This window comes from Streptomyces sp. NPDC091282, assembly GCF_044757385.1.
GTDB classification, from domain to species: domain Bacteria; phylum Actinomycetota; class Actinomycetes; order Streptomycetales; family Streptomycetaceae; genus Streptomyces; species Streptomyces gramineus.
The window spans coordinates 1-54,718 of the sequence record NZ_JBIVUX010000014.1 but is presented as its reverse complement, the minus strand read 5'-3'; the positions used below and the strand labels follow the sequence as shown (position 1 = coordinate 54,718).

The window sequence follows — 54,718 nt, the reverse complement described above, 5'->3', positions numbered from 1 at the left end:
GGTCGTGCACGCCGGTGGCCGCCCTGTTCGACCGGGCTCCCGGCTCCCCTCCGGAAGGGAACCCCGTCGGCCAACCACCGGGGAAGTGAGACCATGTTGCAGAAGTTGGTGGCCAACTCCACTGTACTTATCTCCGTTTGGACGCGACTCATAACCACCTTCCCGCGAACTGCCTAAAGATGGCGGGAAGTTGTACTGTTTGTCCGTGGACCCGGAACACGCCTCCGCCAGTGGGCGGGAGAGGCCACAGCGGCCCCAGGCGTCCCACCACGCGGTGGCCGAAGTGCTGCGCACCCGGATCAGGTCCGGGGTGCTGCGGCCGGGTCAGCGCATGCCCACCCAGGCCAAACTGGCCGACGAGTTCGGCGTCGAACGGGGAGCCGTACGGCAGGCGCTGCGCATCCTCCAGTCGGAGCATCTGCTCACCAACGCCTCCAAGGGCGCGCCGGCGACGGTCGCCCCTGATCCGGGGCCCGTCCGGTTCGCCGTGGGCCCGGAGGCGCCGCCGCAGCCCACCATGGTGGCCCTCGCCTCCCGGATAGAGGCCGCCTTCGCGGCCCCGGAGGTGGTGATCGACGCGCTCTGCCTGACCTCGGTCTCCCTCAATCTCGCGCTCGGCCAGCCGCTGCGGCTCATCCACGCGGGACGGCTGGAACCGGCCAAGATCGACGTGCGGGTGCTGCTGCCGAGCCGGAAGATCGACCTCGCGTTCCCGACGGCGCTGGACGCCTCGGCCGAGGACACGGTGCACAACCGCTGGCTGGCCCAGCGCAACGCCCAGGGCCAGGTGCTCCGGCACAACCTGCTGGCGCTGCGGGCCACGCACGGCATCGACGTCCGGGTCACCTTCCGGGCGCTGCCGTTCACCCCGCCGGTCAAGCTGTACCTGCTCAACGGGGCGGAGGCGCTGTTCGCGTACTACACGCTCGGGCGCCACGAGCGGGAGATCGGCCACGAGCACCTGCAGACGTACGACGCCGAGGGCACGCGGTCGATGCTCTTCGCGTTCGAGCAGGGCGCCGGGCTGCGGGACACCGCGTTCGTGGACCAGTCCACGCGCTGGTTCGACGCCCTGTGGGAGACGATCAGTTCGGACCTGCAGCTGACGGCCTGAGGCCTGTTCTCACAGCGCGGGGCCGGTGAGCAGCAGCGCGAGCAGGACCGCGCCGACGGAGCTGAGTGCCGGGCTCTTGGCCTTGATCCCCACGGTGAGCAGGAGCAGGCCGATAATGCCAGTGGCACCGTACTTCGACTGGACCATCTGTTCGAAGCAGACGACGAAGACGGCTGAGAAGAGGGTGAGAGCGGCGGGCATGTCGGTTCCCCCATCGTCGGGAAGCAAAGCTTCCACCAACTTAATCAAGTTGGTAACCAACTTTGATTAAGTTGTTCCCGGTTGGCCGTGAGTTATAACCAATCTTCAAACAACTCCCGGTAGATGGATCAGAGTTGTAGCGTTTGGTCGTGACCCAGGAGAACGTGGCAGTGAACGCCGGCAGCACACCCCAGGAGATCGCCGACGCCTTGCGGGAACGCATCCGCAGGGGGGACATCAAGGTGGGCGACCGCCTGCCCACCCAGGCCGAGCTGGCCGAGGAGTTCGGCGTGGAGCGGGGCGCCGTACGCCAGGCGCTGCGGGTGCTGCAGGACGACGGCCTCCTCGCCAACGTCACCAAGGGCAGCCCGCCGCGCGTCGCCGAACAGGCCACCCGGCCCCTCGGCGAGCCGCAGCCGACGATGGTCGGCCTCGGCCCCCGCATGACCGCGGCGTTCACCGCCCCGCGCGTCCGCATCGACGCGGCCTGCCTCACGGCCCAGAGCCTGCTCCCGGCGCTCGCCGAACCGCTCCGGCTGATCCACGAGGGCCGGATCCGCCCCGAGAGCATCGACGTCCGCGTCCTGCTGCCGGGCCGCGACATCAACCTGGCGTTCCCGGTGCCGGTCGAGGGGGACGACGAGGCCGTCCACACCCGCTGGCTGGGCATGCGCAACGCCCAGGGCCAGGTGCTCCAGTACAACCTGCAGTCCCTGCGCTCCACCCACAAGATCGAGGTGAACGTCACCTTCCGGGCCCTGCCGTTCACCCCGCCGGCCAAGCTGTACCTGCTCAACGGCGCCGAGGCGCTGTTCGGCTACTACATGGTGACGCGGCGCGAGGAACTCACCGACAACGGAACGCTGGAGATGTACGACGCGGTCGGCTCCGAGTCGCTGCTCTTCTCCTTCGAGAAGCGGGCAGGTCACCGGGACGCCGCGTTCGTGGAGCAATCGCAGAAGTGGTTCGACGCCCTCTGGGAAACCATTACGACGGACCTGACACTCTCCTAGTGACTTCTGATGCGACGCAGGCAGAACCAGTGACGGAAGAGACGGCGCAGGAGACCGAGCGGCTGCGGGAGCAGGTCACCCGTGCCCGAGTGGTCCTGTGGGACTTCGACGGGCCGATCTGCCGGCTGTTCGCGGGCCACTCGGCGGCACGGGTGGCCGAGGGCCTGATGGCGTGGCTGGCGAGCCGAGGTCTGCACGGCCTGGTCACCGAACCCGAGCGCGACTCCCTCGACCCGCACCTCGTGCTGCGCGCGGTGGACAGCCGGCACCCGGGCAGCGACCTGGTCGACGAGTTGGAGAAACGTCTCACCGAGGAGGAGCTGCGGGCCACCTCCACCGCGATGCCGACGGCCTACGCGGACATCCTGATCCGGACCTGGCGGGCGATGGGCGCCCGGATGGCGATCACCACCAACAACTCCCCGCGGGTGGTCCGCGCCTACCTGGACGACCGCGACCTGACCCCCTGCTTCCACCCGCACATCTACGGCCGCACCAAGGAACTCCACCATCTCAAGCCCGACCCGTACTGCCTCAACCGCGCCCTCAGCGCGATGGGCGCCGCCCCCGACGCGGCCCTGATGATCGGGGACTCACCCTCCGACCTGGAGGCGGCCCGCAGGGCCGGGGTCCCGTTCCTCGGCTACGCGCGTAACGAACGGAAAGCCAAGCTCTTGACCGGGGCCGGCGCGGAGTTCGTGGTGGGTTCTCTGGAGTCGTTGCTGTCGCTGTTGCGGGACTAGGGCCTGTCTGAGCGGGAGTTGTTTGCGGCGGATTCCCAGGAGGCACCTACGCCATGTGACGAAGCGGACGAAGGACGGCGGCGCGTTCCAGCGGGTCTCGGAGGAACTGCGGGTCCGGCTCTCCGACGGCGGCTATCCGCTGGGCTCCTTCCTGCCGTCCCAGGAGACGCTCGCGCAGGAGTTCGGTGTCTCCCGCGACACCGTGCAGCGGGCCCTGCGCGAACTGGGCAGCGAGGGCTGGATCGAGAGCGGGCGGGGCAGGGGTTCCCGGGTCGTGCGGCAGCACGCACGGTCCTCGGCACCCCGGGCCGGCCGGTCCCGGCACCGTCCGATGACGCTCGGGCCGGTGATCGGCGAGGCCTTCGAGCGCGACGAGGTCACCCTGGACGTCTCCACCCTGACCTCGGAGAGCCTGGACGCCCACATCCGCGTCCAGGCCGAGCGGATCAGGGCGCGCGACATCTCGCCCCGGCGCATCCACCTGCGGATGCTGCTGCCGTCCGAGACCCAGGACATGCCCTACCCGCGGGCGAAGGACCACCCGGACGATCCGCGCCTGCCGGAGCGGCTGCGGGCCATCACCACCGTGACGCGGATCCGGTCTCACCCGGATCCGCATTCGTCGCCGCCTCCACCCGGTGGTTCGACGCGGTGTGGGAACTGCTCGCCCTCTAGGTCCCGTCAGGAGGGCACGTTCAGGCTTGCCGGGCGTGTCCACCGCGGGTCGCTGATCACGGGGCGCTCCGGTTTGTTCTCGGCGAGCTTCATCCACAGGTTCCGGTGCCACTCCATGTGCAGTTCCGCGATCTGCTTGGTCTGGCGGGACTTCGAACGAAGATCCCAACCGATGTAGCGGGCTCTGCCGTAGAGTTGTGCGAAGCCTTTCGTGTCGAGGATGTCGTAGTGGCTGCCGCGCCACTCGATCCTGTCGCGCTCGATCCCGTAGGGAGTGGTGAAGACCTTCTCCTGGTTCAGGACGTAGAGCTTCCATCCCGGCGTCTGCGGCGACTCCCGCAGTTCGCAGGATATGGCCAGGTGGGGATTCCTCCGCTGTACGGCGTTGAGCATCTCCTTGAGCCTGGACCAGTTCCGCCGCGTGAATTCCTCCCGCATGCGTTCGCGGTTCTCCGGGGAGTCCTGGAAGAAGTACCCCGTGGTATCGGAGTCGCCGTTCCGCGGAACGGGCACGAGGCCGCCCGGAAGTCCCATCGGGAGATTCAGGTGCGCGATGATCAGGCACAGTTTCAGCTCCACGGCGCGCACTTCCCGGTCGGCCATCCTCCCCAACGGCACCGCCAGTGCTTCGAGTAGCGTCTCCATGGTGAAACCCGAGAAGTCGATCCTTATCCGGCGGGATTCGAACGCCTCCCTGAACTCCTCGTGCAACTGGTCGCGGCCGGCGAACACGTAGACGCCCGGGATCTCCTTCGGTTCCGCGTCCGACTCGCTGATGGCGTCGAAAAGGATGAAGGCGACCAGTGCCGCGAAGGAACCCCCCAGCAATTGCTGGCCTTTGAGGGCGTTACCGAGTGGCTCGATGAGTTCGGCGGCGACTCCGAGGACGGCGATCAGGGCCAGCACGGACTTGACCAGGCGGGGTTTCCAGTCGCTCAGCATGCGCCGGATTCGATCGAGCCTGCTGGGGCTGTTGCCGCCCGGACCACGAGAAAACACCCATACCCCCTGTACACGCCGCTGATCGGATCCGGCGGCGCGGCGCCGTAGTTCCCCTGGCGGCCATCATGCCCGGGGCCACTCTCCAGCACCAGAAGGTCAGTTGGGCCTCGACAGGCTCTCCACCGCGTTGATGAGCGGTTCGTGCGAGCGGGCGACGCAGTAGGCACCGAGATCCAGCATCCGCGCCGCACGTTCGGATGACTGCGTATATCCGAGGAAGGGCGTGCCGGCCCGCTGGGCGGCCTGGAGATCCGTGATCTGATCGCCGACGAGGAGGCAGCGCCCGGGCCGTGTCCCCAGAAGATCCACGGCACGGAGTACGGAATCGGGATCGGGCTTCATGTTGCGCAGTTCGAGGGGGTCTCGTCCCACGACTGCTGTGACCTTCTCCTGCCGTTGGACCTTCGCGCTCTTGAAGAACTCCCAGATGGGCCCGTCGGCGTTGTTGCTGACGATCACCAGCGGAATTCCGTGATCGGCGAGCACGTCGATGAGGCGGAGTGCGTGGGGCGCGGGATCGGCGGTCTCGACGACCTCGTACTCATAGGCGGTGACGATCTTCTCCGCCACGAGGAGGGCGCGCGGATCGCGCGGTGCGGAGGCCGGGCGGTCGTACATGTCCCGCAGGCGGCGCAGAATTCCGTGGGAATCGTCGCACGACTCGACGTCGGCATCGAGCGGTCCCCAGAATGCCCGTACGGCTTCTTTGATCCTGTCTGCCACCGGGGCCGTCGATCTGCCGCGGAACAGGTCGGTGACCGGTCCGTCGAAATCGAGCAGCACGGCCCCCGCACGCCCGTCCTCGTCCGGGTGCGTCAGCAGCCGTCGCAGAGCGGCACGCTGATCGGCTGCGCTGCCCATGGGCTTCCTCCCGTCGCCTCGGTCAGTGTGGACCACGGCGGACGCGGCGGCCAGTACCGCAGCTCATGGGGCGACCGGCGGACACAAAGGAATACGCCGCTGCACACCAGTGCGTTCAGTCGCCCTTCAGCGGGATCGAGTTCGACGAGTCGTGGCCGTCTGGCACGATGCACGCCAGCACAGGAGTACCGTGCTCCCACTTCTGCACCCTCTGGAAGGGTCACGGCGAAAGAAACGGGCGATGTCACCCGAACCAGTTTCCCCCGCTCGGCTGCACGCAGTCGACGTCAGTGGTGACGCGAGCGTGGTCGAAGGCCCGCTCCACGGCTATCACCACGAGACCTATGTGTTTCCGTTGTCCGGGGAGATGGAGGGCGACCGGTCGGGGCGGTGGAAGTGCCGTGAACCGCGGGCCGACCTCTTGTGGTTCGACCGTAGGTGCTTCGATTCCGAGGAGCAGCTGCTGAGGTCTCTCAGCGGCCGGATCGAGGGAATCCCGGACCTCATCGAGGTGGGCGGGATCGGGCTGCAACGTTTTATCGAGGGGGATACGCTCGGCTGTTTTCACAGGTCGGGAACAGCGGTTCCCGACCTGTTCCTCAGTCAGATCATGCATCTGTTCGGACAGATGATCGAGGTGTTGCCCGAGGACCTGTCCGCCGAACGGCGCTGCGAGGCCGAGGACCGTCCCGAGGACGGTGACACCAACGGCTTTCTGGAGCGCCTGGTCCTGTTCACCGAGCAGCGTGTCTATCAGGCGAACCTGGACCGGTTCGCCGGGCTTTTCGAGGACCTCTGGCTGGGCGAGGAGTCGTTCAGGTACCTGCGAAAAAACGTCTCTGGTCTCAAGGAACGCCCCTTCTGCCTGCTCCACGCGGACCTGCACCGCGAGAATTTCATCGTCGACGCCGGACAGCGCCTGTGGACGATCGACTGGGAACTCGCGATGGTCGGGGATCCGCTCTACGACCTGGCGACCCACCTCCACCTGATGCGCTATCCGGCACGGCACGCGCGTGCCGTCGCCCGGCGCTGGCGGGAGACCGTCCAGGGGGTCCGTTCCGACAGCACGAATGGGTGGGAGCACGATCTCCGGCGTCTGCTCGCCTACAAGAGGGCCCAGTCCGTCTTCACCGACGTGATCCGCACCGCGCTGGAACTGGACACCGGCTCCGAGGTGGGCCGGCGGCGGATCGCTCCCGCCGCGTTCAAGCTGCGCAGGGTCCTGGCCGACGCCGCGCCGGTCCTGGGGCTCGACCAGCCGCCGGGAACCCGCAGGATCGTCACGGCCCTGATGCGTTGGTGCCGTGAGAACGGGAGCCCGAGCGGCGACACATCGCTGTGATTCCGGATCGTCCGCAGAGACCGGGGACCTCGGCCCCGGCCGCCGACCTCACCCGCGCCCTCGCCTGACCCCCCCTGCGTAGGCTCGTCCCATGGGTGAGACGGGCCTGCGTGAGCGCAAGAAGCGGCGGATGTACGAGGACGTGTCGGACATCGCCGTGCGGCTGTTCCTGGCGAAGGGGTTCGACGCGGTGTCGGTCGCCGAGGTGGCGGCCGCGGCCGGGATCTCCAAGCCGACGCTGTTCCGGTACTTCCCGGTCAAGGAGGACCTGGTCCTGCACCGGATCGCCGACCACGAGACGGAGACCGCGCGGCTGGTCGCCGGGGCGGCGTCCCCGGTCGGCGCGGTGCGCGACCACTTCCTCGACGGCCTGCGGCGCAACGACCCGATCACCGGGCTCAACGACCACCCGCAGGTCCTCGCCTTCCACACCCTCCTCAACAGCACCGCCACCCTCGTCGCCCGCCAGCACGTCTACCTGGAGCGGTCCGAGGCCGCGCTCGCCGAGGCCCTCGGCGGCACCCTGGACGCCCGGCTGGCCGCCGGCCAGATCATCGCCGTACAGCGGATCCTCGCGCAGGACAACTGGCGGCGGATCGCGGCCGGCGAGCGGGTCGACGCCGTACGGGAGGACGCGGTGGCGGCGGCGGAGCGGGCGTTCGGGCGGCTGGAGCGGGTGCTGGGGGACCGGGCGGACCTGCCGGAGCGAAGGCCGGAGTGAAGGCCGGAGTGAAGGCCGGAGCGAACCGCGCGGCCCGTCCGTCCCGGGCGGGGGGTCCAGCTCGTGCGTCACGGTCAATAATTTAACCGGGTCACATTTTCTCGTCTACGCTGTCCCCATGCAGCAGGAACCCGCCCAGGACCCCGACCAAGACCCCGACCGGGACCCCGACCAGGAACTCCGCCGTGAACGCGCGTACCACGACGCCTGCCGGGACGCCCTCGCCCGCATGGTCGAAGGCGCCGTGGAGCACGTCGTCACCGGCGAGGACGTCTCCGCCTCCGGAGCCGACGCCGAGGTCCTCGGGTACCGGCTGCGCAGCCGGGCCAAGGAGATGCGCGAACTCCCCGAGGGCCCGCTGTTCTTCGGCAAGCTGCGCTTCGGCTCCGGCGAGCACGCCGGACAGAGCTACCGCATCGGCCGCCTGCGGATCAGCGCGGAGCCGACCGCCCCGCCGCTGGTCGTCGACTGGCGGGCGCCCGTCTCCCGGGCCTTCTACCAGGCCGGCCCCGACGCACCGCAGGGCGTCGCCGTGCGGCGCCGGTTCGGCTGGGCGCCCGGCAGCCGCGGCGACTCCGCCGACCTCACCGGCTGGGAGGACGAACGGCTGGCCGCGGGCGAGTCCGGCCCCGGCACCCTCCTCGCCCGGGAGATCGAACGGCCCCGCGTCGGCCCCATGCGGGACATCGCCGCCACCATCCAACCCGACCAGGACGACCTGGTCCGCGCCGGCCTCGGCGCCTCCGTGTGCGTCCAGGGCGCCCCGGGCACCGGCAAGACCGCCGTCGGCCTGCACCGCGCCGCCTACCTCCTGTACACCCACCCCCAGCGCATCCGCCGCTCCGGCCTGCTGATCCTCGGCCCCAACCGCACCTTCCTCTCCTACATCTCCGAGGTGCTGCCGGCCCTCGGCGAGACCGGCGTGCGCCAGACCACCCTGCACGAGGAGATCGCCCGCCATCCGGCCACCGGCACCGACTCCGCCCGCGCCGCCGCGCTCAAGCACGACCCGCGGACGGCCGAGGTGCTGCGCCGTGCGCTGTACGCCCATGTCTCCGCCGAGGCCGTCCGGCCCCTGTCGCTCTCCGACGGCACCTGCACCTGGCGGCTGTCGACCGCCGAACTGACCCGGATCGTCACGGCGGTACGGCACGAGGAACCGCCGTACGCCATCGGACGCGAGCGGGTACGGGGACGGGCGATGCGGGCCGTACAGCTCCAGGCCGAACGGCGCGCCGGACCGCAGCCGGCCGCCTGGACCCGCCGCCTGGAACGGTCCCGCGCGATGAGTGCCTGCCTGGACACCCTCTGGCCGAAGGTGCGCCCCGAGGAGGTGCTGGCCGGACTCCTCACGGACGCCGAGGTGCTGGCACGGGCGGCCGAGGGCGTCCTCGACCCCGCCGAGCAGCGGGCCCTGATCTGGACCCGCCCGCCGCGCTCCTGCAAGTCGGCCCGCTGGTCACCCGCCGACCTGGTGCTCCTGGACGAGATCGCCGGGCTCGTCGAACATCCCGAGGGCTACGGCCACATCGTCGTGGACGAGGCCCAGGACCTGTCGCCCATGGAGTGCCGGGCGATCGCCCGCCGCGCCGCCTTCGGCTCGCTCACCGTCCTCGGCGACCTGGCCCAGGCCACCACGCCGTGGTCCGCGCGGAGCTGGCGGACCGTCCTGCGCCACCTGGGCAAGCCGGACGCGACGGTCGTCCCGCTCACCACCGGTTTCCGGGTCCCGGCGGCGGTGGTGGACCTCACCAACCGGCTGCTCGCCCGCCTGGACACGGACGTGCCCCCGGCCCGCTCGCACCGCGCGGACGGGGAGCTGACGATCCGCCCGACCGGTGACGTGCCGGCCGCCACGGTCACCGCGGTGCGCGAGGCCCTGGCCCGCGAGGGCTCGGTGGGCGTGCTGGCGGCCGACGCCCAGGTCGCCGAGGTGCGCGCCGCGCTCACCGCCGCGGGCATCGAACCCGCGGAACCCGACCAGCTCGGCGCCCGCGTGGCGGTGGTCCCGGCCAGCCTGGTCAAGGGCCTGGAGTACGACCACGTGGTGGCGGTGGAACCGGCGGCCGTGGCGGACGGCGAGGAACGCGGCCTGCACCGGCTGTACGTGGTGCTGACCCGGGCGGTGACCAGGCTGGACGTCGTGCACGCGAGGCCGCTGCCGTTTTGAGGGATCCTGTCCCCGATGCTTCTCTTCCTGGACATCGACGGCACCCTCCTCCCCTTCGGCGCCCCGGACGGGCACACGTACCCGGCCTACGAGTCCGTCGGTGTCCCCTCGAACCCGCTGGTCACGCGGATCGACCCGGCGCTCGGCCCGCGCCTGGCCGCGCTCGGCTGCGAGCTGGTGTGGGCCACCACGTGGATGGACGACGCGAACGACTGCGTCGCCCCGTGGCTCGGCCTGCCCCCGCTGCCCGTCGTGGAGTGGCCCGACGAGGACGAGCCGCCCGCCCTGCTGCACTGGAAGACGCGGACGCTGGTGGCGTGGGCGCGGCAGCGGCCGTTCATCTGGATCGACGACGAGATCACCGAGGCCGACCGCGCATGGGTCGCCACCCACCACCGGGGACCGGCCCTGCTGCACCGCGTCGACCACGCGTTCGGCCTGACCCCGGCGGACCTCGGCGCGCTGAAGTCCTGGCTGGCGACGCACGGTTGACGGCGCACGGGCGGCGGCCGGATGATCCCGGGCGTGTCCGACATCCCGGTGCCCGCCACCGCCACCCAGGATGCCGTCGTCCTCCTGCGGGACCTCGGCGCCGCCGGTATCGACCACCCCGGCGGAACCCTCCTCGCGCACCTCCTGCGCGTCGAGGAACGGCTCGCCGCCTGGGGAGCCCGCCCCGCGCTCCGGCTCGCCGGCCTGTGCCACGCGTTCTACGGGACGGACGGCTTTCCCGCCGCGCTGCTGCCGCCGGGCCGCCGTAGCGAACTCGCCGCGGTGATCGGTACGGAGGCCGAGGCCCTGGTGTACCTGTACGGCTCCTGCGACCGGAAGGCCACCTATCCGGCGCTCGCGGACGCCGGCGCCCCGTTCCACGACCGGTTCACGGGCCGCGCCGTCGTGCCGGGCCCCGGCGCGCGCGAGGACTTCGCCGAGCTGACGGCCGCCAACGAACTCGATCTCGCCGTCGTGGACCCGTCCTTCCGCGAGGAGTGGGGCGCGGGTCTCCTCGGCCTGTTCACCCGCTTCCGGCCGCTGCTGACCGGGCCGGCCTGGGAGTCCTGCGAGAGCGTGCTCGGCGGAGCGGCCGGGTGAGGGCGGGCCCGGTTCAGTAGGCCTCGGTGATCGCCTTGTCCCGCATGAGTTCCGCCAGCTCCGTGTCGGAGAGCGGATGCAGGGTGTCCAGGACGTGGCGCAGGCGGGACTCGTCCAGGGACTGGCTGGTCACCTCGGCCTCGGTGCCGCCGCGACGGCGGGTGAGGGTGACCGCGCGGACACCGCCGGGGATGCGCTCGACCGTGCGCCGCTCGCCGTGCGCGTCGACCGTGCAGGTCACCGCCTTCTGCGCGGGTTCGGGGCACCGCAGGGCCGGGGTGTCCGCCGCACGCACGGTGAGGCCCGCGTACGCCAGGTCGTACCCCTCCCGGACGGCGCGGTAGGAGACGGTGAAGAAGGCGGCCCCGACCCGGGCGTCGGCCACCCGCATGCCGGGCGGCGGGGCGCCCAGGTAGAGCAGCTCCGGGTGTTCCCGGTAGCGGGCCGTCCGGGCCGTCCGCCGCTCCCGGTCCGCCTGGGCCGGGCCGATCAGGCCGCCGTAGCCGACGCAGGCCGCCAGCACGGCCACCGCCCCCAGCCGCACCCACCGGCCCGGCACGAAGAAGGCCGCGGCGACGGCGTACGGCACGCCCGTCAGCGCGATCCGGGCACCGGCGCTCCCCAGGCCGACGCCGTCGCTGTAGACGGACAGGCCCGCCAGCACGCCCAGGGTGCCGAGGACGAAGACCAGGGCCGCCCAGCCGAGCCGCCCGCGCACCGAGCCGCACAGCGGCACCAGCGTCCTGGCCGACGCGCCCACCAGGGTCAGCACGCCCACCAGCAGCGGCACCGCCCACACGAGCACGAACAGGGCCGCCCCGGTGCCGGCGGTCCAGCCCGTCAGGAACAGCCCGAACCCGAGCACCGGCACGGTCGCCGTGGCCGTCGCCCACACCAGAAAGAGATGCAGCGCCACCGGCGCCCCTCTGCCGTCCGTCATGCCCCAGAGCCTGGCAGCGGGCCTCGCGGAGCACATGAGCTGTCCTACTCAGAGTGGGCCGGGTGCCGGGGCGGAGGGGGCCGCTCGACGGGGAGCCGCGGCGACACGCCGGGAAACACTTTTGCAAGCGGGTGCTTGCAATTGTTAGCGAGGATGAGGCAGGGTGGGAGACATGGCATCGCTCAACGTCGGCAATCTCGGTGACTATCTGCGCGAACAGCGGCGCAACGCGCAGCTGTCGCTCAGGCAGCTCGCCGACGCCGCCGGGGTGTCCAACCCGTACCTGAGCCAGATCGAGCGCGGGCTGCGCAAGCCGAGCGCGGAGGTGCTCCAGCAGGTCGCGAAAGCCCTGCGGATCTCCGCCGAGACGCTGTACGTCCGCGCCGGCATCCTCGACGCCGAGCGGGATCTGAACGAGGTCGAGACCCGTGCGGTCATCCTCGCCGACCCCACCCTCGACGAGCGGCAGAAGCAGGTGCTGCTCCAGATCTACGAGTCGTTCCGCAAGGAGAACGGCTTCGGGTCGGGCGAGGAGGGCGCGAGCGCCGCCGGCACCGACGCCGGTGGTGTGCGGGACGACGGTGTGCGGGGCACCCGCAGCGAGGCCGGCAGTGACATCGGCAGCGACGCCGACAGCGGTTCCGGCAGTGATGCCGGCAGCGAGACCGATCCGGGGCGGACGGCCGGATGAGCCGGCCAAGCGCGCCGGCCGCCGCGCCACGGATCGCAAAACCCTCAGCCGAACCTGAATCCGGGAGGACCATCACCATGGCCATCACCGACGATCTGCGCAAGACCCTCAGCGACCCGACTCCGTTCTACTTCGCCGCCGGCACCGCCGACCTCGCGCTCCGGCAGGCCAGGAAGGTCCCCGGTCTGGTCGACCAGCTGCGTGCCGAGGCCCCGGCCCGCATCGACGCCGTCCGCAACACCGACCCGAAGGCCGTGCAGGAGAAGGCCGCCAGCCGCGCCAAGGAGGCCGGTGTCAAGGCCAAGGAGGCGCAGGCCACCCTCCAGGCCCGGGTCAACGACTTCATCGTCTCCCTGGACGGCGACCTCAAGAAGCTCGGCGAGTCCGCCCAGGACTTCGCGCTGCGCCAGGTCGGCGTGGCCGCCGAGTACGCCGTCAAGGCCCGTGAGACCTACGAGAAGGTCGCCGAGCACGGTGAGCAGGCCGTGAAGACGTGGCGCGGCGAGGCCGCCGACGAGATCGAGGACCTGGCGATCGCGGTCGAGGGCAAGCCCGAGCCGGTCACGGTCAAGGCCGACGAGAAGAAGGCGGAGCAGCCGAAGGCCGCCGAGGCCAAGCCGGCCGCGGTGAAGAAGGCCCCGGTCGCCAACGCCAAGAAGGCCCCGGCGCCCCGCAAGGCCACCCCGGCCAAGAAGACCACCCCGCCGGCCAAGTAACCGGCAGGGCGCGGGGACGCACGGGCCGGGCACTCCTCGGGTGTCCGGCCCGTTATCGGGGTAGCGGTATCGGACCAGCGGGTACGGTGGCCGCGTAGGAACAAGCCGAAACGGGTGGTGGACGTTGTGCTGATGCAGGGCTTCTCAAGTTTCCTGGGGCTGCTCTACCTCGCCATGCTGGTCCTCGCCGTGGTGGCGCTGGTCATGGCCGCGCTCTTCCGGGACGACGCCTACCGGGCCGCGGACAAGCAGAACAAGGGCTTCTGGCTGATCATCCTGGGTGTCGCGGTCGCGGTGAACCTGCTGGTCCCGATGCTGTTCCTCCAGCTCGCGGGCCTGGTCGCCACGATCGTCTTCTTCGTCGACGTCCGCCCGGCCCTCCGGCAGGTCTCCGGCGGCGGTTTCGGCCGCCGGCGCGGCGGCAGCAGCAGCGACGGCCCGTACGGTCCGTACAACGGCGGCCGCTGACCCAGGCCGGAGACCCGGGCCGGACACGGCGGGCACGGACGGCGCGCGGCGGCGGCCCGCACGGGCCCCCGCGGCGAGCGCCGGTCAGCCCTGCCGGTCCAGCAGCACCAGGGCCACGTCGTCGGTCAGCTCGCCGCCGTTCATCTCCCGCACCTCGTTCACGGCCGCCCGCAGCAGCGCCTCGCCGCCGAGGCCCTCGCCCAGCTGGCGGCGCACCATCTCCAGCATGCCGTCCTGGCCGAGCCGCTCCCCGCCGGAGCCGACGCGGCCCTCGATCAGGCCGTCGGTGTAGAGCATCAGGCTCCACTCGGCCCCCAGCTCCACCTGCGTGCGCGGCCAGCGGGCGCCCTCGAGCATGCCCAGCGCCGGCCCGTTGTTGTCGTACGGCAGCAGTTCCGCCGGACGGCCGGGCCGGGCGAGCAGCGGTGCCGGGTGCCCGGCCAGGCACACTCCGGCCCGGCGCCCGTCGGGAGTTATGTCGACCGTGCAGAGCGTCGCGAAGATCTCCTCGTCGGAGCGCTCGTGCTCCAGCACCTCCTGCAGCGTGCCCAGCAGCTGGTCACCGCACAGCCCCGCCAGCGTCAGCGCCCGCCAGGCGATCCGCAGCTCCACGCCGAGCGCGGCCTCGTCCGGGCCGTGCCCGCAGACGTCGCCGATCATCGCGTGCACGGTCCCGTCGGGCGTGCGCACGGTGTCGTAGAAGTCGCCGCCGAGCAGTGCGCGCGAGCGGCCGGGGCGGTAGCGGGCGGCGAAGCGCAGCGCGGAGCCCTCCAGGAGGGGCGTGGGCAGCAGGCCCCGCTCCAGGCGGCGGTTCTCCTGGGCGCGCATCCGGCCCTCCGCGAGCTTGCGCTCGACCGCGAGGGAACGCTTGCGCTCGACGGCGTACCGGATGGCGCGGCTCAGCAGCCGGCCGTCCAGTTCGTCGCGGAAGAGGTAGTCCTGCGCGCCGACGCGCACGGCCTCGGCGCCGCGCTCGGCGTCACCGGAGGCGGTGAGCGCGAGCACGGCGTGCCGGGGCGCGATCTCCAGGACGTGCTTGAGCACGGCCAGCTCGTCCTCCGTCTCCTTGCCGCCCGGCGCGGGCAGCGCCAGGTCGAGCAGGATGCAGTGGACGTCGTCGGTCAGCAGCCGCCCGGCCTCGGTGAGGTTGCGGGCGGTCCGGACGCGGATCGAGGTGCCGGACGCGTCCCGCAACTCGGGCAGGACCGGCGAGCCGGCCGGATCGTCCTCGATCAGCAGCAGGGTGAGAGTGGTGCCGCCGCTGTTCGGCGCGGCGGCTTCCGTGCGGTTGGCCTCTTCCTTGAGGGGGCCGCCGCCCTGTGCGGGCACGGCGGCCGGCGCCTGACCACTCTCCACGGCCGGGATCGCTCTCTGCCGCGGTACGGGTACGGGCATCGTGTCGGGTTCCTTCCCTCCCCCCGAGGGCACGGCGGGGCGAGGGACCTCGACCCACCAGACGGGGACCATAGCGGTAGTGGCCGCCGCAACGGAATGGTGTGAGCCGCGTCGCTCCGTCTCAGGCCATTGGCATATGCCGCGGGACGTACCGCAGTTGGACAAGAAGACCGCCGGGCGGGAATGACGAAGCTCACGCGGTGCCCCGGTTTCCAAGGGTGTTGGCGTGGACTGGGTCACATGGCGCAGCTCACGAAAGGGACATCACGCCCGAAGTGCCCGGCGGTGCTCAGGCGTCCGGGCGCACCACGCCGAGGATCGGCATCGTCCCGGCGCCGCCGAGCGTCACCGTGCGTCCCGGGCGCGGGGCCTGGATGATCGCGCCGTCGCCGACATACATCGCGACATGGCTGGCGTCGTCGAAGTAGATGATCAGGTCGCCGGGGCGCATGTCCTTGAGGTCGACGTGCTTGAGCTGCTTCCACTGCTCCTGCGAGGTGCGCGGGATCGGCCGCCCGGCGCTCGCCCAGGCCTGCGAGGTCAGGCCGGAGCAGTCGAAGGAGTCCGGCCCCTCCGCGCCCCACACGTACGGCTTGCCGATCTGGGCGGTGGCGAACGCGACCGCCTTCCTGCCCGCCGCGGTCGCCTTGGTGTGGATCTCGTCGAGTATCCCGGTGTCAAGCCAGGCGGTCTGCGCCTTGTCGGCGGCCGCCCGCTCCAGCTCGGCGAGCCGCTCCTTCTGCTTCTTCTCCAGGCTGGACTGGAGCTTCTCGGCGGCGGTGATCCGCTGCTGGATCTTCTTCTTCGCGGCGGCCTTCGCCTTGCGGCCCGCCTCCAGTTCGTCCCACCGGTCGGCCGCGTCCGCCGCGTATTGCTTCAAGTCCTGCTGGGTCTGGGTCAGTTCCCCGATCAGGCCCTTGGTGGCGCGCTGGCCCTCCAGCACCCGGCCGGCCCCGTCGAGGAACTGCGAGGGGTTGTCGCTCAGCAGCAGCTTGGCGGAGTCGGGCAGTCCGCCGGTGCGGTACTGGGCGGCCGCCGCCCGGCCCGCCCGCGCCTTCAGCCCGTCGAGCTTCTGCTGGCCCTTGACGATCTTCTTGGCCAGGTCGACGATCGCGGCGGACTGCTTGTCGGCGGCCTCCTCGGCGGCGTTGTACGCGTCGGTGGCGACGGCCGCGTCGTGGTAGAGCGCGTCCAGCTTCGCCCGTACCGCCTCGAGGTCCTTGTCCGGCGGGGGTGTCGCGGGGGCGCTCGGGGAACCGCTCGTGGCGGGCGTGGGGTCCGGCGCCGCGAACGCGGTGCCCGGCGCCGCCAGTACGGTCAGCGCGCAGACCAGGGTCACGGCGGCGGCCGTGCTCGCGCGACGCCCGCCCGCCCGGACGCCGTTCCTGTCCGGTCCCATGGCCACCCCTCCCCGAAGAACTGATTAACCGTCAGTAACATGTGGCACGGGGAGGATCGTGCCACGTCACGCCGCAAACCGACAGAGGGAGCGGCCGGTGGCTTCCTCCCCTGGTTCCCCCCGGGACATGACGATCTCCCCGCCTTTGTGACGAACACCTCACCGAGATCGTTCCCGGTCGGCGGGGGTCAGTCCGAGGGCGCCAAGGCGCCCCAGGCCACCGTCACTTCTCCCTGCCGCCAGCGCGCCGCCGAGTCCGTGACCGGCCAGTCGCCCGCCAGGTCCCGCACCGCGCGTATCCACCGCTGCCGGGCGCCGTACGACGCGTAGGGCGCGGCGGCCGCCCAGGCGCGGTCGAAGTCCCGCAGGAACGCGTGCACCGGCTCACCCGGCACGTTGCGGTGGATCAGCGCCTTGGGCAGCCGCTCGGCGAGGTCCGACGGCCGCTCCAGGGAGCCGAGCCGGGTCGCGAAGGTCACCGTCCGGGGTCCCCCGGGTCCGAGCGCGACCCACACGTGGCGCCGCCCGATCTCGTCGCAGGTCCCCTCGACCAGCAGCCCGTCCGGCGCGAGCCGCGCGCACAGCCGCGCCCAGACGGCGGCGACCTCGCGCTCGTCGTACTGCCGCAGCACGTTGGCCGCCCGGACGAGCGACGGCCGCCCGGCGACCGGGATCTCGAACCCGCCGTGCCGGAAGACCAGCCCGTCCCGCTCGTACGGCTTCGCGGCGGCGACCCGGTCCGGCTCGATCTCGATGCCGACGACCCGCGTGCGCGGCGCGACGCCGCGCAGCCGGGCGAGCAGTTCGACGGCGGTCCAGGGGGCGGCGCCGTATCCGAGGTCGACGGCGACCGGGTCGGCGGCGCGGCGCAGGGCGGCGCCGTGCGTGGCGGCGATCCACCGGTCCATCCGGCGCAGCCGGTTGGGGTTCGTGGTCCCGCGCGTCACCGTGCCCACGGGGCGGGAGGCGCGGGTGGTCATGGGTACGAGGGTAAGCGCGCGCGTCTCTCACGCGCCCCGGCCTCGAACGGTTGAGCGATCACAGGTAATTCCCCGGTAAAAACCCTATTCCCAGGAATGGGAATCGAGACCTTCGCGTTGCACTGCCTGAGGGAGCCCCACACCCTCCCAGAGGCATGCCCGCATCAAGGAGGACCGCCACGTGAGCCAGTACGTCAGCAGGCTCGGGCGACGCTCCCCGTCGGCTGCTGCCCGGCTTCTCCGCAGCCGCCGCCCGCGTCGCGTCGCCATGCTCTCCGTGCACACCTCGCCGCTCCACCAGCCGGGCACCGGCGACGCCGGCGGCATGAACGTCTACATCGTCGAGCTGGCGCAGCGCCTGGCCGCCATCGACATAGACGTCGAGATCTTCACCCGGGCCACCTCCGGCGGCCTCCCGCCGACCGTCGAACTCGCCCCGGGCGTCCTCGTCCGGCACGTCGACGCCGGCCCCTACGAGGGCCTCGCCAAGGAGGACCTCCCGGCCCAGCTGTGCGCCTTCACGCACGGCGTGATGCAGGCCTGGGCCGGCCACCGCCCCGGCTACTACGACCTGGTCCACTCGCACTACTGGCTCTCCGGCCACGTCGGCTGGCTCGCCGCCCAGCGTTGGGGCGTCCCGCTGGTGCACGCGATGCACACCATGGCCAAGGTCAAGAACGCCAGCCTGGCCGACGGCGACACCCCCGAGCCCGCCGCCCGCGTGATCGGCGAGACCCAGATCGTCTCCGCCGCCGACCGGCTCATCGCCAACACCGCCGAAGAGGCCGGCGAACTCGTCCGCCACTACCGCGCCGACCCCGCCAAGGTCGCCGTCGTCCACCCCGGCGTGAACCTCGACCGGTTCCGCCCCGCCGACGGCCGCGCCGCCGCCCGCGCCCGCCTGGACCTCCCGCAGGACGCGCTGATCCCGCTCTTCGCGGGCCGAATCCAGCCCCTGAAGGCTCCCGACGTGCTGCTCAGGGCGGTGGCCGTGCTCCTCGACGAGCGGCCCGAGCTGCGCTCCTCGATCGTCGTGCCGATCGTCGGCGGCCCCAGCGGCAGCGGCCTCGCCAAGCCGGAGGGCCTGCAGAAGCTGGCCGCGCGGCTCGGCATCGCGGACGTCGTCCGGTTCCGGCCGCCGGTCGGCCAGGAGCAGCTCGCGGACTGGTTCCGGGCCGCCTCCGTCCTCGTCATGCCGTCCTACAGCGAGTCCTTCGGCCTGGTGGCGATAGAGGCGCAGGCGGCCGGCACCCCGGTCCTCGGCGCCTCCGTCGGCGGTCTGCCGGTGGCGGTGCGGGACGGCGAGACCGGCTTCCTGGTGCGCGGTCACGATCCCGCCGACTACGCGCGCGTGCTGTGCCGTTTCGCCGACGACCCGACCCTGGCGAACCGTTTCGGCGACGCCGCCGCCCGGCACGCCCAGTGCTTCGGCTGGGACGCCTCGGCCGCCGCCACCGCGGAGGTCTACACGGCCGCGACCCAGTCCCACCGCCGTCGCGTACGCTCGGCCCATGGGTGATGTCGACAAGGCCGCGCAGGTCATCGAAGGGGTCCTGAAGGACGCCGAACTGGAGTGGGAGAGCCCCGGCCCCGGCAGTTACGTCGTCCAGCTGCCCGGCACCCGCAAGCTGCGGACGACCGTCTCCCTCCTCGTCGGCCGCCACTCGCTCTCCCTGAACGCCTTCGTGATCCGGCACCCCGACGAGAACGAACCGGCCGTCCACCGCTGGCTCCTGGAGCGCAACCTCAAGCTCTACAGCGTGAGTTACGCCGTCGACCGGCTCGGCGACATCTACGTCACCGCCCGGCTCCCGCTCGCCTCCGCCACCCCGGACGAGATCGACCGGCTGCTCGGCCAGGTCCTGGAGGCGGCGGACGGCGCCTTCAACACCCTCCTGGAGCTGGGCTTCGCCGCCGCGATCCGCAAGGAGTACGCCTGGCGGGTGTCCCGCGGCGAGTCGACCCGGAACCTGGACGCGTTCACGCATCTGATCGAGCGTCCGACCGACTGACATCAGGTCCCGACCTGATTGACACCCGCACGACCCTTTCGACGTGACCGGGTGTCGTGGCATGCTCACGGCCGACGCACATATGAACAACGTTCACAACCATGAATAGCCGCCATGGGAAGGACGTACGGAATGAGCACCGCGCACCACGGCATGACGAGACGGGGCCTGCTTGCCGGCGCCACGGCGGTCGCCGCCACCGCCGTCACCGGCACCCCCGCCCGCGCATCGGACCCGTCCGGCGCACCGAACACGTCCGGCACACCCGGCACACCCGGCGCACCGGGCCCGTCGGGCGGTCAGGTCCCCTCCCTCTGGCGGGAGTTCACCCGCGCTCCCTTCACTCACCCGCAGATCCCGTACGTCGGCCGGGCCGGCGCGGCCCGGATCCGCCGCCTCCCGGTGGTGGCCGACGTCCGCGCGTTCGGCGCGGTGGCCGACGGCGTCACCGACTGTGCCCCCGCGATCAACCGTGCCATCGCCGCTGCCGCCAGGGCCGGCGGTGGCACGGTCACCATCCCGCCCGGCACCTTCCGCATCGACGGCCTGGTCCTTCTCGGCTACGACAACGTGGTGCTGCGCGGCGCCGGCAGCGGCCGTACGACGCTGTACGCGACGAAGAACCTCACCGAACTGATCGGCCCCTACGGCTCCCGCTACGGCGGCACCAAGTCGGCGTGGTCCTGGGCCGGCGGCCTCATCTGGCTCGCCCCCAAGGCCCGTTGGGACTCGCTGACCGCCGCGATCAGGGCGCAGGACTGGCCGTTCGAGGGCTGGACCGGCAACAAGCGCGACGAATGGGAGGAGTTGACCCAGATCGCCCCGGCCCGCCGCGGCCAGTGGACGATCACCGTCACCGACCCGTCCCGGCTGCGCCCCGGCCGCCTGGTCCTGCTCCGCGTCGCCGACGACGCCGGCCACACCCTCCTGCAGCACATGTCGGGCGACGGCCCGGGACCGGCCGCGTACTACTGGGATGACAAGACCAAGCTCCTCTCCTACGTCCCCTACGAGTGGCCCGTCCGCGTCACCGCCGTGCGCGGCCACCGGGTGACCCTGGAACGCCCGCTCCCGCTGGACCTCAGGCCCGAGTGGAACCCCCAGCTCACCACCCACGTACCGGAGTTGACCGGCGCCGGCGTCGAAGGACTCACCCTGGACGTGATGGAGACCCCGCAGTCCCCGCACCTCCTCGACAAGGGCTACAACGGGGTCGTCCTGCAATGCGCCTACGACTGCTGGGTGGACGACGTCACGGTCCGCAACGTCGACAACGGCTTCGGCCTGGTCGCCGCCTCCGCCTGCACCCTGCGCCGCACCCGCGTCGGCGGCCGCGGCGAGCACCACCCCTACTTCTGCCGCGAGGGCTCCCACGACAACCTGGTCGAGGACTTCACCGTCGAGCAGCGCACGGTCCCGGCCCCCTCCGACACCCAGCTGCACGGCATCAACGTCGAGGGCCTGTCCTCGCACAACGTGTGGTCGCGCGGCGAGATGCGGATGGGCACCTTCGACTCCCACCGCGGCCTGCCCTTCGCCAACGTCCGCACCGACATCACGGTCGACAACAACGGCCGGCACGGCGGCGACGCCAACGCCGGACCGCTCTTCGGCGCCCGCTTCACGCACTGGAACGTGCGCGTCACCAACGGCCGCGCGGGCCTGATGCGCCTCGACGGCCTCGCCCCCTGGTCCGCCACGGTCGGCCTCAACGAGGTGACCGAGTTCGACCAGACCGACGTCCCGGACTTCACCGGCGACCTGCACTCCCGCCTGGAGCTGTACGGCACCTGGGACGCGGTACGGCCGCGGAACCTGTACGAGGCTCAGCGCGCGCTGTCCCGGTAGCGCCCCGGGGTCACCCCCACCAGCTTCTTGAAGTGCCGGGTCAGATGGGCCTGGTCGTAGAAGCCGGTGGCGGTGGCCGTGTCGCCTGGCGGGACGCCGTCGAGCAGCAGCCGGCGGGCCCGGCCGACCCGGCGGGACATCAGGTACTGGTGCGGGGCGATGCCGTACGCGCGGCTGAACGCCCGTACCAGGTGGGCCGGGTGGGCGTGCAGCAGCCGCGCGGCCTCGGCCAGGGCGAGCCCCTCGTCGACCCGTTCGTCGAGCAGGTCGCGCAGGGCGCCGGCGAGCACCGGGTCCGGCGGCCGGGGCGGCGCGGTGAGCCGGGGGCGGAGCAGAGCGCGCAGCCGGTCGCCGATCAGGGTGAGCCGGCTCTCGGCCTCCAGCTCGTCGCCGCGGCGGGCGAGGGAGGCGTGCAGCCGGCCGACGCGCCGCCGCAGCAGCGGGTCGCGCAGGTCGGGGCCGTCGACGGCCGCGCCGATCAGCTCGTCGCCGAGGAGGGTGCCGTCCAGGTACACCACGCGCTTGCGGAAGCCGTCCGCGGTGGCCGGGGAGCCGTTGTGCGGGACGTGCGGCGGGAGCAGCGAGACCGTGTCGCCCGGGGTGCCGTGCTCATGCCGTTCCAGGTCGTACCGTACGGCGCCGTCGTCCACGATGAGCAGCGTCCAGGCGTCGTGCACGTGCATCGGGTACGCGTACTCGGTGAAGTGCGCGTGGAAGACCTCCGTGACGCCCGGTACGAGGGGGCGCCAGGCGGTGACTTCCTCCGTGAGGTGCTGCCGGGCGGCCATGCAAACAACGTACAAGACGAGGCCGCAGGGCGATCGGCAGTCTCATGGCATGAGCACCGAGCCCCACGCCCCCGCCTCGTCCGACGTCCGCTTCGACACCAAGATCGCCGTGCTGCTCCGCGACGACCTGGAGCCCTGGCAGCGCCTCAATGTCACCGCGTTCCTGGTCAGTGGCCTGGGCACGGCGGTCCCCGAGGTGATCGGGGAGCCGTACGAGGACGCCGACGGGGTGGCGTACCAGCCGATGTTCCGGCAGCCGGTGCTGGTCTTCGAGGGCACGAAGGAGACGATGACGGCGGCGCACGCGCGCGCCCTGGGCAGGGCCCTGCCCCGGGCCGTGTTCACCGCGGACCTCTTCACCACCGGCAACGACCGCGACAACCGCGCGGCGGTCCGCGCGGTCCCGACGGCGGAGCTGGACCTGGTGGGACTCGCGGTGTACGGGCCGCGGAACGGGGTGGACAAGGTGCTGAAGGGGGCGCGGATGCATCCGTGAGGGGGAGGGGGGACGCGTCGGCCAGGACCGGACGGGTGCGTCGTTCGGTTGGACCGGCCGGTGGAATCGTGGCGCGTGACCGGGTGATCCGATCATCACACTCGTCCCGTTCACCGGCGTACGACGCATCTGACTTGTCATGCGACTCATCGGATTCAGCAGCATGGCGGCGGTGGCGGCGGTCGTCGCGAGCGTGACGGGCGTGACGGGCGGAACGGCGTCCGCCGCGGGCCAGGACGACACCACCCGGGTGCCGTGCAGCTCGACGGCTCTGACCACTGCCATTGTCGCGGCGTCAGCGGGGGAGACGCTCTCCCTCTCGTCCGCCTGCACGTACCACCTGACCTCGCCCTTCAGCAGCGGCGAGGGCCTGCCGCCGATCGCCGACCGGCTCACGGTCCTCGGCAACGGCGCGACGGTCGTCCGGGACGGGAACGGCACGGCCGCGTTCCGGATCTTCCACGTCACCTCCGGCGGCAACCTCCGCCTGGAGGACCTCGCCGTCCGCGGCGGGAACAGCAGCGGCGACGGCGGGGGCATCCTGGTCGACTCCGGCGGCAAGCTCACGCTGGCCGGCGTCGACGTGACCGACAACACCGCGACGGGCAGCGGCGGCGGTGTGGCGGTGCCGGCGGGCGCGACGGCCGTCGTACGGCGTGGCTGGATCGCCTTCAACAACGCGACCAACGGCGGCGGGCTGTACACCGGGGGAACGCTGAGCGTGGACGACTCCGAGTTCACCCGCAACCACGCCCGCACCGTCGGCGGCGCCCTCGCCAGGGTCTCCGGCAACGCCTACGTGCACGCGAGCCTCGTCAGGCGCAACACGTCGGCCGTCGGCGGCGGCGGGGTCGTCAACGGCGGGGGCGGGACGCTGGAGTTCGGCGACAGCAAGATCGCGAACAACACGACCGGCGGCACCACCGGCGGCGGCATCCAGAACCTGTCGAACCTCAGGCTGGAGAAGACCGAGGTCAGCGGCAACGTCGTCGGGGGCACCACGGGAGCCGGCGGCGGCATCCACAACTCCACGACCACCGCGGTGCTCGTGCTGAGCGGCAGCGAGATCCTCCGCAACAGCGCGAACGGCAACGGCGCCTCCCGGGCCGGCGGCATCTACAACAACGCCGGGTCGGTCACCCTCGACCACAGCCACGTCCGCGACAACGCCTCCACGGTGGCGCCGGGCGGCGTCTACACGACGAACCAGTTCACGGTGACCTCCTCCTCCGTCACCCGCAACATCCCGACCAACTGCGCGGGCAGCCCCGTCGTGGTCACCGGCTGCACGAACTGAACCGGGCCGGACGGGGCGGGCGCCGCGGGCGCGGGACGCAGGACGGAGCGCGCGGGCCGGTCAGGCGAGCGCCTCGGCCCCGCCCCCGGCCTCGACGGCGCCCGCGTCCTTCACACCCGGCACGCGCTCCTCGGCCGCACGCTCCCCGACCACACCCCCACCCTCTTCGACCACGCGCTCCTCGCCGGTGCGTTCGTCCGGCAGCTTGCGCATGAGGACCCCGTACCCGAAGGCCGCCGCCGTCCCCACGACCGCGCACACGCCCCACAGCCACCGCGCGCCGAACCGGTCGATGACGACACCGGACAGCAGCGGCGCGATGAGCGCGGCGGCCGACCAGGACATCGTGTACATCCCCTGGTACCGCCCGCGCCCGTGCACCGGCGACAGCCGCACGACGAGCCCCGTCTGGGTGGGCGCGTTGACGATCTCGGCGAGCGTCCACACGCACACGGTGAGCGCGAAGACGCCGACGGACCCGGCGAACGCGGTGAGCCCGAACCCGTACCCGGCGAGCAGCGACGAGACGGTGAGCAGCGACCGCGGGTCCCGGTGCTCGATGAACCGGGTGACGGGGATCTGGAGGACGACGATGAGCACGCCGTTGACGGCGATGGCCGTGCCGTAGTCCGCGGGCGAGAACCCGGCCTCGCCCATCGCCACCGGCAGCCCCACGGATCCCTGCTGGAAGATGAGGGCGACGAGGAAGGACAGGCCGACCACGGCCATGTACCGCCGGTCCCGCACCACGGTCCGCAGGCTCACCTCGCCGCCCGGGGCACCGGCGCTCCTCGCGATCCGCTCCGGCCGGGACTCCGGCAGCTTCACGAAGACGAGGACCGCGCAGACGGCGGTCATCCCGGCCTCGATCAGGAACCCGGCGCGGTAGCTGACCTCGGCGATGAACCCGGCCGCCATCGACGACACGGCGAACCCGAGGTTGATGGCCCAGTAGTTCAGCGAGAACGCCCGCACCCGGTCCTGCGGCCGCACGATGTCGGCCATCATCGCCTGCACGGCCGGCCGGGAGGCGTTGGAGGCCATGCCGACGAGGAAGGCGACGGCGGCGATGGCGACGGGGTCCTGGACGAACCCGAGCAGGGCGACGGCCGCCGCAGTGGAGCCCTGGGCGACCAGCAGGGTCGGCCGCCGTCCCAGCCGGTCGGCCATCACCCCGCCGGCCAGCGAGGAGACGACCCCGCCCAGCCCGTGCAGCGAGGCGACGAGGCCGGCGTAGGAGGCGCTGTAGCCGCGGTCCAGGGTCAGGTAGAGGGCCATGAACGTGGCGACGAAGGCGCCCAGCCGGTTGACGAGGGTGCTGGTCCACAGCCACCAGAACTCACGGGGCAGACCCGCTACGGTCTCCCGGACAGCGCGTCGCAGGGCGACGGACGGCATGGCTCCCCCAGGGCAAGACGTAAGTGCTGCTAGAGATGATCGGACCTTACTTTTGATCCGCTCAACTGAGCCACTCAATTAACAAAAGCCGTCAACTGTCCGACGGCTGGGACGGCCTCCGGGCGGCGGCTCTGCGCCCCGAAACCGTGGATTACGCTCTGACCCATGGCCGACGCACCGTACAAGCTGATCCTCCTCCGCCACGGCGAGAGCGAGTGGAACGCGAAGAACCTGTTCACCGGCTGGGTGGACGTCAACCTCAACGAGAAGGGCGAGAAGGAGGCAGTCCGCGGCGGTGAACTCCTCAAGGACGCCGACCTCCTCCCCGACGTGGTCCACACGTCGCTCCAGAAGCGCGCCATCCGCACGGCGCAGCTCGCCCTCGAAGCGGCCGACCGCCACTGGATCCCGGTCCACCGCAGCTGGCGCCTGAACGAGCGCCACTACGGCGCCCTCCAGGGCAAGGACAAGGCGCAGACCCTCGCGGAGTTCGGCGAGGAGCAGTTCATGCTGTGGCGCCGCTCGTACGACACCCCGCCCCCGCCGCTGGCCCGCGACGCCGAGTACTCCCAGTTCGACGACGCGCGCTACGCCACGCTGCCGCCGGAGCTGCGCCCGCAGACGGAGTGCCTGAAGGACGTCGTCGTCCGCATGCTCCCGTACTGGTTCGACGGCATCGTCCCCGACCTCCTGACCGGCCGCACGGTCCTCGTCGCCGCCCACGGCAACAGCCTGCGCGCCCTGGTCAAGCACCTCGACGGCATCTCGGACGCCGACATCGCGTCCCTGAACATCCCGACGGGCATCCCCCTCTTCTACGACCTCGACACCGACTTCAAGCCCCTCACCCCGGGCGGCCGCTACCTCGACCCGGAGGCGGCAGCAGCGGCGATCGAGGCGGTCAAGAACCAGGGGAAGAAGAAGTAACACGCACTGATCAAGCCCCCTGCCCGCGGGTGTTCCGTCGGTAGGGGGCTTGTCGCTGTACTGGAGCCGTCTCTGTGGCCTCAGCTGCTTGGTTGGCCCGTCACGTCACACGGCAGGACCAAACGATCGAGCGATACAGCAGCGGCGCCCGTGGCAGGACCGCAGACCGAGCGACTGGTCTGGAAGGGTTGGCGTCAGACCTCTCGTCTAGGTTTGGCCCGTTGCTCACAACCGTTCCCATGCCGGGGCGCTCCGCGAGCCTGACCTGCCGCCCTACCAGGTTGTCCTTGCGGAAACCAACTGGGGCTCGCTCCAGACGGCTTTCGGGTCAGGTGAGGACCTTCCCAAGATTCTGACGCGCCTCTTGGAGCCCGATCCCAAGGTCCAGGTCACCACTTTGTGGGAGCTGGGCGAGCTGGTCAGCCACCAGAACACCATTTACGAAGCCACCGCCCCCGCCGTCATGTACGTCGCCGGCATCCTCACCCACCCGGCGGCCATGACGCGACGGCCCTATCGCGACCGCCCCATCCTCGCGACGTTGTTGGGCTGGCTGGCCTTCACCGTTCACGACGCCTCCGACGAGATCGTCGCCCGCAACGAGGATTACTTTCCCGGCTTCCTCGCCCGCGACACCACCGTGGCGGACTTCCGGGACCGGCGCCCGATGCTCTACAGGGCCGTCGCGCCCTTCCTGCATGACAGCCACGAGGATGTGCGTGAAGCCGCCGCCATCGCCGCGCTCCTCCTCGCCGAACACCCCGCGCTCACCGGGCACCGTGCTCACCTTGCCGTGCACGCGCGCCGCATCCTGGACACCAGCACCAACGACCCCAACCGTCGCGTCGCGTGGAGGGCCCTCGAAGCATGGGGTCACCATCCGCCCGGCCCGGAGCCTCTCTCCGAGGAGGGCCAGGACCGAGGGCCGCACAGCGGTGGCCGCGGCGATCTCGAACCTCCCTTCTGACCGATACGCGCACAGCACGCCTGCGGACCATGGCAGCAGGGGAGACACACCGACCCAAGGTCGCGCGTGCCACATCCGTGCCGGAACGGGCGGGGAACCACGGGGAATGGCGGGGACGAGGCCACCGATCAGCCAGCCTCCGCGCCCGCTTTGCCGCAGGTCGGCTAGGCAGCCCTCCCGCCGAGAACCCGAGCTTCCCAAGCTCAGGGCTTCGGCCACCGGATACGCGATGGCCACCTGACGCGTGATTCTGTAGCTTGCCCCCATGACCGACAATCGAAGGGGCAATGCCGCGTAGGCGCCCGTCAGCCCTGCGGGGCGACCTCCCTGTCCGCCCCTGGCGACGGCGACGGTACCCGTTCATTGATCGCCTTTCAGGTTCCTGCACAGCTGACCTGCGTCGGCTGGAGCGGACCCGCTTCTGCCCCGAAGCCACAGAAGAAGCGTTCTGGCACTGGCAGGCCTATGCCCATGGACCCCTCAGACATCTTCTAGACCCCCTCACGGGTCCCGATTGCGGCATCCCTGAGTGCGGGTGTTACGGCGGCGGCTTCCGTGAGCACCTCGAAGCCGTGCTTCACGCGCTGCCCAGGAAGAGCGCACGTGAGTTGCGTGCCCTCGTGCGGGCCCTCGACGAGAAGATTCTGGCAAGGGCCAGGATCATCCCAGCTGACAGCCTGGACGCGCCATGGTGGCAAGGCCAGCTCTAGGACCATGGTCGGCCGTCTCAGTTTCCGTCTCATTCAGCCCCGTTCACGGCTGGTCAGGCGAGACCCGAAGCCGTCCCTGCACCGGCGGCCAGCCGTCCATGAACGCAGGTGAACGCCCCTGCACTCGCGCCGGTAGCCCACCACCACAGTTGGAAAAGGTGTTGGTCTCGCGCGGTCGAGCGGTGAGGTGTTGCGACCTCCTGTCGACAACGGTCACCGCCTTAATGATGATGGGCCAATGCTCGAGTTCAGTTGGCCGGACCGCTCCCTGCTGCCGGCCTCGGATGTCATAGGCCAGAGCTGGCCAGCAACGGTCTCCGCACTACCCCTCGGCTCTCACGTCAGTGGACGGGTCATCGGCCGACAACCGTTCGGCGTATTCCTCCTCCTCGACGGCGTGCCGAATGCAGTTGGCCTTGCCGAGATCACTGCCATGCCTCACCGCATGGAACTGCCTGCCTTGGGCGCCACCGTAGCTGGCGAGGTGATCTGGCACGCGGACCACAACTGTCAGGTGAAGATCCGCCTCGATGAATGGCATTTGCCCGGCTGATCACCCCCTGGCCGCCGCAGCGCTGCACCACTACCGCACCAGAACGAGCGGGGAGCAGCGGGGAACCACGGCGAACGCGGCCGACCATAGAAGGACCACAGGCTGAACGTTCGCCCAGGTCAGCGCCCCAACCGCCCCCAAATGCCCGCAGCTTCCCAAGCTGAGGTTCCCTCGTTAAGACGGATCTTGCTGTCAGACCTGCGCTGTACGGTCCGCTCCATGGCTGAGAGACCGACGACGAACTGGCGCAGGGGCATAGCCAAGGAGGCCGCGGAGCTTGCCGCCGGCACCCTGGATCCCGACTGCGCGTGCATGGTCGAGTTGTTCCCCGAAGAGCTCTTGCTGGAGACCGATGCCGTCCTCGACTTGTTCGAGGCCGAGTTGCCCATGCTCACCGAAGGAGACGACCCACGGATCTACGCTGCAGTGGAGCGCGTCGTCCTGGCCCTGAACGCCGTAAACGAAGCTCACGACGAGTGCGCCTTCGAAACCGATGAGCGCGAGCAGTTGTGCGCCTACATCGATGAGGCGCTCACCGAACAGGGAGTCGACGTCGCGGCCCTGACCGCCAGGCACGGGCTCGGCCGGCACGAGCTCACGGACCGGTGGCGGGACTGGTGAGCAACGCCATCGTCGTGAGAGATCAGGGTCGACTGTGGCCAGCGAGAGGAGTGTCTACGAGCGCGCGATGAGCTACGACATCTACTTCTTGAGCCGACGCGACGGGCAGTCCTGGAAGCGATGGAAGACGCGGCCGAGCACAGCGAGCCGATCCCAGCCCGCCTCCTTGAAGCTTGGGAACGCATAGTCCCGCAGGCCCGGCTGCTGCTGGGCGAAGTGGACATCACGGAGTACGAACATGAGTCGCGAGACCTCAGCCACTCGGGCACCGGCATCGACCTGTCCGTCTTCGGTGACGAGGTAAGCATCACCGTGCCCTACTGGCATGCAGGGGAAGACGCTGCGGTCGTGCTCGGCAAGATCTTTGCCCTGGCGGCCATCGTCGGGAAGGAAACGGGGCTGACTGCCTACGACCCCCAGACGGAATATCCGCTGGCGGAGGGCCAACCGCAAGGCGCGATAGGGATGATGTCGAGGGTCACCGAGGATTTGCGCAGCCGCTTCGGTGGTTGATCAACCACCGACGGAGGCGTGGCGGAGGCCGGTGGGGGTGCAGCGAGGCACACGCGCGCCTGATCGGTCGGCGCACCCGCCGTCGTGGCGGACTGTCGTCGGCTGAGGTACAGGCCTCAACGATTCTCCGGCTCTGTTCAGTGTGAAGGCGTGAAGCCAGCGGACTGGTCGAGGTGGAACACGGAGCCCCGAGCCGTCGGAGTCCAACCCTCTCGCAGAGCGAGCCGAACAGCCGCGACAACATCGGACGGCAGCACAGGCACAGCTCCTCGACCGATCCAATTGCTCGGATGCGGCTGGTCAGTGGTGACCACGAGCGTCGTACCTGAGGTGTCCGCATGCTCGACCGCGAACGTGCAAGGCGACCATGCCAGGCCCTGGTCATACGTCGGCCTGCCTCGCAGCCGCCACCGGTAGACCGTGCCGTCGACAGCGATCCGTCGTGACCCCTTGCGGACCAGTGCCACAACTCCTCCCTTCAACAGCGAAGATGCTAGCGAGCCTGCTCCCGCTGTCCGTCTCAGTTTCCGTCTCATTCAGCGCCGTTCACCGCCGTTCAGGCGAGACCGAAGCCGATAGCCGCTCCCATGGCCAACCGCCCATGAACGCAGATGAACGGTCCTGTACACACCCCATCGCCCCACCACCACAGTTGGAAAGCGTGCACAGGCTTCCAGCTACCCTGCTCCACGTTCCTGGACCAGGCCAGGGCGAGTAGAGGTTGGCGAACTTCGGGGGCATCGGTGGGTATCTGGGACGCGAAGATGGACAGCGAGCGGGCGCAGTGGGTCTTTGTGCCGCAGGTCAGTGTGGGGCCCCTTCACTTCGGGATGGCCCCCGACGACGTGAGTGCAGCCCTCGGAAGCGAGGCCTCGGCCCGTCGCCTTGTCCAGCGTTCGTCAGGCGACTACGAACTCGTCGAGTCGCAGTTCACCGAGTCCGGGGTGACCGTTTACTACACGATGGGGCAGACCTTGGCCTGCGTAGCCGTCGATGCTCTTGCCGGCCCGCAGGTCATGCTGGACGGCACTGCTCTCGTCGCCCGCGTGCCGTCCGAGGCCGAGGACTGGTTGTGCAAGCACGCCGAAGCCGACGAATTCGACCTCATCTATACGCACGCGGCAGATCCGGGCTCGGGGGATCTCGGACTCATCGTGCGCGCTCAACGAGCAGGCGACATCGTCCTCACCCGGCCGCTCTTCCTCATCCGCGAGTGGGCTGAGAACAGTTGGGACTGTGTTCCCGGCCAAGAATGGTCGACGTTCTGACGCGCACGAGACATGGCAGCTGCACCACAGCCGCACCAGATCGAGCGGGGAACAGCGGGGAATCACGGTGAAAGCCGCCGAGGCCGACAGGGCAGCGCCCAGGCCGTTCGCCCAGGTCAGCGCACGAGCGGGCCACCAAAGCCCGCAGCTTCCCAAGCTGAGGGCTCCGGCATTGTCGTCACGGTCGGCCGTCGTGGCCTGCTCTGGTCGACGGCATCGCCAGCGTGGCTGGGGCAGGTGGGGGTACAGCGAGGCATACGCGCGCCTGATCGGTCGGCGCACCCGACGTAGTGGCTGACTGTCGTCGGCTGAGGCGCAGACGAACCTGCGTCCAACTCTCACCAGACCTCTCCCGTCACCCACCTCCGGCAGGCGTGGCAGGACTGTGCATCCTGGGCACCATGACGAACCCCGAAGGCCCGTACGTGAAGGTGCATTTCCGGCTGGAGATCGAGGACGAGTGGCCCCCGGCGTCGGTGGAGAGTCTGTGGGCGGTCGACCAGGGCGACGGCACCGCACGGCTCGACAACATTCCGTGGTTCGTCCGCGGCATCGCCTGCGGGGACGTCGTGGCCACCCAGCCTGACGAGGAAGGTGTGCGGTGGGCCGGCGACGTGGTCCGGCGTTCGGAGAACTGCACCATCCGCCTCATCGTCCTCCGAGACGGCGGTTCGGGAGCCGCACGGCAGAGCGTGATCAACGCGTTCCACAAACTCGGCGTCGACGGCGAGGGCATCGAGAGGTTCCGTATGGTCGCCCTGGACGTCCCGCCTACCGCTGATCTCGCCAAGGTGCAGAGGCTGCTCCGGCACGGGGTGACCAAAGAGTGGTGGCACATGGAAGAGGGCTGCATCACCGCGCAGTGGCGAGCCGCTTCCGTCGGCTGACGCCGTTCAGCGCGCCCATGGCTGGGCCGTCTCTGGGCCGTCCGAGGACGCTCGACAGTCGCCGATGACGACCACCGAGGACCACCAAGCGCACGAGCCCGTCGCCCCTGAACAGCGAAAACCCAGCTCACCAAGATCCCCGGCAGGACCCAGGGCAAGAAGAAGTAACGCGACGCTGTCAAGCCCCCGCCTGCGGCTTCTCGGCAAGGCGGGGGCTTGTTGGTGACTGCGGGTGGCAGTCGATCGGAGACCGGCCGTTCCTTCGAGGGATGGACAGTACGCTGAGTCCAGCGGGATCGGGCCCGCCGCACGGTGTCCGGGAGGTGTCTCATGACGGCCGAGATGGTGGCCCCTGCGTGGATGCATGAGCAGATCACGGCCGAGGAGTACGAGTCCTGGTCCGAGGAGCAGTGCGTCGGCATCGAGATCGTGGACGGAATGGTCGTCGTGAGTCCGAGCGCCTCGAAGCGGCACAACCGGCTGGCGCGGATCCTGGCGAACGCCCTGGACGCCGCCGCCGGGCCGGAGTGGAACGCCGACACGGACTTCGATGTTCGGCTTCAGGACCTGCCCCTCACCAATCGCCGTCCGGATGTCGTCGTGTACCGCGCGGACACGATCGACATCAGCCCCACCCGCCCGGAGCACGTACTGCTGGTCGCGGAGGTGGTGTCGCCGGGTTCGGAGACCACCGACCGGATCGTCAAGGTCGACCAGTACGCCAAGGCGGGCATCGCCTTCTACTGGCGGATCGAGCAGGCCGCGACGGGCGTCCCGCTCGTGTACACCTACGTTCTCGACCCCGCGACGAAGACCTACCGTGACGGTGACGTGTTCGCCGGAGCCGTCAAGGCGGCGGCCCCGTTCCCGGTGGAGATCGACCTCAACCAGCTCTGACCTGGGCACTGCTTGCCGTCAGGTGATCGCCGGCGTGGTCCCGTCGGGCAGTGCGCAGGCTTCGCCGGCGTAGGCGCGGGAGACGACGTGTCCGCCGGCTGCCGCGCAGTCGTCCCGTGAGATGTTCGGCGCCGACGCGGCCCCGGCACCGGCGGCGCTCACGCCGATGAGGGTGGCCGCGGCCAGGGCGAGGCCCAGGATTCTTCGTATGCGCATGATGTCCTCCGCCTCCCGGGCACCTTCGTCCGGCCTTCGGGAGCGAGGGGCTGGTGACGTCGGCGCCCTCCTTCTCAGGATGGGCACTCCCCGCGGGGGCCGCGCGGCGGGTGCGTCACCGCGGTTCGTGGGCCGCCGCCCGGCAGGCCGCGGTCGCTCCGCCGCCCGCCGCCCCGGCTCCGGTCAGCCCGGTCACACATGTCTGAAGGTCTCCGGACACGCCACGGCCGCAGGCCGCCGTGACCGCGTCGGAGGCGGAGGCACCGGCCCGTTCGGCCATCTGCGTGCAGGCGGGGATGTCCGCCCGGGCCGCGGGCGCGGCGAGGACCGTGCCGCCGAGGGCGAGGGTCAGGCCGGTGAGGGCACCGGCGAGCCGGGTCGACGTGCGCATGGGGGGACCTGCCTTCCGGGTCGGTCGCGCGGCCCCGGTACAGGCCGCCCGGTCCGAGCCGCACCGGTACGCGGCTTCCGGTAGGCGGCCTCCGGACAGTCGACGGGACCCCGGGCGGGGGCCCTCGGGTCCCTCACTCCAGCCTCGCACCTCGGCGCCCGCCCGTCCTGACCACCCGGCGGGGCTCAGTCGAGGCAGAACTCGTTGCCCTCGACGTCCCGCATCACGATGCACGAGTCGTTCTCGTCGTGCAGGAGCCGTTCGCGTACCGCGCCGAGCGGGACCAGGCGGGCGCACTCCGCTTCGAGCGCGGCGAGACGCTCGTCGCCCACGAGCCCGGTGCCGACCCGTACGTCGAGGTGGACGCGGTTCTTGACGACCTTGCCCTCGGGAACGCGCTGGAAGTACAGCCGGGGTCCGGCGCCCGAGGGGTCGGCGCACGCGGCCCACGAACCCCGTTCCTCCGGAGGCTGCGAGTGATCGTATGCGTCCCAGGAGGCGAACCCGCGCGGCGTCGCCATGACGTACCCCAGCACCTCGCACCAGAAGCGGGCGACACGCACGGGCTCCGCGCAGTCGAAGGTGACCTGTACCTGCCTGATCGTTGCCATCGGCGCACCCTAACAAGGTCGTTGGCGGCGGGCCGCCGGTTTTCCGGACGAGGACGACGGGGCGGTGCGCGCCGCGGGCTTGCCGGTTCGGCAAATGTGTTCGTGGTCCCGTCCGCGCCGCTCCCATGATCCGTGGTGAGGCGACGAAGCCGCGATCGAGGAGGGCTCATGGAAGGTACGCATCGGGTTGTTTCCGGTGGTGGACGGCGGATCCATCTCGTCGAGCAGGGAGCCGGGCCCCTCGTGCTGCTCGTGCACGGCTTCCCCGAGAGCTGGTACTCCTGGCGGCACCAGCTGCCGGTGCTCGCCGCGGCCGGATACCGCGCGGTCGCGATCGACGTGCGGGGGTACGGGCGTTCCAGCGGGCCCGCCGCGCCGGACGCCTACCGGATGGCCGAACTCGTCGAGGACAACGCCTTCGTGGTGCGCGCGCTCGGTGAGGAGACGGCCGTGGTCGTCGGCCACGACTGGGGTTCCGTCATCGCGGCGAACTCCGCGCTGCTCAGGCCGGACGTCTTCCGCGCGGTGGGGCTGCTGAGCGTGCCGTACGCCCCGCGCGGCGGCCCGCGGCCCAGTGACGTCTTCGCGGGGATGGGCGGTGAGGAGTTCTACGTCTCGTACTTCCAGGAGGCGGGGCGCGCCGAGGCGGAGATCGAGCCCGACGTACGGGGCTGGCTGGCGGGTTTCTACGCCGCCTTCTCCGGCGACACCATGCCCGGACCCGGCGCTCCCGATCCCCATTTCGTCGGCGAGGGCGGCACGTTGAGGGAGCGGTTCCCCGCCGGACGGCTGCCCGGCTGGCTCGGTGAGCGCGATCTCGATGTGTACGCCGGGGAGTTCGAGCGCACCGGGCTGACCGGAGCGCTCAACCGGTACCGGAACATGGACCGCGACTGGGAGGACCTCGCCGCCTACGACGGTGCCGCGATCACCCAGCCGTCCCTGTTCGCCGGCGGCGGCCTGGACGCCTCCACGACCTGGCTGGCCGACGCCGTCGCGGCGTACCCGGTCACCCTTCCCGGCCTGGTCTCCTCGCATCTCCTGGACGGCTGCGGCCACTGGATCCAGCAGGAACGGCCCGACGAGATCAATGAATTGCTGGTCGGCTGGCTGGACGCACTGCCCGCCGTCTGACGGCGGTACGCGACCCGTGCGAAGGGCCCCCGACCGGAGTCGGGGGCCCCTCGTGTGTCGGACCTGTGCTCAGCCGCACTGGCAGGGGCTGCCCGACTGGCAGCCGCAGCCGCAGCCCGAGCCGCACCCGCACGCGCCGATGACGAGAAGGTTCTTGATCTCGGCGGGCTGCTCGGTCTCGCGCTGCTGTGTGGGGTCGGGCGTGGTGCTGGGGGATTCGGCCATGGATCCCTCCTAGAGGTCCCTAGGGGCAGAGCGTGGTGCCCCGCCCATCTCATGCCCTGCCCATTTCATGCCCGTTTCACCGGGCGCATCAACGGCGCACAGTGGCGCCCACACGCCCGCCCCACACCCCGCGAGCCCCCGGGCCCGCCGGCGACCGGTGAGCGCCCGGCCCCTCGGCACCCCGCGAGCCCCGGCCCGCCCACGCCCCGCGAGCCCCGGCCCGCCCACGTCCGCGCTCCGGGGTCAGGCCCCCTCGACGCCCGTCACCGGCTGGATGTCGGGCTGCAGCTCGTCCGCGTGCTCGCCGGTGACCAGGAAGACGACGCGCTTGGCGACGGCGACCGCGTGGTCGGCGTACCGCTCGTAGTAGCGGCCGAGCAGCGTCACGTCGACGGCGGTCTCGATGCCGTGCTTCCAGCGGTCGTCCAGCAGGTGCTGGAAGATCGTGCGGTGCAGCAGGTCCATCTCGTCGTCGTCCTGCTCCAGTTGGAGGGCCAGGTCGACGTCCTTGGTGATGATCACCTCGGCGGCCTTGGCCATCAGGCGCTGGGCGAGCTGGCCCATCTCCAGAATGGTCGCGTGCAGGTCGTGGGGGATCGCGTTCCCGGGGTAGCGCAGCCGGGCGAGCTTCGCCACGTGCTGGGCGAGGTCGCCCGAGCGCTCCAGGTCGGCGGACATGCGCAGCGACGTGACGACGATCCGCAGATCGGTCGCCACCGGCTGCTGGCGGGCCAGCAGGGCTATCGCGCGGGCCTCCAGGTCGTGGTGGAGCTCGTCCACCTTCTGGTCGGCCTCGATGACGCTTTCGGCCAGCTTCAGGTCGCCGTCGAGGATCGCCGTCGTGGCGCGCCCGATCGCCGATCCGACGAGCCGGGCCATGTCGACCAGGCTGTCGCCGATCGAATCGAGTTCCTCGTGGTACGCGTCCCGCATCAGGGTTCCCTCTCGTGCGTGTGTGTTCTCCGGGGCTCCGGGGGCCGGGGCCCGTGGCCGAAACCAGCTGCGAACCCCACGCTCCCATGTTCGGGTCCCCGCGCGTCCGTTTCTGCCCTCGCAAATGAACCAATACTGGCTCCAAGGTGAACTCTGGGCGACGAGTGTTCGAGCTGACACCTCGCGGACTGTGGGGATGTCGTACGCCCTGCTTAACCTGTTTGCATGGACGTGAACGCGGCGGTCGCCGCAGCGGCAGCGATCGCCGGTGTACTTACCGGTGTCATCGCCATGCTGGCGTTCCGCTGGAGCGAACGCGACCAGAAGCGACCGACCAGGACTTCTCTGCACACCGACCCCGTACTGCCCCCGGGCGTGGACACCGTACTGAGCGTCCTGCGCTCCTCCGCGGTGGTCCTCGACGAGGGCGACATCGTGGTGAAGGCGAGCTCGGCGGCGTACGCCCTCGGACTGGTGCGCGGCGGCAAACTCGCCGTCGAACCGATGCTCCAGATGGCCCGGGACACCCGGCGCGACGGCGAGATACGCCAGGTCGAGCTGGATCTGCCCCGGCGCGGCACCGGACGCGGCGAGGCGCTCGCCGTCTCCGCCCGGGTGGCGCCGCTGGGCTCCCGGCTCGTCCTGCTCCTCGTCGAGGACCTCACCGAGGCCCGCAGGATCGAGGCGGTACGACGCGATTTCGTGGCGAATGTCAGCCACGAGCTGAAGACCCCGGTCGGCGCACTCTCCCTCCTCTCCGAGGCCGTCATGGACGCCTCGGACGATCCGGAGGCCGTGCAGCGCTTCGCCGGTCGCATGCAGATCGAGGCCACGCGCCTGACCAACCTGGTCCAGGAGCTCATCGACCTGTCGAGAGTGCAGAACGACGATCCGCTGGAGGACGCCGAGCCGGTCCGGGTGGACGAACTCGTCGCCGAGGCGATCGACCGGTGCCGCCACCAGGCCGGCACCAAGCAGATCACCATGGCCGCCGGCGGCACCGCCGACCTGCACGTCTGGGGCAACCGCGGCCAGCTCGCGGCCGCCCTCGGCAACCTGGTCGAGAACGCCGTGAACTACTCCCCGGCCCGGACCCGCGTCGGGATAGCCGCCCGCCGGCTCACCGCGCCCGGCGGCGACATGATCGAACTTGCCGTGACCGACCAGGGCATCGGCATCACCGACAAGGACAAGGAGCGCATCTTCGAGCGCTTCTACCGCGTCGACCCGGCCCGCTCGCGGGCCACCGGCGGTACCGGTCTCGGTCTCGCCATCGTCAAGCACGTGGTCGCCTCGCACGGCGGGGAGGTCACGGTGTGGAGCGCCGAAGGCCAGGGCTCCACTTTCACCCTCAGGTTGCCGGAGGCGGGCGCGGCTCGTGACCGCGCCTCGCAGCACCCCGATCCCGACCTCGATGACGAGGCCGGCACCACCGAGTCATCCCCGTACGAACCGCTTCCCGCCCCGGAGGTCCTTCCGTGACCCGAGTGCTCGTCGTCGAGGACGAGGAGTCCTTCTCCGACGCCCTGTCGTACATGCTCCGCAAGGAGGGCTTCGAGGTCGCAGTGGCGGCCACGGGCCCCGACGGACTCGACGAGTTCGAGCGCAACGGCGCCGACCTCGTCCTCCTCGACCTGATGCTGCCCGGCCTGCCGGGCACCGAGGTCTGCCGCCAGCTGCGCGGCCGGTCCAACGTCCCCGTCATCATGGTGACGGCCAAGGACAGTGAGATCGACAAGGTCGTCGGGCTCGAAATAGGAGCCGACGACTACGTCACCAAGCCCTTCTCCTCCCGCGAGCTGGTCGCCCGGATCCGGGCCGTCCTGCGCCGTCGCGGCGAGCCGGAGGAGGTCACCCCGGCCGCCCTGGAGGCCGGTCCGGTCCGCATGGACGTCGACCGGCACGTGGTGACGGTCTCCGGCTCCAAGGTCGACCTCCCCCTCAAGGAGTTCGACCTGCTGGAGATGCTGCTGCGCAACGCGGGCCGCGTCCTGACCCGCATGCAGCTCATCGACCGGGTCTGGGGCGCCGACTACGTCGGTGACACCAAGACCCTCGACGTCCACGTCAAGCGCCTGCGCGCCAAGATCGAGCCCGACCCGGGTGCCCCGCGCTACCTGGTGACGGTCCGCGGCCTCGGCTACAAGTTCGAGCCGTAAACGGCGGGCTCGGCCCCGGTCCGCCGCCCGTCACGGGCCGGACGCACGGGCCGGACGACCGTACGGCGAAGGGCGGCCCCCCTCGGGGGTGCCGCCCTTGTCGCGTTGTCCGGACGACCGGTCAGCCCGCGTTCGTCGACTCCGACGCCGAGTCGCTCGGGGTGGCGCCCTCGGACGGCTTGTTCTTGCCCTTGGCGCTCTCGCTGGCCGTGGAGCCCGCGGCCGGGGAGCCCGAGGCCGAGGAGGAGGCCGAGGAAGAGGCGGACGAGGACGCGGAGGCGGACGGGACCGCGCTCGGGCCCCAGCCCGTGAAGAAGCTCTCGGCGGGCACGACGAACGCGCGCAGGCTGACGTCGCCGGTCCTGCTGAAGGTGAACGTGATCTTCTGCGCGTTGCCGTCCTTGACCGCCTCGCGGCTGCTGCCGAGCACCGCGGACGCGTTGCCCTTGCCGCCGATGATCAGGCGGCCGCCGGCCGCGATGGTCAGCGGCTGGGACTTGGTGGCGTGCAGCTCGGCGGTCTTGTTGGTGCCGGCGACGACGATCGACTGGAGCGTCTCGGGCTGGGTGCCGGTGTTGAAGACGGTGGCGGCGACCACGGCCGGGCCGGTCGACGTCAGGTCGGGCTGGGTGATGACGGTCGCGTTCTGGACCTTGATGGCACCGACACTCGTCGCTGCGTTGTCCGGCTTGATCTCCAGCGTCTGGGAGTTGTTGCCGGCACCGCACGCGGAGAGCGCGGCGACGGAGACGGCGATGGCGGAGGCGGCGAGGGCGCCGCGTCGAAGGCTGCTGCTCACGGCGGCGGCAACTCCTTGAACGCACGGGCGGCCCCCTATAAAGCCGCCCTAAGTGTCTGTCAGCGGCCTTAGGTTACCGAGCCGTTCCCGCGTGGTCGCACCCGACCCTCCCCAAGCCCCCCGCTTCTCTTGCGGAGCTGCACCCTCACAGCCGCACAAGCGACTCCGCGGTCACTTTGGACGGCGCTCGTCGGGCATTCACATAACTGGTTCGCGACACCACGCGCAAAATTTCCGTGAAGGAATGCGGGACCGCCGGGAAAATTGATCACGTCCCGTTCGGCCGCACGCCTGTGATCAATTCTGGAAACGTCTCCGATCCGGCATCGGCAACCGAACGGAGTAGCGGAAGTCGTACGCTTGGAAGCGGACAAATGGGGACGTTCGACCACTTGGGCGGCCCTGTGAAGGTGTGTGACGGGCAGGTTTCGGCTTGCCCGGAGAGCCGCTCCGACCTGCGAATACCTGGTTCCGGACGGCCCGCGCAGCACGTTCCACTCGCTGTTGTCAAGCCCCGAGATATGCCCTGACCTGCGAAAACGCCATTCAGAACCGCCGGTTTCCGTGTTACCCTGGATAGCCACGGAAGGGGTACCTGTCACATGACGTTCAAGGTTGGCGACACCGTGGTCTATCCCCATCACGGGGCCGCGCTGATCGAGGCTATCGAAACTCGCCAGATCAAAGGCGTGGACAAGACCTACTTGGTGCTGAAGGTCGCCCAGGGTGACCTGACGGTACGTGTGCCAGCGGACAATGCGGAGTTCGTCGGCGTGCGTGATGTGGTCGGTCAGGACGGGCTGGACCGGGTCTTCGAGGTGCTGCGCGCGCCGTACGCCGAGGAGCCCACGAACTGGTCCCGTCGTTACAAGGCAAACCTGGAGAAGCTCGCCTCCGGCGACGTCATCAAGGTCGCGGAAGTCGTGCGTGACCTGTGGCGTCGTGAGCGCGAGCGCGGACTCTCCGCCGGTGAGAAGCGCATGCTCGCCAAGGCCCGCCAGATCCTGGTGAGCGAGCTCGCCCTCGCGGAGAACACGAACGAGGACAAGGCCGAGGCCCTGCTCGACGAGGTCCTCGCGTCCTGACGCGGCCCAGCTCGGCACGCCGAAACTCCGCACACTGATAATGCCGCGGTGCCCGATGACACACCTGTCGCCGGGCGCTGCGGCATGTCTGTGTCCGGAAACCGGCGCTCCCGGAACTCCCGCCCCGGCCGGAACACCGCTACCGCCGGCCGAACCCCGATACTAGGCGTGCCGGGCCCGGGCTGCTGGCTCGACCAGTGTCACGGAAGGGTCCGGTCAAGGCGTCGCGCCCGGCACTTCCCAGGCCATACCCACGCCAGGCCCGCACACAAACCTGACAGGAACCGATGTCTGACGATTCGCGTCCTTCGCGTACGGAACGGGGTACGGAACCGCGTACCGCCGCCGTGATTCCCGCCGCCGGCCGGGGCGTACGGCTCGGTCCGGGCGCTCCCAAGGCGCTCCGCGCGCTGAACGGCACGCCGATGCTCGTCCACGCGGTCCGCGCGCTGGCCGCCTCCCGGGCGGTCTCCCTGGTCGTCGTGGTGGCTCCCGCCGACGGCGCCGCCGAGGTCAAGTCCCTCCTCGACGCGCATGCCCTGCCCGACCGCACCGACTTCCTCGTCGTCCCCGGCGGAGACTCCCGCCAGGAGTCGGTCAGGCTCGGCCTGGACGCGCTGCCCCCCGACTACGACATCGTCCTCGTGCACGACGCGGCCCGTCCGCTGGTCCCCGTCGACACGGTCGACGCCGTGGTCCAGGCGGTCCGCGACGGCGCTCGGGCGGTCGTCCCCGCCCTCCCGCTCGCCGACACGGTCAAGGAGGTCGAGCCGGCCCGGGTCGCCGGTGACCCGGAGCCCGTGCTCGCCACCCCCGAGCGGGCCCGCCTGCGGGCCGTCCAGACCCCACAGGGCTTCGACCGCGCGACGCTGGTCCGCGCCCACGAGACGGTCACCGACAACGTCACCGACGACGCCAGCATGGTCGAGCAGCTCGGCGGACCGGTCGTGGTCGTCCCCGGCCACGAGGAGGCCTTCAAGGTCACCCGTCCCCTCGACCTGGTCCTCGCCGAGGCGGTCCTGGCCCGCAGGAGGCTGAACGATGGGTTCTGAGGTTCTCCTGCCGCGCGTCGGCATCGGCACCGACATCCACGCCTTCGAGGAGGGCCGCGAGCTGTGGTGCGGCGGCCTGAAGTGGGAGGGAGAGGGACCGGGCCTGGCCGGCCACTCGGACGCGGACGTGGTCGCGCACGCTGCGTGCAACGCGCTGTTCTCGGCGGCGGGCCTGGGCGACCTGGGCCGGCACTTCGGCACCGGCCGCCCGGAGTGGTCGGGCGCCTCCGGCGTGACCCTGCTGACGGAGGCGGCCCGGATCGTCCGTGACGCCGGATTCCTGATCGGGAACATCGCCGTACAGGTCGTGGGGCCGCGTCCGAAGATCGGCAAGCGCAGGGCCGAGGCGGAGAAGATCCTCTCGGAGGCGGCGGGCGCACCGGTCTCCGTCTCCGGCGCCACCACGGACGGCCTCGGATTCCCGGGCCGCGAGGAGGGCCTCATGGCGGTGGCGACGGCGCTGGTCGTCAAGGCGGCGTGAGCGGTCGCACCCGAGGGGCGCGGGGAACCGCGTGACGAGCCACAGCGCACCCGCACCTCGCAACGGTGCTCCACATACCGGTGCCATCCAGCCCCGTCGGCCCACTACCCTAGGTGCCGTGACTATTCGCCTGTACGACACCAACGCCCGGCAGATCCGTGACTTCGCCCCGCTCACCGCGGGCTGTGTCTCGATCTACCTCTGTGGTGCCACCGTGCAGGCGGCCCCGCACATCGGGCACATCCGCTCGGGCCTGAACTTCGACATCATGCGCCGCTGGTTCGAATACCGCGGCTATGCCGTGACGTTCATCCGGAACGTCACGGACATCGACGACAAGATCATCGCCAAGTCCGCCGACCAGGGCCGCCCCTGGTGGGCGATCGGCTACGAGAACGAGCGCGCGTTCAACGACGGCTACACCGCGCTCGGCTGCCTCCCGCCGACGTACGAGCCCCGCGCGACCGGGCACGTGCCGGAGATGATCGAGATGATGCGCGGCCTGATCGAGCGCGGACACGCCTACGAGGCCGACGGCAACGTCTACTTCGACGTGCGCTCCTACCCGGACTACCTGGAGCTCTCCAACCAGGAGCTGGACAACCTCCGCCAGCCGGAGGGCGAGGGCGAGACAGGCAAGCGGGACAAGCGCGACTTCGCGCTGTGGAAGGCCGTCAAGCCGGGCGAGCCCAGCTGGGAGACGCCGTGGGGGCGCGGCCGGCCCGGCTGGCACCTGGAGTGCTCGGCGATGGCCCACAAGTACCTCGGCACCGCCTTCGACATCCACGGCGGCGGCCTCGACCTGATCTTCCCGCACCACGAGAACGAGATCGCCCAGGCCAAGGCCTACGGCGACGACTTCGCCCAGTACTGGGTGCACAACGCCTGGGTCACCATGAGCGGCGAGAAGATGTCGAAGTCGCTCGGGAACTCGGTCCTGGTCTCCGAGATGGTCAAGACGTGGCGCCCGATCGTGCTGCGCTACTACCTCGGCACCCCGCACTACCGCTCGATGATCGAGTACAGCGAGGAGTCGCTGCGCGAGGCCGAGCAGGCGTTCGCGCGGATCGAGGGCTTCGCGCAGCGGGTGGTGGAGCTGGCCGGGGGAGTGGTGGAGCCCTCGTCCGAGGTGCCGCCGGCCTTCGCCGAGGCGATGGACGACGACCTGGGCGTCCCGCAGGCGCTGGCCGTCGTGCACACCACCGTCCGGCAGGGCAACAGCGCGCTGGCGGCCGACGACAAGGACGCCGCGGTGGCCCGCCTCGCCGAGGTCCGTGCCATGCTCGGCGTCCTCGGTCTCGACCCGTTCGCCGCGCACTGGTCGGGCGGCGCCGAGCAGGGCGAGGACCTGCACGGCGTGGTGGACGCGCTGGTGCGGCTGGTCCTGGACCAGCGTGAGTCGGCCCGGTCCCGCAAGGACTGGGCGACCGCCGACGCGATCCGCGACCAGCTGGGCCAGTCCGGTCTCGCCATCGAGGACGGGCCCCAGGGTCCCCGCTGGACCCTCAAGTCCTGACCACCGGCCCACCAAGATCGACTGTGCCGCCCGGCTCCCCGGGCGGCACACTGCATAAGACGTACGTACGAATCGAAGCTTACGGAGACGGGTAACCCATGGCAGCCAACAACCGCCGCATGTCCGGCAAGAAGGGCGCGCAGATCGGCAGTGGCGGCCAGCGGCGCCGGGGCCTGGAGGGCAAGGGCCCGACCCCGCCCGCCGAGATGCGCAAGGGACACAAGAAGAACCGCATCGCCACCGCCAAGACCAAGCAGGCCCAGCGCCGTCCGGTGCCCCGCGGCCGCGGCGGCAAGGGCACCTCCGAGCTGGTCGTCGGCCGCAACCCGGTCGTCGAGGCGCTGCGCGAGGGCGTCCCGGCGTCGACGCTCTACGTCCAGCAGTTCATCGACAACGACGAGCGCGTCCGCGAGGCCCTCCAGCTCGCCGCCGAGCGCGGCGGCATCAACCTCATGGAGGCGCCGCGCCCCGAGCTGGACCGGATGACGAACGGCCTGAACCACCAGGGCCTGGTCCTCCAGGTCCCGCCGTACGAGTACGCGCACCCCGAGGACCTGGCGGCGGCCGCGTACGACGGCGGCGAGGACCCGCTGATCGTCGCCCTCGACGGGGTCACCGACCCGCGCAACCTCGGCGCGGTGGTCCGTTCCGTCTCCGCCTTCGGCGGCCACGGCGTGGTCGTGCCCGAGCGGCGGGCGGCCGGCATGACGGCGGGCGCCTGGAAGACGTCGGCCGGCACGGCGGCCCGCACGCCGGTGGCCCGTGCCACCAACCTCACCCGGGCGCTGGAGGCGTACAAGAAGGCCGGCATCGTGGTCGTCGGCCTGGCCGCCGACGGCGAGCACGCGGTCGGTGACCTGGAGGCGCTCTCGGGCCCCCTCGTCATCGTCGTCGGCAGCGAGGGCAAGGGCCTGTCCCGCCTGGTCGGGGAGACCTGCGACTACCTGGTGCGCATCCCGATGCCGGGTGGCGCCGAGTCGCTGAACGCCGGTGTGGCGGCGGGCATCGTGCTGTACGAGGCGTCCCGGCAGCGGGGCTGACGGCGGTCGGCGGTGAGCCGCCCCGGAGAGTGGACACACGTCCGGGTTCTCACCCGGGCGGGGTGATTCCGGCGTCCTGCGCATCCTTGACGGGGTCCGGACACTTCGGGGCGGTCAAAGCAGTGTCCTAACTCCACGTCACTCGGTTAGATGAGTGTGGACACCAGAACACCCCGCACTCCCACGGGGGACCGCTCGCCGGGATTTCGCTCCGGATTCGCCTCCGGGCCCGACGACGCTCCCGCGCTGAGCATGGTGAAGGTGCCGAGCGATCCGGCGCAGGTCATCGTCAACCACGCGAGTTTCCGCGTGCAGTTGGGCGTATCGACACGGCGTACCCAATCTCCCCGGGTCGCACGGCACCTGAGCGCCACCGAGAACACCGCGCGCGTCCCGGCCGCCGGCACGCCGGGCAGAGCGGGAGCGGCGCCGGGCCGTCGCCGTCCGGTCGTGTGGAGCGGCCGGTCCGCGCCCGACGACACGGGTGCCCACCGGCTGCTCCAGGCCGTCCGCGGCGGCAGCGTCCGGCACGCCGAGGACCCCGTCGAACCGGCGGGCGCGACCCAGGTCATCCCGCGCGTCGGCGACGGCTACGCGGACCTGGACCAGACCGTCGAGACCCCGGTGGTCGGCCATCCGCGCTCCCCGGTCCCGGGCGAGAGCCGGCTGCTGCCGCCCATGAGGCAGGCGGGCAGCGCGTACGACGAACCGGCCTACGGCGGACCGTCCTACGACGAACAGGCCTACGACGACGGGTTCGAGGACTTCGAGGAGCCGCGTCGCACCAGGCGGCACTCCGACGACCCGGCCCGGCACGCTTACTATCCGGGCCGCCGGATGAACCTCGGCGTGGTCCTGCTCCCGCTGCGGATCTTCCTCGGCTTCATCTCCATCTACGCCGGCATGGGCAAGCTGTGCGACCCCGTCTACTTCGACGGCGGCAAGCGCGGCTCCATGGTCACCTGGCTGAACACGCTGCACCCGTGGGACGTCGCCGAGCCGCTGCGCCAGTTCGCCCTCCAGCACCCGGTCGGATCGGGCCTGGTCATCGCCTTCTTCCAGGTGATCGTCGGCGTCCTGACCGTCCTCGGCTGCTGGCAGCGGGTGGCCGCGGTGGTCGGCGCCCTGCTCTCCGCCGCGCTCATCGTGACCGTCAGCTGGAAGACCGTCCCCGCCTACGACGCGCCCGACATCATCTACCTCGCCGCCTGGTCCCCGCTGATCATCGCCGGTGCGCCCGTCTACTCCGTCGACGGCCGTCTCGCGGGCAGTGCCTGGCGGCGCCTCGGCCCGCACTCCGACATCTGGGACCTGCGCGCCTTCGTGCTGCGCCGCGGCGCGCTGATCACGGGCATCACGATCGGCATCACCCTGCTGGTCGGCTCCCTGCTCGGCGGCGCGGTCCGCGACTCCAGCCGCGTGGTCGTCCCCGGCCCCGGCGAGGCCCCCCGCAACAACCTCCCGGGCTCCCCGCTGCCGGGTGAGCCGGCCGAGCACAAGGCGAAGACCCCGTCGGCCTCGACGGCCCCGTCGGGCGGCGCGACCTCCAGCCCCTCGCAGTCCGCGACGGCCCCGGGCGCGACCCACAGCACCGGCGCGACCACGACCACGCCCAGCCAGACCCAGGGCACCACGGGCCAGGCCCCGCCGCAGCACACGGCGCCCGCCCCGACCACGGCCGGCCCCACCTCGGGCGGCACCGCCACCGGCGGCAGCTCCTCGACGGGCGGCGCGGGCACCGGCACCGGCAGCACCGGCGGCGGCTCGACCTCCTCGGGCCAGCCCGGCCTGGTAGGCGGCCTCCTCGGCTGACCCCCCCACACCGAAGCGGCCCCGCACCTGACACACGCGGGGCCGCTTCGGCATGGGTTCCGCACCTGACAGACGCAGGGCCGCTTCGGCATGGATTCCGGGCCCGCTGTCGGCACCGGTGACGAACCGCCCCTGAAGGGGCGCGGGGAACTGCGCGCCAAGCCCCCACCGGCCCGCAGCCGACAAGATCGCACCGGCCGCAGCCGACGAGGGGCGCCGCGGCCTCCGCGTACCTCGAAGGGGCGCGGGGAACTGCGTGCCAAGCCCCCACCGGCCCGCGGCCGACGACATCGCACCGCCCGCAGCCGACGAGGGGCGCCGCGCCCCGCCTACCTCCCCAGCGTCGACAACTCCCTCGCCGCCTCCGTGAGGTCCTTCGCCGTGTCGATCGCCCGCCAGTACGCGCCCTGCGGGAGCGGGAACCCGGCCAGCCGCCGGCTCCGGGCCAGGTGCGGGAACGTCGTCCGCTCGTGGTCTCCGCGCTCGGGAAGCATCTCGGCGAACTCGGGTGAGAAGACGTACACGCCGGCGTTGATCTCGAACGTCGACGGCGGCGCCTCGATGAAGTCGGTGATGTGCCCGAAGCCGTCCGTCTGCACCGCGCCCCAGGGGATCCGGGGCCGGGCGAGCGCGAGCGTGGCCACCGCGTCCCGCTCCGTGTGGAAGTCGGCCATGTCGCGCAGCGAGAACCGCGTCCAGATGTCGCCGTTCGTGGCGTACCAGGGCCGGTCGGAGTGCGGGAGGTGCGCGGCGGCGTACTTCAGGCCGCCGCCGCGGCCCAGCGGCTCGCTCTCCACCACCGTGGTGACGGAGAGCGGCAGGTCGGCGGCGTCCAGCCACTTCTGCAGGACGTCCGCGAGATGGCCGCAGGAGACCACCACGTCCGTGACGCCCTCCTCGGCGAGCCAGGTCAGCTGGTGGCCGATGATCGGCGTGCCCGTACCGGGAATCTCGACCATCGGCTTGGGCCGGTCGTCGGTGTACGGACGAAGCCGTGAGCCCTGGCCACCGGCCAGGACCACGGCTTGAGTGGGGCGCAACGCGGCGTTCGGATGGGTCATGCCCCGAACTGTACGACGCGCCCCCGGGCCGGCTTCCCGCCGGACGACGGCCCTCGGCGACCCGTCATCCGCTCACCGGCCGGTGTTCAGCTGTGCGCCGCCAGCACGCCGGACGCGAAGGACGTGTCGCACACCGGGCGGGCGTACGACTGGGCGCGCGAGGCGCCGTAGATGCGCACCGCGGCCCGGCCCAGCGCACGGGCGATGGACGAGCAGTGCCCGGCCAGCGACGGGTGGCCGTTGACCGCCTGCTGGAGGTGGGTGAGGACCTGGCCCGGGTTCTTGTGCTGGAGCTCGGTCATCAGCTGCTCGCGCAGGACGTCCTGGGGAGCCCGCGAGACGGCCTTGGAGGAGAGGCGGGTGCCGGTCACGTCGGTCGCGGTGAGCACCGAGTTCCGCGGGCTTCCCGTCCAGTTGACGCGGGTGACGGCGAGGGTCCCGGAGAGCACCAGGACGACGGGCAGGACGAGGGCGAGCGTGCGGCCGATACGGCGGGCAGGGCCGCCCCGGTGGCCGCGTCGCGTCTGAGGGGTGGTGGAGTGCTTCACGCGTGTGAGGGTAGCGTGCGGTAATGATTTGGCGACATTTAGTCACCGGTTCGGGGGATGGAGAAGTGCCGTGTTTCGGGTACGGGGTTGACGCACGCTGCTCGAAAATCACCCGCTTGCCGGGGTAATTCGGGGCAACGGGAAGGGCCCCGCAGCAGGCCGCGGGGCCCTTTCCGTCAACCTGGGCAAGTTCACCCTGGTCAGAGGTTTCTCTCTTTGATCGCTCAGTCGGAGAGACGCTCGCCCGTGGAGGTCGAGAAGACGTGTGTCTCGCCCGGCCGCGGCACGACGTGCAGCGTGGCGCCCTTCTCCGGGACCGCGCGGCCGCTGACGCGGACGACCAGGTCCTTGAGGTCGTCGCCGACCTTGGCGCTGCCGTAGACGTAGCCGTCGGCGCCCAGCTCCTCGACGACGTTCACGGAGACCGCGAGGCCCGCCGGGGCGTCCTCGGAGTCCTTGGACAGGGAGGCGGCGGCCTCGCCGTTGTGCTCGACGATGTCGAAGTGCTCGGGACGGACACCGACGGTCACGGTGCGGTCGCCCTTGTCGGCGGCGGCCTGGATCGCCTCGCGGTTGACCGGCACCACGCTGTTGCCGAACTTCACGCCGCCGTCGGTGATCGGCACCTCGACCAGGTTCATGGCGGGGGAGCCGATGAAGCCGGCGACGAAGAGGTTGGCCGGACGGTCGTACATGTTGCGCGGGGAGTCGACCTGCTGGAGCAGACCGTCCTTGAGGACCGCCACGCGGTCGCCCATCGTCATGGCCTCGACCTGGTCGTGGGTGACGTAGACGGTGGTGATGCCGAGGCGGCGCTGGAGCGAGGCGATCTGTGTACGCGTCGACACACGGAGCTTGGCGTCCAGGTTGGACAGCGGCTCGTCCATGAGGAAGACCTGCGGCTCACGCACGATGGCGCGGCCCATCGCGACACGCTGGCGCTGACCGCCGGAGAGGGCCTTCGGCTTGCGGTCCAGGTACTCCGTGAGGTCGAGGATCTTCGCGGCCTCCTCGACCTTCTGCCGGATCTCCGCCTTGTTGACGCCGGCGATCTTGAGCGCGAAGCCCATGTTGTCGGCGACGGTCATGTGCGGGTAGAGGGCGTAGTTCTGGAACACCATGGCGATGTCCCGGTCCTTCGGCGGCAGGTGCGTGACGTCGCGGTCGCCGATGCGGATGGCGCCGCCGTTGACGTCCTCCAGGCCCGCGAGCATCCGCAGCGAGGTGGACTTGCCGCAACCGGAGGGACCGACCAGGACGAGGAACTCGCCGTCCTCGATCGCGATCTCGAGTCCGTCTACGGCGGGCTTGGTGGAACCCGGGTAGATCCGGGTCGCCTTGTCGAACGTGACAGTGGCCATGGCTCAGAGGCCCCCTTCTACCGGCAGGAACGTGCCGGACGATCCGTTGTAGGAAGGTGGTTGGTGTAGTCCACCGGAGTGAACTGGGTCAGGACGGTACCTGGCGTTCACCCTCCATGTCAGTACCTGGAGGCCTGTGAACTTCGCGGAAATTTTCGACGGGCACCGGCTGGGAGCTGGGTACACTGCACAGGCACGCGCCCACCACACCCGCGCGCACGCCTCCTTAGCTCAGATGGCCAGAGCAACGCACTTGTAATGCGTAGGTCGTCGGTTCGAATCCGACAGGGGGCTCCTTCGAAGGCCAGGTCACATAGCCCGTGACCTGGACTTTTGTGTTGCTCGGGGCATGACGGGTCACACGGCTGGGGTGCCGTGGGGTGGCTTGCGTGAGCGATGCGTGAGCGGAGTGGGCTCGGTGCCCTATTTCTTGGGCTTCTTCCGAGCCTTGTTCTTCTTCGCCTTGGCCTGGGCTTTCGCCTTCTCCTTGGCTTTCTGGGCGGCCTTCGCGGCCTTGCGGGCCGCCTTCTCCGCCTCGGCCTTGCGCTGGAGCGGGCCCAGCTTGGCGGTGGCCTCGGCGGAGCTCTTGCCGACGTGGGGGAGGACGCTCTGGTAGATGTCCCGGGTGATGCGGGTGTCGCTGTGTCCGAGAGTGTCCGACACGATCTTCACGTCGATGCCGGCGGCGAGCCACGTGCTGGACTCGAAGCGGAAGAAGTACTCGGCCGGGTCGATGGTGATGCGCCAGCCGTCGACCTGGATGCCGGGCAGGCGGCTCCAGCGCTCGTCGAACGCCTCGGGCAGTACGACCGTGATGGCCGCGGTGTCGATGGTGGTCACCGTGTCTCCGTCTCTGATCGGCCGGATCCGGGCACAGGAATGCCCGAACCCGGTGTAGGCGTACGGAACGTCGGGGGCCGCCCGACCGAAGGGGGAGCCTGGTCACGGTGTCGGACCGGGGCCGGGCGGCTGATGATTAGTGAACCCTCCGTCACGCACAGTGGGTACGGTGAGAACCAGTTGAAGCGGTATACGCGGTTTACAGCCCTGGACGGGAGGCGAGCGTGGCAGCGCCGAGAGACCCCAACTCCCGCCTGCGCGAAACCATTTCCGCGACCGGCTGCACCTACGAGGCCCTGGCGAGAGACGTCCGGCGCATCGCGGCCGAGAACGGCGAGATCCTCCAGACCAACAAGTCCGCCGTCTCCCACTGGGCCAAGGGCACCCGCCAGCCCACCGGCCGGACCGGCCAGTACCTCGCCGAAGCCCTCTCCCACCGCACAGGCCGCATCATCACCCAGACCGAGATCGGTCTACGGGCACCTGATGGCGAGGAGCCGGCCGAAAGGGATCCCGTCCTGGCCGCAACTGACCTCGGCCGGGCTGATGTTGAGCGCCACCGCTTCCTCGCGGTGGCCGCCTTCACCACGGCTGGCGTCGCCATGCCGCTCGCCCACGATCACGAGGCCACCGCCCGCATGCTCCGCGCCCGCACCGGCACGTCCGTGGTCGGAGCGGAGGACGTGGACGTCGTACACCAGATCACTGCGGCTTTCAGCGCGGCCGACGAGCGCCTCGGCGGCGGGCATGGCCTGACCACGGTCACCGCGTACCTCGCCGACACCGCTGCCCCCATGCTCCGGGGCCGCTACGTGAGTGAAGCCTTACGACGGGCAGCCTTCGGCGCGGTGACCGAACTCGCCTACCTGGCACGGTGGAAGCACCACGACCTCGGCCAGGAAGGAGCCGCCCAGCGCTACTACCAGGTCGGCTACCAGCTCGCCTGGGAAGCCGACCCGCACGGCCACGCCGCCTGGATGATGCGGGCCCTCGCCCACCAGGCCCTCAGCCTCAAGCAGCCCCACCACTGCGTCGACCTCGTCGAAGGCGCACTCGTCCGCGGCTTGGGCCATGTCGACGGCCAGACCGAGGCGCTCCTGCACATCACCCACGCTCGTGCCTTCGCCGCCGTTGGTGAGAGGCCCGCAGCGGCCCGTGCCCTGCTCGCCGCCGAAGACGCCCTGCTGCGTGACGACGTACCTCAGCCCAGCTACTCCCGCGTCAGCGGCCCAGCCGCCGGCACCGTTGCCAGCCACACCGCCCGCACGCTCACCGACCTCGCTGAGCACATCGGCACCGAACAGCAGCACCGCGACGCGCTGATCCGCTGGGACCCGGAGAAGTACAAGCGCGTCCATGCCCTCACCTACGCCGACCTCGGCGACAGCCTCGCCGCCCAGACCCGCGCCGACGAAGCCGTCGCTGCCTGGGCGCAAGCCCTGACCTTGATGGAGGGCATGACGTCCGACCGCACCCGCAAAGCGATCACCTCGCTCCGCTCCACCCTCTCCATCTACCAGCGCCGCAAAGTGCCCGGAGCCGCCGAACTCGCCCGCCGCGCACGCGAAACACTGGCCTAAGCTGCCCACCAACCGGCCGACGAAGGGACACCAGCCAGCCGACGAAGGGACACCAGCCGTGGCTCAGCGGACAACCGACGACCAGCCCAAAGACCTACCGCCCGCCCTCGAATCCATGACCCTGCTGGTCGCCGCCGTCATCGTCCACGACAAGACCACCAACCGCGTCGTCCTTCTCCAACGGAGTCAGAACGCCAAGTTCGCCCAGGGCATGTGGGACCTCCCCGTCGGCAAGAGCGAACCCGGCGAGCCCGTCACCGAAACTGCCGTACGCGAGCTCTACGAGGAGACCGGCCTGACCGTTAAACCGGAGTCCCTGAAGGTCGCCCACATCATCCACGGCGCCTGGGGCGTCGAAGCCCCCAACGGCTTCCTCACCGTCGTCTTCGCCGCTCACGAGTGGACCGGAGAACCGGAGAACCGTGAGCCACGCAAGCACGCCCAGGTCTGTTGGGTTGATGTCGATGCCATCCCCGAGGAGTTCGTGGACACCACCGCGAGCGCGCTCCACCGGTATCTCACCCATGGGCCCCAGGTGTCGCTGGACGGATGGACATAGGGACGACTGTGGCGTCACCATGCCCAGACGGGATGGAAGCCGTCCACGTCCTCAGTCCCAGGCACGTGTTTATCCATCACGTAGCAGGTTCAGGCACCCAAGCCCGGTCGTTAGCCCGGACCTCACCCTGGCCCTAGGCCAGGGTGAGGTCCGCGAACGCTGCCATCAAACACATAGCCGGCCGGTCGATGTACAGGTCCAGGGATGTGGGAATCACTCATCATTGAGGCTCTGCCGCGCGGTAGACGGCGCGCGCTGGGGCTCGGGACTCCGACGCATGCTGCTCCGAAGTTCGTGCCATGCGCTGACAACTTCAGCGACCTTTCCCAGAAGTTCGCGGAGCTGACCTAGAGCGAGAAGAACGACGCCGAAGCTGGCCAAAACGTAAAGCGTGATGGTGTCCCAGTTCACGGGGCCGCCTCCCCACGAGAGCCTTGTGCATCCCCCGGAAGTACACGATCGAGCCAGCCGGCGTCGGCGCCGAGCCTTTCAAGTTGTTTCCTGGCGTCTTTTCCGTATGTGGCGTGGCCCCATCGGAATCGGAACTGGAGCCCGCATCTCGGGCCGTCGCTGTGCGCCAGTTCGTAAGTGCACTGCCGCATGTACCAGTCGTGCTCCAAAGGTGGGTCGTCACAGGTGCAGTGATGCTTGATGACGCGGACTGGCATCCCCCAAACGGGGTCGGTGAGCCTGGCAAGCAGGGTGTCGTGATCGAGACGAATGTCATGGCGCGTGTCCAGTTCGAAGATCCACTCGCTGCCGGATATCCACGACCGTGTGGAGTAGGCAAAACTGGACGTGTGGAACAGTGCGATCCTGCGCAGCAAACCCGCACCTGCCCATGCAATGTCCTTTTCTACGCCCCGGACCAGTGGGTGCGACTGCTCATCCCGCCGTTCGAGATCGCTGAATGAGGGGGATCGCCACAAGGGTGCGGCGTGGAGCCTGACCAGGTCATCCCATCGTTCGTCGAGGTAGTCCTCCCATGTGGTGCCGGGGACGCCGCGGATGATGAGGCGACTCTCGGTCTCCGCCAGAGTAAGGTGTAGGTCGCTCCCACGGATTGCGGCGATGCGCAGCCCTAGGACGCCATCCACTTGGATGCCATCTGCGGTGTATGGCAAGAGGCGATCGAGGGCGTGCCATGCCACGGGATAGCTCCCGCCTTGGGAAAGCTCAACGTGACTGTCGAGATAGACCACGATGGGCCTGTCTGGGCTCAGGCGTACACCAGCGATACCCGTGGGGTGAGCAGACCAGGATCCGCCGTCGCCGAGTTTTGACAAGACCTGCGACTCAAGTAGCGCCTGATCGCCTGTGGAGTCCGGCAAAGGAATCGGAGTACGCGCGTTCTTGAAGGCTTCCAGAGCAAATTGATACGGCTCACCGGTGTAGGTGATCCGAGTCCGCACAAGGGTAGCGAGGCGTCCGCCAGCAGACACGGCACGATCCGTCCTCGAACGCAGCTGCCCCGAAGCGCCCGATAACTGATCGGCGCACCCGGTAAGGGTGCAATCGGACACACGAATCGAACCTGGTGAAGCTAAGGCTTCTTCATCCCGTGGATGACGCTGCACTGGGGCAGCTCAGCGTCAGGACAGGCCCCCTGGAGGCCAGGATGAGGCTACCACTGGGCGTTACGACGCGAGGGATGTTCGTCTGAGGAGGGAGCGATGGCTGGCCGTGGGCCTTCTGTTGGAAACCACGTGGCGATGATCGTGCACGTCGCCGATCTCGAGCGGCTCATCAGCCATCATGCGGACATCGATCTGCGGCGGGGCGGTTGTGGCTCGGGATCACCATGCACGATGCCGGGCACAAGCTGACCGAGGCGGACTTCGACCTCGCTCGCCGTATCGACGCCATCGCGCAGGCGCACGGCGCGGAGCCGCTGGATGCCTGACCGTGCGGTGCTCACCGACCTCGGGATCTGACACGGGAGACGTGCCCGGGAGCGGTCGCCGCGCAGCACGGTTGATCGGCCTCAGGAGTCGTCAGACCGGCTATATGACCGAGGACCCCCGAAAGGGCCCTCGGCGGTGCTCTAAGCACCTCTCATCCGGGCTTATGACCTCTCGCGCACAATCATGAAGATGATGGCGATCAGCAGAAGCGCAAACGGATCCATGGATTGATCTCCTCAACAAATTGAGCCCCTTAGGGCGTGGGTTGTAGGGAGATCGCACTTCGGTGCTTCGAGCATTGCCAGCTTGCCCGAGATGCCCGGTCAGAGCGCCTAGCCGGCAGCAAGTGAGGCAATGGGTTCCGGGTCGCGTGCCTCCCCTTTAAGAGGTGGCAGGCTATCCGGCCCAGATCCGCCCTCGCCCGGTGCGGTCCGTGCCTGGGTCGTGCCAGCATCTCCGCCTCTAGCTGATCTTCCTCCAGGCTTTGCAGCCCGTGGTGTTGAACGCCTTGTCGGTGCCGGCGATCGTGACGGTCGTCTGGCCGCTGGTGGCGCCGTTGGCGATGATGTCTTTCACCTCGCCGGAGGTGCTGGAGAGCCTGGCCCAGTAGTGCTCGTAACACGATCATGCAGCCCAGCCCCAGCAGTCCTGTCGTGGTGGAGCGTGGGAGCGTGGCCCTGGATCATGGGCGACGGCTTGCGTG

54 protein-coding genes, 1 tRNA gene and 3 pseudogenes are annotated in these 54,718 nt (G+C 70.4%); 38 read left to right on the top strand and 20 right to left on the bottom strand.

Annotation, left to right across the window (positions count from 1 at the left end):
- The first annotated feature begins 199 nt into the window (after window positions 1-199).
- Entirely contained in the window at window positions 200-1,114 is a 915-nt protein-coding gene (locus ACIQOE_RS39740) for a winged helix-turn-helix domain-containing protein (RefSeq protein ID WP_365559433.1), read from the top strand.
- A 9-nt stretch (window positions 1,115-1,123) separates the two neighbouring features.
- Here the strand turns inward: ACIQOE_RS39740 and ACIQOE_RS39735 are convergent, their stop codons facing one another.
- On the bottom strand, window positions 1,124-1,315 hold the full coding sequence (locus ACIQOE_RS39735) for a hypothetical protein (protein WP_351328329.1): 192 nt from the start codon (window positions 1,313-1,315) through the stop codon (window positions 1,124-1,126).
- 143 nt (window positions 1,316-1,458) lie between these two features.
- Between ACIQOE_RS39735 and ACIQOE_RS39730 the strand changes: the two genes are divergently transcribed.
- From ACIQOE_RS39730 to ACIQOE_RS39720, 3 genes and pseudogenes are all read left to right on the top strand, one after another.
- Window positions 1,459-2,328: a GntR family transcriptional regulator gene (locus ACIQOE_RS39730; protein ID WP_351328327.1), complete on the top strand. Its 870-nt coding sequence runs from the start codon at window positions 1,459-1,461 to the stop codon at window positions 2,326-2,328.
- Between the two features lie 29 nt (window positions 2,329-2,357).
- Complete coding sequence (locus ACIQOE_RS39725) at window positions 2,358-3,071, top strand: HAD-IA family hydrolase (RefSeq protein WP_365559431.1); 714 nt, start codon at window positions 2,358-2,360, stop codon at window positions 3,069-3,071.
- 55 nt (window positions 3,072-3,126) lie between these two features.
- Window positions 3,127-3,285: pseudogene (locus ACIQOE_RS39720) on the top strand (GntR family transcriptional regulator); the annotation flags it as partial.
- A gap of 467 nt (window positions 3,286-3,752) precedes the next feature.
- Here ACIQOE_RS39720 and ACIQOE_RS39715 read toward each other — a convergent pair.
- Both ACIQOE_RS39715 and ACIQOE_RS39710 read right to left on the bottom strand, forming a co-directional pair.
- Window positions 3,753-4,688 carry a hypothetical protein gene (locus tag ACIQOE_RS39715; protein ID WP_365559429.1) on the bottom strand — a complete coding sequence of 312 codons (936 nt, stop codon included), beginning with the start codon at window positions 4,686-4,688 and terminating at the stop codon, window positions 3,753-3,755.
- 156 nt (window positions 4,689-4,844) lie between these two features.
- Window positions 4,845-5,609, bottom strand: a complete 765-nt coding sequence (locus ACIQOE_RS39710) for an HAD family hydrolase (protein ID WP_401416952.1) — start codon at window positions 5,607-5,609, stop codon at window positions 4,845-4,847.
- A gap of 241 nt (window positions 5,610-5,850) precedes the next feature.
- Between ACIQOE_RS39710 and ACIQOE_RS39705 the strand changes: the two genes are divergently transcribed.
- The 5 genes from ACIQOE_RS39705 (at window position 5,851) to ACIQOE_RS39685 (ending at window position 10,937) form a co-directional block, all read left to right on the top strand.
- A complete protein-coding gene (locus ACIQOE_RS39705) occupies window positions 5,851-6,954 on the top strand; it encodes an aminoglycoside phosphotransferase family protein (protein WP_365559426.1) in 1,104 nt (367 codons plus the stop codon).
- A gap of 91 nt (window positions 6,955-7,045) precedes the next feature.
- On the top strand, window positions 7,046-7,675 hold the full coding sequence (locus ACIQOE_RS39700; RefSeq protein WP_401416950.1) for a TetR family transcriptional regulator: 630 nt from the start codon (window positions 7,046-7,048) through the stop codon (window positions 7,673-7,675).
- Between the two features lie 118 nt (window positions 7,676-7,793).
- Window positions 7,794-9,845: a HelD family protein gene (locus ACIQOE_RS39695; RefSeq protein WP_401416948.1), complete on the top strand. Its 2,052-nt coding sequence runs from the start codon at window positions 7,794-7,796 to the stop codon at window positions 9,843-9,845.
- Window positions 9,846-9,860: 15 nt separating this feature from the next.
- Entirely contained in the window at window positions 9,861-10,337 is a 477-nt protein-coding gene (locus tag ACIQOE_RS39690; protein ID WP_362648290.1) for an HAD domain-containing protein, read from the top strand.
- 42 nt (window positions 10,338-10,379) lie between these two features.
- Window positions 10,380-10,937 carry a DUF6817 domain-containing protein gene (locus tag ACIQOE_RS39685; protein ID WP_365575364.1) on the top strand — a complete coding sequence of 186 codons (558 nt, stop codon included), beginning with the start codon at window positions 10,380-10,382 and terminating at the stop codon, window positions 10,935-10,937.
- A gap of 13 nt (window positions 10,938-10,950) precedes the next feature.
- Here ACIQOE_RS39685 and ACIQOE_RS39680 read toward each other — a convergent pair whose 3' ends face one another.
- The gene (locus ACIQOE_RS39680) at window positions 10,951-11,877 is read right to left on the bottom strand and encodes a hypothetical protein (RefSeq protein ID WP_365575237.1); all 927 of its coding nucleotides are present in this window, start codon (window positions 11,875-11,877) and stop codon (window positions 10,951-10,953) included.
- 172 nt (window positions 11,878-12,049) lie between these two features.
- On the opposite strand from ACIQOE_RS39680, the gene ACIQOE_RS39675 reads away from it, so the two are divergent.
- The 3 genes from ACIQOE_RS39675 (at window position 12,050) to ACIQOE_RS39665 (ending at window position 13,752) form a co-directional block, all read left to right on the top strand.
- Window positions 12,050-12,568 carry a helix-turn-helix domain-containing protein gene (locus tag ACIQOE_RS39675; RefSeq protein WP_351328314.1) on the top strand — a complete coding sequence of 173 codons (519 nt, stop codon included), beginning with the start codon at window positions 12,050-12,052 and terminating at the stop codon, window positions 12,566-12,568.
- Between the two features lie 77 nt (window positions 12,569-12,645).
- Window positions 12,646-13,284: a hypothetical protein gene (locus tag ACIQOE_RS39670; protein ID WP_363015517.1), complete on the top strand. Its 639-nt coding sequence runs from the start codon at window positions 12,646-12,648 to the stop codon at window positions 13,282-13,284.
- 132 nt (window positions 13,285-13,416) lie between these two features.
- Window positions 13,417-13,752, top strand: coding sequence for a DUF2516 family protein (locus ACIQOE_RS39665; RefSeq protein ID WP_390633467.1), 336 nt, complete (start codon window positions 13,417-13,419; stop codon window positions 13,750-13,752).
- Between the two features lie 84 nt (window positions 13,753-13,836).
- Here ACIQOE_RS39665 and ACIQOE_RS39660 read toward each other — a convergent pair whose 3' ends face one another.
- The 3 genes from ACIQOE_RS39660 to ACIQOE_RS39650 all read right to left on the bottom strand — a co-directional run bounded on the left by ACIQOE_RS39660 (window position 13,837) and on the right by ACIQOE_RS39650 (window position 17,526).
- A complete protein-coding gene (locus ACIQOE_RS39660) occupies window positions 13,837-15,147 on the bottom strand; it encodes a SpoIIE family protein phosphatase (RefSeq protein WP_351328310.1) in 1,311 nt (436 codons plus the stop codon).
- 289 nt (window positions 15,148-15,436) lie between these two features.
- Entirely contained in the window at window positions 15,437-16,546 is a 1,110-nt protein-coding gene (locus tag ACIQOE_RS39655) for a C40 family peptidase (protein ID WP_399012499.1), read from the bottom strand.
- A gap of 188 nt (window positions 16,547-16,734) precedes the next feature.
- Complete coding sequence (locus tag ACIQOE_RS39650) at window positions 16,735-17,526, bottom strand: class I SAM-dependent methyltransferase (protein ID WP_362648275.1); 792 nt, start codon at window positions 17,524-17,526, stop codon at window positions 16,735-16,737.
- 181 nt (window positions 17,527-17,707) lie between these two features.
- Between ACIQOE_RS39650 and mshA the strand changes: the two genes are divergently transcribed.
- From mshA to ACIQOE_RS39635, 3 genes are all read left to right on the top strand, one after another.
- Window positions 17,708-19,045: a D-inositol-3-phosphate glycosyltransferase gene (gene mshA / locus ACIQOE_RS39645; protein ID WP_365559418.1), complete on the top strand. Its 1,338-nt coding sequence runs from the start codon at window positions 17,708-17,710 to the stop codon at window positions 19,043-19,045.
- Window positions 19,038-19,538: a YbjN domain-containing protein gene (locus tag ACIQOE_RS39640; protein ID WP_362648272.1), complete on the top strand. Its 501-nt coding sequence runs from the start codon at window positions 19,038-19,040 to the stop codon at window positions 19,536-19,538. The genes mshA and ACIQOE_RS39640 overlap by 8 nt, the downstream gene beginning before the upstream one ends.
- Before the next feature lie 132 nt (window positions 19,539-19,670).
- Window positions 19,671-21,386 (top strand): glycosyl hydrolase family 28-related protein, encoded by a 1,716-nt coding sequence (locus ACIQOE_RS39635; protein WP_401416943.1) that lies wholly within the window; start codon window positions 19,671-19,673, stop codon window positions 21,384-21,386.
- Here the strand turns inward: ACIQOE_RS39635 and ACIQOE_RS39630 are convergent.
- A complete protein-coding gene (locus ACIQOE_RS39630; RefSeq protein ID WP_362648266.1) occupies window positions 21,365-22,174 on the bottom strand; it encodes an AraC family transcriptional regulator in 810 nt (269 codons plus the stop codon). The two genes, ACIQOE_RS39635 and ACIQOE_RS39630, sit on opposite strands and share 22 nt — an antisense overlap.
- On the opposite strand from ACIQOE_RS39630, the gene ACIQOE_RS39625 reads away from it, so the two are divergent.
- Window positions 22,173-22,670, top strand: a complete 498-nt coding sequence (locus ACIQOE_RS39625; RefSeq protein WP_401416941.1) for a DUF2000 family protein — start codon at window positions 22,173-22,175, stop codon at window positions 22,668-22,670. The genes ACIQOE_RS39630 and ACIQOE_RS39625 overlap by 2 nt on opposite strands.
- A gap of 139 nt (window positions 22,671-22,809) precedes the next feature.
- A complete protein-coding gene (locus ACIQOE_RS39620; RefSeq protein WP_401416939.1) occupies window positions 22,810-23,967 on the top strand; it encodes a hypothetical protein in 1,158 nt (385 codons plus the stop codon).
- Window positions 23,968-24,027: 60 nt separating this feature from the next.
- Here the strand turns inward: ACIQOE_RS39620 and ACIQOE_RS39615 are convergent, their stop codons facing one another.
- Complete coding sequence (locus ACIQOE_RS39615; protein ID WP_365559409.1) at window positions 24,028-25,365, bottom strand: MFS transporter; 1,338 nt, start codon at window positions 25,363-25,365, stop codon at window positions 24,028-24,030.
- 165 nt (window positions 25,366-25,530) lie between these two features.
- Between ACIQOE_RS39615 and ACIQOE_RS39610 the strand changes: the two genes are divergently transcribed.
- From ACIQOE_RS39610 to ACIQOE_RS39575, 8 genes are all read left to right on the top strand, one after another.
- Window positions 25,531-26,292: a phosphoglyceromutase gene (locus tag ACIQOE_RS39610; RefSeq protein WP_351328289.1), complete on the top strand. Its 762-nt coding sequence runs from the start codon at window positions 25,531-25,533 to the stop codon at window positions 26,290-26,292.
- A gap of 364 nt (window positions 26,293-26,656) precedes the next feature.
- Window positions 26,657-27,259 (top strand): hypothetical protein, encoded by a 603-nt coding sequence (locus tag ACIQOE_RS39605; protein ID WP_401416937.1) that lies wholly within the window; start codon window positions 26,657-26,659, stop codon window positions 27,257-27,259.
- A 948-nt stretch (window positions 27,260-28,207) separates the two neighbouring features.
- Window positions 28,208-28,522 (top strand): hypothetical protein, encoded by a 315-nt coding sequence (locus ACIQOE_RS39600; protein ID WP_401416935.1) that lies wholly within the window; start codon window positions 28,208-28,210, stop codon window positions 28,520-28,522.
- A 219-nt stretch (window positions 28,523-28,741) separates the two neighbouring features.
- Window positions 28,742-29,143, top strand: coding sequence for a hypothetical protein (locus tag ACIQOE_RS39595; protein WP_399012506.1), 402 nt, complete (start codon window positions 28,742-28,744; stop codon window positions 29,141-29,143).
- 120 nt (window positions 29,144-29,263) lie between these two features.
- A complete protein-coding gene (locus tag ACIQOE_RS39590) occupies window positions 29,264-29,656 on the top strand; it encodes a hypothetical protein (RefSeq protein WP_401416933.1) in 393 nt (130 codons plus the stop codon).
- A 743-nt stretch (window positions 29,657-30,399) separates the two neighbouring features.
- Window positions 30,400-30,924 (top strand): hypothetical protein, encoded by a 525-nt coding sequence (locus tag ACIQOE_RS39585; protein ID WP_401416931.1) that lies wholly within the window; start codon window positions 30,400-30,402, stop codon window positions 30,922-30,924.
- Window positions 30,925-31,325: 401 nt separating this feature from the next.
- Window positions 31,326-31,811, top strand: a complete 486-nt coding sequence (locus ACIQOE_RS39580) for a DUF4265 domain-containing protein (RefSeq protein ID WP_399012509.1) — start codon at window positions 31,326-31,328, stop codon at window positions 31,809-31,811.
- A gap of 330 nt (window positions 31,812-32,141) precedes the next feature.
- Entirely contained in the window at window positions 32,142-32,708 is a 567-nt protein-coding gene (locus ACIQOE_RS39575; RefSeq protein WP_390633385.1) for a Uma2 family endonuclease, read from the top strand.
- Between the two features lie 18 nt (window positions 32,709-32,726).
- On the opposite strand, the gene ACIQOE_RS39570 is transcribed toward ACIQOE_RS39575, so the two are convergent.
- From ACIQOE_RS39570 to ACIQOE_RS39560, 3 genes are all read right to left on the bottom strand, one after another.
- Window positions 32,727-32,924, bottom strand: coding sequence for a hypothetical protein (locus ACIQOE_RS39570; protein WP_401416928.1), 198 nt, complete (start codon window positions 32,922-32,924; stop codon window positions 32,727-32,729).
- Between the two features lie 115 nt (window positions 32,925-33,039).
- Window positions 33,040-33,315: a hypothetical protein gene (locus tag ACIQOE_RS39565; protein WP_362648244.1), complete on the bottom strand. Its 276-nt coding sequence runs from the start codon at window positions 33,313-33,315 to the stop codon at window positions 33,040-33,042.
- Between the two features lie 185 nt (window positions 33,316-33,500).
- Entirely contained in the window at window positions 33,501-33,926 is a 426-nt protein-coding gene (locus tag ACIQOE_RS39560) for a VOC family protein (protein ID WP_362648242.1), read from the bottom strand.
- Window positions 33,927-34,094: 168 nt separating this feature from the next.
- Here ACIQOE_RS39560 and ACIQOE_RS39555 point away from each other — a divergent pair, with 168 nt between their 5' ends.
- On the top strand, window positions 34,095-35,060 hold the full coding sequence (locus tag ACIQOE_RS39555; protein ID WP_401416925.1) for an alpha/beta fold hydrolase: 966 nt from the start codon (window positions 34,095-34,097) through the stop codon (window positions 35,058-35,060).
- A gap of 69 nt (window positions 35,061-35,129) precedes the next feature.
- On the opposite strand, the gene ACIQOE_RS39550 is transcribed toward ACIQOE_RS39555, so the two are convergent.
- Both ACIQOE_RS39550 and phoU read right to left on the bottom strand, forming a co-directional pair.
- Window positions 35,130-35,285, bottom strand: a complete 156-nt coding sequence (locus ACIQOE_RS39550) for a hypothetical protein (RefSeq protein ID WP_351328265.1) — start codon at window positions 35,283-35,285, stop codon at window positions 35,130-35,132.
- A 243-nt stretch (window positions 35,286-35,528) separates the two neighbouring features.
- Window positions 35,529-36,218, bottom strand: coding sequence for a phosphate signaling complex protein PhoU (phoU, locus tag ACIQOE_RS39545; protein WP_351328264.1), 690 nt, complete (start codon window positions 36,216-36,218; stop codon window positions 35,529-35,531).
- A 225-nt stretch (window positions 36,219-36,443) separates the two neighbouring features.
- On the opposite strand from phoU, the gene ACIQOE_RS39540 reads away from it, so the two are divergent.
- Window positions 36,444-37,700: an ATP-binding protein gene (locus tag ACIQOE_RS39540; RefSeq protein WP_351328263.1), complete on the top strand. Its 1,257-nt coding sequence runs from the start codon at window positions 36,444-36,446 to the stop codon at window positions 37,698-37,700.
- Window positions 37,697-38,377, top strand: a complete 681-nt coding sequence (locus ACIQOE_RS39535) for a response regulator transcription factor (protein WP_010358452.1) — start codon at window positions 37,697-37,699, stop codon at window positions 38,375-38,377. Before ACIQOE_RS39540 ends, ACIQOE_RS39535 begins: the two co-directional genes overlap by 4 nt.
- 121 nt (window positions 38,378-38,498) lie before the next feature.
- Here the strand turns inward: ACIQOE_RS39535 and ACIQOE_RS39530 are convergent, their stop codons facing one another.
- Window positions 38,499-39,176, bottom strand: a complete 678-nt coding sequence (locus ACIQOE_RS39530; protein WP_362648234.1) for a DUF461 domain-containing protein — start codon at window positions 39,174-39,176, stop codon at window positions 38,499-38,501.
- Window positions 39,177-39,778: 602 nt separating this feature from the next.
- On the opposite strand from ACIQOE_RS39530, the gene ACIQOE_RS39525 reads away from it, so the two are divergent.
- The 6 genes from ACIQOE_RS39525 to ACIQOE_RS39500 all read left to right on the top strand — a co-directional run bounded on the left by ACIQOE_RS39525 (window position 39,779) and on the right by ACIQOE_RS39500 (window position 46,162).
- A complete protein-coding gene (locus ACIQOE_RS39525; RefSeq protein ID WP_003953493.1) occupies window positions 39,779-40,261 on the top strand; it encodes a CarD family transcriptional regulator in 483 nt (160 codons plus the stop codon).
- Window positions 40,262-40,548: 287 nt separating this feature from the next.
- Window positions 40,549-41,313 (top strand): 2-C-methyl-D-erythritol 4-phosphate cytidylyltransferase, encoded by a 765-nt coding sequence (ispD, locus tag ACIQOE_RS39520; protein ID WP_351328259.1) that lies wholly within the window; start codon window positions 40,549-40,551, stop codon window positions 41,311-41,313.
- A complete protein-coding gene (gene ispF, locus ACIQOE_RS39515; protein ID WP_401416922.1) occupies window positions 41,303-41,794 on the top strand; it encodes a 2-C-methyl-D-erythritol 2,4-cyclodiphosphate synthase in 492 nt (163 codons plus the stop codon). Before ispD ends, ispF begins: the two co-directional genes overlap by 11 nt.
- A 118-nt stretch (window positions 41,795-41,912) precedes the next feature.
- Window positions 41,913-43,310: a cysteine--tRNA ligase gene (cysS, locus tag ACIQOE_RS39510; RefSeq protein WP_401416920.1), complete on the top strand. Its 1,398-nt coding sequence runs from the start codon at window positions 41,913-41,915 to the stop codon at window positions 43,308-43,310.
- 98 nt (window positions 43,311-43,408) lie between these two features.
- The gene (gene rlmB / locus ACIQOE_RS39505; RefSeq protein ID WP_362648228.1) at window positions 43,409-44,350 is read left to right on the top strand and encodes a 23S rRNA (guanosine(2251)-2'-O)-methyltransferase RlmB; all 942 of its coding nucleotides are present in this window, start codon (window positions 43,409-43,411) and stop codon (window positions 44,348-44,350) included.
- A gap of 150 nt (window positions 44,351-44,500) precedes the next feature.
- Window positions 44,501-46,162 carry a DoxX family protein gene (locus tag ACIQOE_RS39500; protein ID WP_401416918.1) on the top strand — a complete coding sequence of 554 codons (1,662 nt, stop codon included), beginning with the start codon at window positions 44,501-44,503 and terminating at the stop codon, window positions 46,160-46,162.
- Window positions 46,163-46,491: 329 nt separating this feature from the next.
- Here ACIQOE_RS39500 and ACIQOE_RS39495 read toward each other — a convergent pair whose 3' ends face one another.
- From ACIQOE_RS39495 to ACIQOE_RS39485, 3 genes are all read right to left on the bottom strand, one after another.
- Entirely contained in the window at window positions 46,492-47,223 is a 732-nt protein-coding gene (locus tag ACIQOE_RS39495) for a nucleotidyltransferase family protein (RefSeq protein WP_351328251.1), read from the bottom strand.
- Window positions 47,224-47,309: 86 nt separating this feature from the next.
- Complete coding sequence (locus tag ACIQOE_RS39490) at window positions 47,310-47,771, bottom strand: hypothetical protein (protein ID WP_351328249.1); 462 nt, start codon at window positions 47,769-47,771, stop codon at window positions 47,310-47,312.
- Window positions 47,772-47,995: 224 nt separating this feature from the next.
- Window positions 47,996-49,132 carry a sn-glycerol-3-phosphate ABC transporter ATP-binding protein UgpC gene (locus ACIQOE_RS39485; protein ID WP_351328247.1) on the bottom strand — a complete coding sequence of 379 codons (1,137 nt, stop codon included), beginning with the start codon at window positions 49,130-49,132 and terminating at the stop codon, window positions 47,996-47,998.
- Between the two features lie 220 nt (window positions 49,133-49,352).
- On the opposite strand from ACIQOE_RS39485, the gene ACIQOE_RS39480 reads away from it, so the two are divergent.
- Window positions 49,353-49,426, top strand: a tRNA-Thr gene (locus tag ACIQOE_RS39480).
- A 129-nt stretch (window positions 49,427-49,555) separates the two neighbouring features.
- Here the strand turns inward: ACIQOE_RS39480 and ACIQOE_RS39475 are convergent.
- Window positions 49,556-49,822, bottom strand: a pseudogene (locus ACIQOE_RS39475) (site-specific integrase); the annotation flags it as partial.
- A 374-nt stretch (window positions 49,823-50,196) separates the two neighbouring features.
- Here ACIQOE_RS39475 and ACIQOE_RS39470 point away from each other — a divergent pair.
- Complete coding sequence (locus ACIQOE_RS39470) at window positions 50,197-51,552, top strand: tetratricopeptide repeat protein (RefSeq protein ID WP_401416915.1); 1,356 nt, start codon at window positions 50,197-50,199, stop codon at window positions 51,550-51,552.
- Window positions 51,553-51,610: 58 nt separating this feature from the next.
- Window positions 51,611-52,111 carry an NUDIX domain-containing protein gene (locus ACIQOE_RS39465; RefSeq protein ID WP_401416913.1) on the top strand — a complete coding sequence of 167 codons (501 nt, stop codon included), beginning with the start codon at window positions 51,611-51,613 and terminating at the stop codon, window positions 52,109-52,111.
- Between the two features lie 407 nt (window positions 52,112-52,518).
- Here ACIQOE_RS39465 and ACIQOE_RS39460 read toward each other — a convergent pair whose 3' ends face one another.
- On the bottom strand, window positions 52,519-53,553 hold the full coding sequence (locus tag ACIQOE_RS39460) for a hypothetical protein (RefSeq protein ID WP_401416911.1): 1,035 nt from the start codon (window positions 53,551-53,553) through the stop codon (window positions 52,519-52,521).
- A 264-nt stretch (window positions 53,554-53,817) separates the two neighbouring features.
- Here ACIQOE_RS39460 and ACIQOE_RS39455 point away from each other — a divergent pair.
- Window positions 53,818-54,014, top strand: a pseudogene (locus tag ACIQOE_RS39455) (4a-hydroxytetrahydrobiopterin dehydratase); the annotation flags it as partial.
- Window positions 54,015-54,718: the final 704 nt, after the last annotated feature.

What these genes read in the sequence shown, in the direction of transcription:
- ACIQOE_RS39565 (WP_362648244.1), bottom strand. Translation starts at nt 33,315, where the DNA reads ATGCGCACGTCGACCCGGCTCGCCGGTGCCCTCACCGGCCTGACCCTC.
- ACIQOE_RS39560 (WP_362648242.1), bottom strand. Translation starts at nt 33,926, where the DNA reads ATGGCAACGATCAGGCAGGTACAGGTCACCTTCGACTGCGCGGAGCCC.
- ispF (WP_401416922.1), top strand. Translation starts at nt 41,303, where the DNA reads ATGGGTTCTGAGGTTCTCCTGCCGCGCGTCGGCATCGGCACCGACATC.
- rlmB (WP_362648228.1), top strand. Translation starts at nt 43,409, where the DNA reads ATGGCAGCCAACAACCGCCGCATGTCCGGCAAGAAGGGCGCGCAGATC.
- ACIQOE_RS39650 (WP_362648275.1), bottom strand. Translation starts at nt 17,526, where the DNA reads ATGACCACCCGCGCCTCCCGCCCCGTGGGCACGGTGACGCGCGGGACC.
- ACIQOE_RS39590 (WP_401416933.1), top strand. Translation starts at nt 29,264, where the DNA reads ATGGAAGACGCGGCCGAGCACAGCGAGCCGATCCCAGCCCGCCTCCTT.
- ACIQOE_RS39610 (WP_351328289.1), top strand. Translation starts at nt 25,531, where the DNA reads ATGGCCGACGCACCGTACAAGCTGATCCTCCTCCGCCACGGCGAGAGC.
- ACIQOE_RS39655 (WP_399012499.1), bottom strand. Translation starts at nt 16,546, where the DNA reads ATGGGACCGGACAGGAACGGCGTCCGGGCGGGCGGGCGTCGCGCGAGC.
- ACIQOE_RS39660 (WP_351328310.1), bottom strand. Translation starts at nt 15,147, where the DNA reads ATGCCCGTACCCGTACCGCGGCAGAGAGCGATCCCGGCCGTGGAGAGT.
- ACIQOE_RS39705 (WP_365559426.1), top strand. Translation starts at nt 5,851, where the DNA reads ATGTCACCCGAACCAGTTTCCCCCGCTCGGCTGCACGCAGTCGACGTC.
- ACIQOE_RS39690 (WP_362648290.1), top strand. Translation starts at nt 9,861, where the DNA reads ATGCTTCTCTTCCTGGACATCGACGGCACCCTCCTCCCCTTCGGCGCC.
- ACIQOE_RS39670 (WP_363015517.1), top strand. Translation starts at nt 12,646, where the DNA reads ATGGCCATCACCGACGATCTGCGCAAGACCCTCAGCGACCCGACTCCG.
- ACIQOE_RS39555 (WP_401416925.1), top strand. Translation starts at nt 34,095, where the DNA reads ATGGAAGGTACGCATCGGGTTGTTTCCGGTGGTGGACGGCGGATCCAT.
- ACIQOE_RS39595 (WP_399012506.1), top strand. Translation starts at nt 28,742, where the DNA reads ATGGCTGAGAGACCGACGACGAACTGGCGCAGGGGCATAGCCAAGGAG.
- phoU (WP_351328264.1), bottom strand. Translation starts at nt 36,218, where the DNA reads ATGCGGGACGCGTACCACGAGGAACTCGATTCGATCGGCGACAGCCTG.
- ACIQOE_RS39540 (WP_351328263.1), top strand. Translation starts at nt 36,444, where the DNA reads ATGGACGTGAACGCGGCGGTCGCCGCAGCGGCAGCGATCGCCGGTGTA.
- ACIQOE_RS39580 (WP_399012509.1), top strand. Translation starts at nt 31,326, where the DNA reads ATGACGAACCCCGAAGGCCCGTACGTGAAGGTGCATTTCCGGCTGGAG.
- ACIQOE_RS39680 (WP_365575237.1), bottom strand. Translation starts at nt 11,877, where the DNA reads ATGACGGACGGCAGAGGGGCGCCGGTGGCGCTGCATCTCTTTCTGGTG.
- ACIQOE_RS39570 (WP_401416928.1), bottom strand. Translation starts at nt 32,924, where the DNA reads ATGCGCATACGAAGAATCCTGGGCCTCGCCCTGGCCGCGGCCACCCTC.
- ACIQOE_RS39620 (WP_401416939.1), top strand. Translation starts at nt 22,810, where the DNA reads ATGCGACTCATCGGATTCAGCAGCATGGCGGCGGTGGCGGCGGTCGTC.
- ACIQOE_RS39500 (WP_401416918.1), top strand. Translation starts at nt 44,501, where the DNA reads ATGAGTGTGGACACCAGAACACCCCGCACTCCCACGGGGGACCGCTCG.
- ACIQOE_RS39630 (WP_362648266.1), bottom strand. Translation starts at nt 22,174, where the DNA reads ATGGCCGCCCGGCAGCACCTCACGGAGGAAGTCACCGCCTGGCGCCCC.
- ACIQOE_RS39695 (WP_401416948.1), top strand. Translation starts at nt 7,794, where the DNA reads ATGCAGCAGGAACCCGCCCAGGACCCCGACCAAGACCCCGACCGGGAC.
- ACIQOE_RS39665 (WP_390633467.1), top strand. Translation starts at nt 13,417, where the DNA reads ATGCAGGGCTTCTCAAGTTTCCTGGGGCTGCTCTACCTCGCCATGCTG.
- ACIQOE_RS39700 (WP_401416950.1), top strand. Translation starts at nt 7,046, where the DNA reads ATGGGTGAGACGGGCCTGCGTGAGCGCAAGAAGCGGCGGATGTACGAG.
- ACIQOE_RS39715 (WP_365559429.1), bottom strand. Translation starts at nt 4,688, where the DNA reads ATGCTGAGCGACTGGAAACCCCGCCTGGTCAAGTCCGTGCTGGCCCTG.
- ACIQOE_RS39735 (WP_351328329.1), bottom strand. Translation starts at nt 1,315, where the DNA reads ATGCCCGCCGCTCTCACCCTCTTCTCAGCCGTCTTCGTCGTCTGCTTC.
- ACIQOE_RS39615 (WP_365559409.1), bottom strand. Translation starts at nt 25,365, where the DNA reads ATGCCGTCCGTCGCCCTGCGACGCGCTGTCCGGGAGACCGTAGCGGGT.
- ACIQOE_RS39485 (WP_351328247.1), bottom strand. Translation starts at nt 49,132, where the DNA reads ATGGCCACTGTCACGTTCGACAAGGCGACCCGGATCTACCCGGGTTCC.
- ACIQOE_RS39640 (WP_362648272.1), top strand. Translation starts at nt 19,038, where the DNA reads ATGGGTGATGTCGACAAGGCCGCGCAGGTCATCGAAGGGGTCCTGAAG.
- ACIQOE_RS39710 (WP_401416952.1), bottom strand. Translation starts at nt 5,609, where the DNA reads ATGGGCAGCGCAGCCGATCAGCGTGCCGCTCTGCGACGGCTGCTGACG.
- ACIQOE_RS39635 (WP_401416943.1), top strand. Translation starts at nt 19,671, where the DNA reads ATGAGCACCGCGCACCACGGCATGACGAGACGGGGCCTGCTTGCCGGC.
- ispD (WP_351328259.1), top strand. Translation starts at nt 40,549, where the DNA reads ATGTCTGACGATTCGCGTCCTTCGCGTACGGAACGGGGTACGGAACCG.
- ACIQOE_RS39495 (WP_351328251.1), bottom strand. Translation starts at nt 47,223, where the DNA reads ATGACCCATCCGAACGCCGCGTTGCGCCCCACTCAAGCCGTGGTCCTG.
- ACIQOE_RS39575 (WP_390633385.1), top strand. Translation starts at nt 32,142, where the DNA reads ATGACGGCCGAGATGGTGGCCCCTGCGTGGATGCATGAGCAGATCACG.
- ACIQOE_RS39625 (WP_401416941.1), top strand. Translation starts at nt 22,173, where the DNA reads ATGCAAACAACGTACAAGACGAGGCCGCAGGGCGATCGGCAGTCTCAT.
- ACIQOE_RS39600 (WP_401416935.1), top strand. Translation starts at nt 28,208, where the DNA reads ATGCTCGAGTTCAGTTGGCCGGACCGCTCCCTGCTGCCGGCCTCGGAT.
- ACIQOE_RS39525 (WP_003953493.1), top strand. Translation starts at nt 39,779, where the DNA reads ATGACGTTCAAGGTTGGCGACACCGTGGTCTATCCCCATCACGGGGCC.
- ACIQOE_RS39675 (WP_351328314.1), top strand. Translation starts at nt 12,050, where the DNA reads ATGGCATCGCTCAACGTCGGCAATCTCGGTGACTATCTGCGCGAACAG.
- ACIQOE_RS39550 (WP_351328265.1), bottom strand. Translation starts at nt 35,285, where the DNA reads ATGGCCGAATCCCCCAGCACCACGCCCGACCCCACACAGCAGCGCGAG.